The sequence below is a fragment of the Johannesbaptistia floridana genome (assembly GCF_057440575.1).
On the sequence record NZ_JALKVM010000408.1, the window covers coordinates 1 to 43,352 of the forward strand.

Consider the following 43,352-nt stretch of genomic DNA (forward strand, 5'->3'; position numbering starts at 1 on the left):
CAAATGAGCAAGTTTTAGCAGTAATGAGTAAATATTTTTCAACTGTATTTAGCCCCAGGGAAAAGGAATAACCCATAGTTAAACGGCTTTGTTGAAAAGCATCAGCAGATTTTTCTTGAGAAAATAAATCCTTAAGAAAAATCACTAATCCCCTAGCTATACCTATAGAAATAATAAATATTGCCACCAGTTGACAAATACTAGTCAATATTTTATTTAAGATTTTGACAGCAGTGGCAATATCAGTATCTAACGATTCTAAAAACATTTTTTAGTAAGCTCTACTATAACTAAACTATAGCTTTTTTAAGTCTGCTCTTGAAAGGTTAATGGATTTAGGCATTCACTGCAATGCTTGGAATAGCTAAAATGCCTATTCCCCTATCAAGTAGCGTTATAGTTAAATAGTTTGTAAATTATTTGGCCTGGTTTGGCTACAGTAGCTAAATAGTTAACGGCAGGGGTAAGCTTGACTAGTGACCAATTTTGAGCGGCTTCAGCATCACCATTAATAGTATATAGTTGAGCAGATTTAGTAGGATTTACTTCCACTTCTAAACTATCTAAACCTCCAGCTATTCCCCATCCCATAGCTTTTAAAACTGCCTCTTTGGCAGTCCATGCTTGAAAAAAAGCTAGAGATTGCTGAGATAGAGGTAAGTTTTCTATGAGTTGGGCTTCTTTTGGGCAAAAATAACGTTTAGCTAGATTAACTGCCTCGGGAAAAGGACGTAAGTATTCTAAATCAACTCCGATTAATTGCTGTGGAGAGATTCCATAAATTACTAAATCTTGAGAGTGAGAGAGATTAAATTGTAACTGATTGCTTTGATATGACTCAGCTAAATAGGGTTTACCCTTGGAGGTGTAATTAAATTCCAAGTTTTGGGGTTGAATATTTAAATATTTAGCTAAAATCAGTCTCAGATAACCACGACTAGCAATAAAGGCGTTTTTGTGCTTAGGAAAATGGAATTTATTGGCGCGATTTTGTTCATCTATTGCTAGTAATGGTGTGAGTTCGGAGATTTGTTGAGAAGTTAGATTGGTAGGTAAACACCAGATATGAGTTTCATCTGCTGTTATTTTGGGTACTTGGGTAATAAAATCATCTATATGCACAATCTTTGATAAATTTCATCTAAATTGCGTAGATGCTGTTGAGGATCAAAACATTCAGCTAACTCTTCTGTTGATAATACCTTCGTTACCTGTTCATCTTTGCTAATTAACTCTCTAAAATTCCCCTCTGGTTGATTCCATGCTTGATGTGCAGAACTTTGGACGATTCGGTAGGCATCCTCTCTCATTATGCCTTTTTCTACTAGGGCGAGTAAAACTTTTTGACTAAAGATTACTCCTCCATAAATATTCATATTGCGCTGCATATTTTCTGGATACACTTGTAAATGTTTGATTAAGTCACTCATTTCTTTAATCATAAAATGGGTGATAATGCAGCTATCGGGAAAGATAACCCTTTCTACGGAACTGTGAGATATATCTCTTTCGTGCCACAAAGCGACATTTTCTAAAGCTGCCATGGCATTACCCCGGACAATTCTGGCTAAGCCGGTTAAACGTTCGGAGCGTATTGGGTTACGTTTATGTGGCATCGCTGAAGAACCTTTTTGCTTTTTTGAGAAATATTCTTCAACTTCAAGTACATCAGTTCTTTGTAAGTTGCGAATTTCTACAGCGAATCTTTCTATGGAGGCGGCTACTATGGCTAATTGCTGCATATATTCGGCGTGGCGATCGCGCGAAATTACTTGAGTGGAGGCACAATCTGGGTCTAAATTCAGTTTTTGACAGGCTATTGCTTCTACTTTTGGGTCTATATTAGCGTATGTTCCCACGGCGCCCGAGATTTTCCCTACACCTATTTCTCGTCTGATGCGAACTAGGCGATCGCGATTTCTCAGCACTTCTGCCAGCCATCCTGCCAGTTTAAACCCAAAGGTAATTGGTTCGGCGTGAATCCCGTGGGATCTCCCTACCATTACTGTATAACGATGTTGTTGGGCTTGATAGCGAATTACTTGGCTTAATTCTTCTATTGCCTCTAATATTAAACTTATACTTGCTACTAGTTGTAGAGCCAAGGCTGTATCTATTACATCTGAACTAGTTAAGCCTAGATGAATATATCTCCCTGCATCTCCCACATACTCATTTACATTAGTTAAAAAAGCGATAACGTCATGGCGGACTTCTGCCTCTATTTCCAAGATGCGCTGTTCATCAAAATTTGCCTTAGCTTTGATTTCTGCCACTGCTGATTCTGGTATATAGCCTAATTCTGCTTGTGCTTCACACACAGCTATTTCTACATCTAGCCAGGTTTTCAGTTTATAATTATTAGTCCAAATTTCGCCCATTTCAGGCAAGGTATAGCGTTCAATCACGGTCGGGATTTAGATTTATTGCTTTATCATCTTAGCAGAAAGATTGTCTTTAGTGGTAGTTTTGGCGATCTCCTCTCATCCTCAACTTAATTGTGGAGCTCCGGGAGAGGGGGAGAAGTATTAGTTAGATGAGTAATGAGTTTTGAAGTTTTGAAGTAAGAAGGTAGCCTGTAGCCTGTAGGTTGGGCAGGGAGATAACCCAACATGATGAGTAACGAGTAATGAGTAATGAGTAATGAGTAATGAGTAATGAGTAAGAAGGTAGCCTGTAGCCTGTAGGTTGGGTTGAGGTCACGAAACCCAACACTATAAAAGTAGTTGTAGTTGTAGGGTGTGAAGCGTGCGAAGCCCGTAACGCACCAAATTATGTCAGGATTTCCTGATAAGATTAAGTCCGTTTAATTTATGACAATACATTGTTTCAGTTTTTCCTGAGCTAATGAAGGGAAAGATCTGAAGATAGCCTAGCTTGATTATGTGGTATATTAATAAATATAAAAAAATAATATTGATTGATACAGCGATCGATGTTCGAGACAGCCAATCAAAATGACGAAACTAGGGGAACAGATTCCCAATATGTGGAGCAACTACAAGCTTTAACGAATTCTGATGAACACCTAGAATTTATTAAAACTTTGCTGGAGAAGAATTTTGTTACTGATTCCGATAAACAGCAGCTACTACAGCAAATCGATAGAATAAAAAAACGTAGTTTAGACCCTAATTTTTATTTAGCAATAGTTGGTGAATTTTCCAGTGGCAAGAGTACTTTTATCAATGCACTTCTTCGGGATGATTTATTAAAAACATCAGCCCTAGTAGCTACGGCATCAGCCACTAAAATTAAATATGGAGATGATTTAATCATTGAAGCTAAATTGACTGGTACGACCAAAAGTACCATAAAAACCGAGAAAATCACCAACATAATTACTCTCCCTCATCTCAACATCAATCGGGTGACACCAAGAGAATTAATCCATATTTTAACTACTCAACCAGAAATAGCGGAAAATGTCCTGTCACTAACTATCAATCATCGGGCAAGTTTTCTTCGAGAAAAAATTGTAATTATTGATACTCCAGGTACAAATGCTATCAATGTTAAACACGGAGAAGTTACTCGTAAAACTATCGCCAATGAAGCAGATGCAGCAGTTGTTATCATTCCTGCTACTACACCATTGTCTCAAAGTTTGGCTAATTTTTTAGATACTAGCTTACGACCTTTTTTGCCTCGCTGTATTTTTGTGGTTACAAAAATGGACAGCATTAGAAAAAAAGAAAGGGAACAATTACTCAACAATATAAAAAATCGGCTAGAAACAATGCTGTCCATTGAAGACCCGATTATTCGTTCTGTTTCTGCCCAAACTATTCTAGATAATCTGGATAATCAAGATGATGAAGAGGAAACCGTCTCAGATTCAGAATATTGGAGCGATAATTTTACTCAGTTAGAAGAGTTTTTACTCAAAAAAGTTCGCCAAGAGAGAATATTAATTATTGCTGAAAACAACTTAAGCTTGTTAACTAAACTTTTAGAACAGTTAGAAACAAATTTAACTCAAGAATGGCAAAAATATCAAGAACGTCATCTAGCCTTAAAAAATGATACTATTCAAGATATAGCATCTTTTGCTCAAAAAAATAAAAACCTTTGTAAACAAACAATCATCCAAGGGACAATCAAGGCGATAGAAACCCTAAAATCACTGATTTTAGAATATAAACAAAAAAAGAAACAAAAAATACAACAAAGTCTTTTAACTATAAACAGTTGGGAGCAATTCAAATATTTTACAGAAAATCAACTAGAAACTCTTCTACAATCAGAACAACAAATATTGCAAAATATTATAGAAAATCGCTTTCAATTTTTAAATAATCAAGCTAAAAAAGCCCAATCAAACTTTGATCATGAATTTACTCAAGCTTATAAAAAATTACAAGCATTAGGGGCAAGCTTTGACTATTCTCATCAAATTAATCAAAATAATTTATCATCAAATATATCTAATATTTGTGCAGAAATGAAAGCTATTAGCGCTCAACAAGAAGAACAAGCCACAGGTAGAGTTATTAAAGGCGCCGTTATCGGTGTAGTCGGGGCTATTCTCATACCAGGAATTGGGGCAATTATTGGAGGAATTATCGGGGCTTCTTTATCCCGTTGGCTAGGACCATCCCTGGATGATCGAAAAAAAGAATTATGGGATAAATTGGAGCCTAATTTAAATGATTACTTTAAAGAGTTAATTACTCAAACTGGTAACAATCTGATTAGTCATAGTCAAGAATTAATTAATTCTTTAAATAAGTACATTGATTTATACACACATAAGTATAATAGTATTGTGCAGTTAATGCTCTCTGAACAGGAACAGGAATTAGAACGCTTAAACAATTTACAACTATCTACTCAAACTTATCTAAAAGAAATCGAAAGGCGTAAATTGCAAATGAAGCAACAACAAGAAAGGTTAAAAAATATAGTTAGAGGTTGATTTATGTTCGATGATCTTTTTGATTTAATTGATGATTGGTTTATTCAAGACCAAGAATCTAATTTAGAAGCGTTGGCACTTAATTCTGAAGATGGTCTCAAGTATTTAAATGACTTTCAAAATGGTTTTAATGAGAGTCTCTCAGAAAATTATTCAGAAAATTATATTGATGAATATACAGATAACTTAGCTTTGGAGTTTGATAATACTTCATCAGGGGTAGAGACAGAGATACTAGAAGACTTTCTTAATTTTAATTATTCTGACTATTCTATCTATGAGGAAGGCTGGACTGTATCAGAATTTGAGGGAGTAGGAGACCCTTTTGAAGATGCTCAGTTTTGGCAATATCAACAAGGTAGTAGTTCTTGCGCCGTAGTCGCTCAAATGGGAGTATATGAGTCTATTACCGGAATAGACCTCACAGAGGCTGAAGTCTGCGATATTGCAGAGGCTAATGGTTGGTTTCATCCTGACCGGGGTACTTATCCCGAGGATATGGGTAAAATTCTCAACCATTTTGATATACCTACTGATACCTATTACAATGCAGACCTCAATGATATTGCTCAAGCCCTCGACGAAGGTAACAAAGTAATAGTCAGTTTGGATGCCCAGGAAATTTGGGAACCAATCAGAGATGGTGATGGTAACCCTCTCGAACAATCAGATGCAGGTCACGCAGTTTGGGTAACAGGAATAGACCAGCTTCCCGATGGAAGTGTCAAACTAATTATCAATGATAGCGGTACTCCTGATGGTCAAATGAAAGTAGTTGACGCTGTAGATTTTGTTAATGCTTGGGATGATTTTGGGAACCAAATTGTAATCGCTCATGATTCTCCTCTGGTACCCATAGTTTAACAAAAGTATCAAGCATAAGTCCCTTTAATTATTCTGAGAACGGATAGGTAAAATTCTTACTTTGGCACGACTTAAATCAATGGTGATTAATGCCCCTGACTCAAGTTCAGCTTGAAAACGATTTAAGGATTGAATAAGAATAGTTTCCAAAGATTCAGGAAATAAATCTTGAGTACGAACTTGAATAACACTAGGACAATTTGCTTGAGTTGCCGCTAATAATGCACCAAAATCCAAATCATTTGTGAAGACAATATAATTATTTTCTAATGCCCACTGCATGATAAATTTATCGCTTTCCGCTGGATTTCCTATCGTTGACCAGTGTTTTGCTACTATTCCATACTTAGCAAATACAGAAATCCAGTTAGGTGATAAATTCATATCAATCAAGATTCTCATACCACGTTTAAATCAATTTCTCTTTCTTCAACCCGCCATGCTGCATAAGTTAAAGCTTCATAGATATCAGCTTCTTCTAAATAAGGATAAGCCTCTAAAATTTCTTGGGGAGAATGGCCAGATGCCATTAATCCCACCACTGTACCCACTGTTACTCTCATCCCTCTAATACAAGGTTTTCCTCCCATGACTTGAGGATTACTGGTAATTCTCTTTAAAGTTTTCATCAAAATAATTGGGTTTGAAACCCCGTGCTTCAGCACGGCTTTACAGTTTCAAGTTTAGCATAGACATTTTCAAAGCCTAAGTATATAATTCAAATAACCCTCACATATTTTTTCATGAAAATTGATCCAGAATTACTAAAAAAAATAACTAGTCAATCTCTAGCTAACAAATCTCAGGGAATAAAAGGCTTAATTAATAGTATTCATAAAGATACTCAACTGAGAAACTGGGTGACAATAGAATCTATGCCCCTACCGCCAATACCTTATAAAATAGACGATCAATGGTATCTGTTGACTCTATTAGTTACTAGTAAAACTCTCGAAACCGAAACTCAGGTATTTAACCCTCCTTGGGGAGCTATAAAATGGATTATACCCCAAGGAAATGTCGTAGAAACTCAAGATTTGAGTGAGAATACAACCATTAGTCAGTTACAATCAAATCAGGAAAACTCGATTAAAGTTACTCCCACAGATTCTACCGTGAATCTTGATAGTAAAACTAGATTGATTAGAGAAGATGCCCTGTTTCAATTACTAGATAAATTGGTAGTAGAAGATTTTTCCTTGAGTAAATTAGCACCTCATTATGCAGGATTACTACCTAGAGAAATTTATGATTACTACTGGCTACTAATTCCCGAAACTAAAGAATGGTTAAATAGAGATGTAAAAGCTTGGGATTTATCTAATCGAGAATCCCAGTCAATAACTATTGAAGAAGAAAAGAATAATCAGGAAATACCCATTATTAGCGATCAAGAATCTCCTGGTAAAACAGTATCAGCCTCAGAATCTTCCCTGAATCAATGGTTATCTGAATTAGAAGAGATTGCCACTCAGTATGACTTAAAAGATTTCTCCAATCAGTTACACAATTACCAATATCGACTTCTACAGCCTGGCTTTAGATTGGCTGTTGTGGGAGAATTTAGTCGCGGCAAAAGTAATTTAATTAACTGTCTTTTAGGGGATGATTTCTTACCTACGGGAAGTTTACCGACAACATCAACCTTAATTTCAATTTTTCCTTCTCAAGAAAATCAGATTACTATCTATTTTCCAGATCAACGGGTGGAGAATCGCGAATTGAGTCAAGAAGCTTGGGGAGATTTACTGGCAATAGATCCCACAGGCAATAATCAAGACATATTAGCTAAAGTGCGGGTAAAAATTAATAATTCTTGGTTAGAAAAGCTTGATGTGGAGTTAATTGATACCCCCGGCGCTAATGATTTAGGAAGTAAAAGATCTGGTTTGGTTTTTGATTTACTCAATCAATGTGACGCGGCAGTTTTAGTTATTAGTGCAACTATACCTTTTAGTTTAACTGAGACTAGTTTTTTAGAACAAGAAATTATTGGACGTCATGTACCTCGTATTTTAGTTGTAGTTTCTAAGCTAGACATGGTGAAAGCCGATGAAAGAGAAGCTGTCTTTGAAAATATCACGAGTCGTATAGGCAGAATTTCACCGGAAGTTACTGTTTTACCTTTACATCCCCTTGATAATCACCACTCCTCCACAGATACCATAACAGCTATTAAAACTCATCTAGAAAAAATGGTTGAAAAAGGAGAAAGAAGACTATGGCGTAGTCGTCAAGTTACAGAACAAGTACTAGATGGTTGTCAAAAGTTGAAAAATTTAGCAGAAACGGCGATCGCCAAAGCACAATTAGCTGAAAGTGAAAGACAAACAGAAATTAACAAAATTGAAGCATCGATTCAAGAGGCAGAAATATACTGGCAAGAGTTAACCATAAATTTAGATAGTAGACGCCTGAAAAATTATCAGAATCTTGATCTAAACATTATGGAATTTAAGACAAACCTCTTAGACGTTTTAAAATTCCAACTCAAGAAAGCCTCTAATCCTAAGTTATGGTGGCAAGAAGACTTACCATTTGTTTTACGTAAAGAATTTGTTAGTTTTTCTCGCAATGTAGAAAATTCTCTAATTCAAAAAATAGCTGAAGACAATACCTGGGTAGAAGCAAAAGTTAAAGAATATTTTGGACAAGAAATAGCCACAATTATGCCCGTTAGTAACTATAACTATGAGCTTACTTCTAGTTTTGAGAATTTACCTCTAGCTGATTTACAAAAATATCGTCTCTTCACTCGTCTAGGTAGTAGTGCAGCAATTATTGCTGGCTATATTTTAGGAGGTCCAATTGGAATAGCTTGTAGCACAGGAATCTGGTTATGGGGAGAAAATACGATAAATCAGACCATAATGGAGCAAAAACAAACAGTTGAGCAGGAGTTGGAGCAAAAAGTTAGCTTGTCACTCAACCAATACTCACAAAAAGTTGCCGCAAGACTAACGGAAATATATCAACAAATTCTTCAAGAGATTAACAAAGAAAAACAACAATGGCGACAAAATCAACAAATTTTAATTGCTACCATGAAATCAACAAAACAATTAGAAAAATGGCATCAATTAAATGAACAAGTTAATCAGATAGAAATAAAAATTAATCAAAAACTAAAAGAAAATTAATTAAGATAAGGAGTTGAGCATGATTGAAACCCAAGGTTACAGTAAATTCTTTGAAAACCGCCAAATTCTCGAAAAAATTATTGAAGAACAATTAATGTTTTTAAATAATTTAGAGATGAAAGGATGGGGAGATACAATTGATAAGTTAAAAGAAAGAGTTAAAGCAGATAATTTTAAAGTATTAGTAGTTGGGGAATTCAAAAGAGGTAAAAGTACTTTTATTAACGCTCTATTAGGACAAGAAATTTTACCTTCCTATGCTAAACCTTGTACAGCTATCATTAATGAAATAAAATGGGGAGAAACTCATCGAGCGGTATTGCATTTTAATCAAGATGAAAATGGTAACACTAAACCTCCTCAAGATATTCCCATCGACGAAATAGAAGATTATGTGGTGATTAAAGATGGAGTTAGTCAAAGAGAAGCGATTAATAGTACTCCACACGAAAAAGTCGAGATTTTTTGGCAGTTAGACTTGTGCAAAAATGGTGTAGAAATCATTGATTCTCCCGGATTAAATGAAAATGAAATTCGTCAAAAAGTTACTCTCGATTATTTAGCCACCGTCGATGCAATTCTTTTTGTTTTGACTTGTGAAGCTTTAGCCTCTCAATCAGAACTAGATGTGATTAATAATACCCTGATAAAAGCAGGACATGAAGATATTTTCTTTGTTTGCAATCGCTTTGATTCTATTCGCAAAAAAGAAAGAGAAGATTTGAAAAAATATGGCATCTCTCGTCTAGCTCCCTTAACTAAAAAAGGGGAAAAAAGAGTATTTTTTATTAGTGCTTTACAAGCATTAGAAGGAAGATTAGATGAAGATGATGAAGCAGTAGAAAAGTCAGGAATTATTCCTTTAGAAAAAGACTTACAAGAATTTCTAATTTATGATCGCGGTAGAGTTAAACTACTACGTCCAGCGATGGAATTAAGAAGATCTATCCAAGAAGCGCGTCGTACTATTCCCGAGAGACGAGCATTATTAAGAACTGATGTTAAAACTTTAGAAAAGCGCTACGCAGAAGCGCAAAAACCCTTACAGGAATTAGAAATGCAGCGGCAACAAATTACTAGCAGAATTAGTAACTTTCTTGAAGATATGCGCATAGCTGTTAGGGGCAAATCTCAAGAATTCTATGTGAGATTAGCTGATGTTAAGATTAAAGAATGGATAGAAAGTTACGAAATAAAAGAACCAATAGAGTTTTTTAAGTTTGAATTTTTAACTAAGCAAATTGAACGAGTAGTTACAGAAATCACAGAATTTTTCTCCCAACAGATAGAAGCTGAGATAGAAACTTGGCAAACTCAAGAATTAGAGCCTTTAATTAAGCAAAGACTAGAAAGCTTAATGTTGGAATTAGATAGTAAAGCAGCAGATTTTCTGAAAAATATTGACGATCTCAGATTAAAAATCGCTCCAGGTAGCTTCGATGCTTCTACTGTAGTAGAATCAGAAAGAAAGGTATCTCCTATAGAAAGAATTTTTGCCACGGCTGGGGGTTTTGTAATTGGAGGAGTAGGTAGTGCTGCCGTTGGTGCAGTTTTTGGCTATCAAGAAATGTTGAAAAGTCTTATTCCTCAGATTGGTTTAGCGATTGGGGCGATATTACTAGGTTTAACTAATCCTTGGATATTTATTCCTTTGTTAATGGGTGGAGGTTTAGTTCAAGGAATTTGGAAAATGAAGTCTACAAATGATAAAGTTAAACAAACAGTAGCTGGTGAATATATTAAGCAACTACGAAGATCTAATTATGAACAATCTTGTCAAATTGCTGATTCTACTGTTAAAACTTTATCAGAGTTCAAGGAAAAAATTGATCAGGGTTTAAAGAAAGAAATCCAAAGTATTCGGGATCAAGTTGATTCTGTTTTGAGTGAGAAGCAAAAAGGCGAAGCCAATGTGGAGGAGAAGTTAAAACAATTAGAAGTAATTGAGAATAATATGAATAAAATTGATGTAAAACTAGATGAGTTTATCACTAATGTTACTTTGGGATAACCAGAAATAAGTAGAGAGCCTCATATCTTCCACCAGAACTTATGTACTAATTTTTAAGGAAAAATGTTCTTTATGGTTAATTCTCTATAATCTTTGTCTCCTAGGGGTTTAACATCAATTCTTTTACTTCAAAACTTCCTCACTTCAAAACTTCAAAACTCAACCACAACCAGTAACTTTGGGTAAAGATGCAAGATCTGAGGAGCGATCGCTTACTTGCTAGAGAATGTTACTTTTTTAGTCTATTGTGGTGAGTTACATTTGGTATAAAAAATAACTTCTAGTAAATGTTAGTATATTATGGTGCGTTACACGCAGGTTAACGCACCCTACTATAGCAATTCCCATACTAAAAAAACCATGATTCTGAATGAATATATTGTCTTAACTATCACAACCGGATATCAACTTTTGGCTAATTGGATTGAGGATAAAAAATCACCTCCAGGTCAACGTATAGATGTAGGTGGTTATAATTGGCATTATTGTGTCAGGGGAAAGGGAACTCCCACAGTCATATTAGATCATAGTTTGGGGGGAATTGAGGGTTATTTATTGATAGAAGAAATTTCTAAGTTAACCCGAGTTTGTATTTATGATCGCGCCGGATATGGTTGGAGTGATCACAGTCCTAAACCAAGGAATAGCCAAGAAATTGTTTCAGAGTTAAATACTCTTCTTAGTCAAGCCCAAATTAATCCACCATATATATTAGTTGGTGATTCTTTTGGAAGTTACAATGTTAGGCTATATGCCCATCGTTATCCTGAGAAAGTATTGGGTATGGTATTAACTGATGGACTCCACGAAGCAGGTATGCTGAAGATGCCAATTCAGTTAAAAGCCTTAAAATTATTTTTCATGTCTGGTTTTTTGATGTCAATACTAGGCTCGTTTTTCGGGATAATCCGCTTGTTTAAAACCCTGAAAATCTTCGAGTTAATTAAACCAGAATTACGTAATTTTTCTCGTGATCATCTTAACTTCGTTAAACGCTCATTTTGCCGTCCTAAACACTGGTTAACTATGCTGCGGGAGATGAAAAATTTAGATGTAAGTGGTTATCAACTTCAATCAGCTAATCACTTCAATCACATCCCTATTGTTTTGATTACAGCAAGTTCTTTTTTGAAACCATCATTGTGGACTCTTCCCTTACCGCTAAAAGCTTGTAACCAGTTAAGGAAGAAAATGCACCAGGATATTCTTAATTTATCGACAAATTCAGTAGAAATCCAGGTCCCCAATAGCAGTCATTTTGTTTGGGTAGATAAACCCAAGTCTATATGCCAAGCCATTGAGATTATCCTTAATAAAGCCTCTAATTAAAACAATATATTAAGTAACTCACATTTCATGTAAAATACTAAATTGAACAGAGTTGTCAAAAGTCAGTAATTGTGTCAACATGAGGGCGGAAAGATGACAAGCAAAGCTTTTGTCACCGGAGGCACAGGCTTCATTGGGGCAAACTTAATCAGATTACTATTAACTCAAGGTTATACAGTCAAAGCATTAGTTCGTCCTAGCAGTAACTTAGATAATCTCAAAGGATTACCAATAGAAATAGTTACAGGTGACTTAAATAGCGATAATCTCAGCACTCTCATGGCAGATTGTCAGGTTTTATTCCATGTTGCCGCCCATTATTCTCTATGGCAAGCCGATAGAAACAAACTCTACCAGTGCAATATCTTAGGCACCAGAAATATTCTTGCTTCTGCTCAAAAAGCTAAAATTGAGCGCATAGTCTATACTAGCTCAGTAGCTGCTATTGGGGTAGATAAACAGGGTAAACCAGTAGATGAAACTCACCAAAGCCCGATTCAAGAATTAGTAGGAGATTATAAAAAATCTAAGTATCTAGCTGAGTTAGAAGCCCATAAAGCCGCTTCCCAAGGGCAAGATATAGTTATCGTCAATCCTAGCACTCCCGTAGGTCCTCTAGATATTAAACCCACACCTACAGGAGAAATTATTCTCCGCTTCCTCCGTCGCCAAATGCCTGCCTATGTGAATACAGGTTTAAATCTTATTGATGTGGAAGATGTCGCCTGGGGACATTTACTGGCACTTTCTCAGGGTAAAACTGGAGAGCGCTATATTCTCGGTAACCAAAATCTTACTCTCAAAGAACTTTTGGATATTCTCAGTAAAATTACTGGAATTAAGGCACCCACAACTATTATTTCCCCCTGGATACCCCTAACCGTAGCCGCTATTGATGAGTTTTGCTTAACTCGTATCGGTAAATCCCCTGCAATTCCTTTTGATGGAGTGAGAATGTCTCAACAGTTGATGTACTATGATGCGAGTAAGGCAGTCCAAACCCTCGGGCTACCTCAATCTCCCCTAGAAAATGCCCTTAAAAATGCCGTAAATTGGTTTAATGAGCACCAGCTTGCTGAAGTAAAGCGATAATTTCTGGGTATTGATTTAATTCTGCTAGTTTTAAAGCTGTATAACCTCCCTGGTGTTGTAAGTTGAGATTTAGTTGAGGATGAGTTAATAATAGTTTAACTGCTTCTGTGGCTCCTCTAGCTGTTGCCCACATCAAAGCTGTCGCCCCCACGCTATCTTGTTGATTAACGTCAATATTACTCTCTAGGAGAATTTTTAGTATGGGTAAATGATTGGCGATCGCCGCTTTCATTAATATAGTTTTTCCATCACTACCATAGGTATTTAACAATGCTCCCCCTTTGATTAAAATCTCTACTATTTCTCTATTTCTTAGATTCACCGCCAGACTTAGAGGCGTTTCTCCTTGGTTACTCAAATTAGGATCGCTGCCATATTCTAGTAATGCTGCTACAATCTGGGGATGTCTTTGTAAAACAGCTAAAATTAGGGGTGTATCTCCTAAATTATTCCTTTTATCTCCGTTTATTCCTGCCTCTAGTAAAATTTTACTTACTTCTAAATGCCCTTCTATTACTCCTAGATGTAAGGCTGTTTCTCCTTCTTGGTTTTCAGTTTCTAATTCAGCTTCGGCATTAATCAACATCTCGACAATTTCTCTATTCCCATTACTAGCCGCAATCATTAATGGTGTCATTCCTTCGGTAGTGGCAGTGTTAACCTCCACTTGATAGTCTAGAAGTAATTTGACTATCTCTGGGTTTTCTGTGTCAATTGCTTGAGTTAAGGCTGTTTCTCCTTCGCTATCGGCTATTTTTAAATTAGCTTTAGCTGCTACTAATGCCTTAATTATTTCTAAATTTCCCGAGGAAATCGCCTGTTTCAAGGGGGTTAGTTGCTCTGGTTTATAGTAGTTAACATCTATTCCTATTTCTAGTAATTTTTGCACAATTGTCAAGTTTCCTTGACTAATAGCTGTGTATAGTGCTCCTTTACCTAAATAGGGATTAGCCCCAGATGCTAATAATATTTCTACCATCTCCTCTTGATTATTGGCGATCGCCACTACTAATGCTGTATCTTCTTCCTTATCCTCTAAGTTAATTTTAGCCCCCGCCTCTAACAGTAGCTTTACTATCTCTATATTTCCCTTATAAGAGGCGATCATCAAAGCCGTGCTCCCATCTTCATTGATAGCATTTACATCAGCACCTTCTTCTATCAACCTTTTTACTATCTCTGGATAATTTGCCCCACCTGCCAACATTATAGGAGTAATTTGGGAGCCTTCCTTCCCTTGATTCACATCAGCCCCTGATTTTAAGAGAATTTCTACTATCTCCCTGTTTCCTAACTGCACCCCATACATCAAGGGTGTTGGTTGCCCCCTTTTCGCTGCATTTACATTTGCTCCTTGATTTATTAAACTCTCAACCGCTTTGAGATCCTGATGCAAAATCCCTTTAACTAACAGAATATCTTGGTGTAAATTCATCTTTTATTAACTATATAGTTTTTGAATGATGTTGTAATAATTGTTTAACAACTAAATCTAATTGTACAGAGCGAGAAGCTTTAAACAACAAGCGATCTCCCGGTTGAATCAATTCTAATAAACGTTGGTATAACTGGGTATGGTTAGTAAAAATTTCTGTAGTCACACCCTCTGCACCCTTTGCCAGTTCTTCAATTAACCCTTCACCTTGTAATAGTAGAAGATATTCTATCTCTAATTGTTTAACTTTTTCGCCAACTTGAAAATGAAAATTAGGGCTATAATCTCCTAATTCCTTCATTTCTCCCAAAATTGCGAAATGACGTTGACCCTCAGTAGCTTTTAGCAGCTCTAAAGCCGCTTTCATTGATTCTAAAGCAGCATTATAAGTTTCATCTAACAATAAAATATCAGAGTCTAGATGATAGGTTTTAGCCCTGCCTGTGGGTATACTAAAATCAAGATTGGATTGTAAGTTGCTTAAGTTTATTCCTAAAACTTTGGCGACGGCGATCGCTCCCAAGTAGTTGAGAGCATTGTGATCTCCAGGCAAAGGTAAAGGAAATTCTTGGTGATCAACAATTATTGTCTGTTTATCTTTCAGTTTACCCCAAACATCACCTCCCTCTAACCCAAAAGTCACCGTTTTACCCGACCAAAACTTCTGTGCCGTTTCTATGAGTCTAGAGTTGTCATGATTAAGTATGGCGACTCCATCCCTAGGCATATTCGCCAACAATTCACATTTAGCCTCAGCGATAGCTTCTACGGAACCAAGTCTGCCAATATGTGCAGTGCCCACATTAGTAATGAGACCAATTGTTGGTCTAGCTATTTCTGTCAAAAGAGCAATTTCTCCCCGGGCTCGCATAGCCATCTCAATGACAGCATAATTATGACTAGCTTCAAGCCCTAGTAAGGTTAAGGGTACTCCAATCTCATTGTTATGGTTAGATTGAGTTTTGAGAACCTCTCCTTGAGTTGCTAAAATAGCAGCAGTTAATTCTTTAGTTGTGGTTTTACCAACTGATCCTGTAATGCCAATGATGGGAATATTAAACTGATTTCTCCACCAGTGGGCAACTTGTTGATAAGCAATTAAAGTATTTTTGACAACAAGTATGGGAATTTTACTAGATGAATTTACGTAAGAATCAGAATCTACCACTAAAGCGATCGCTCCTTTGGCTAAAGCCATTTCTATAAAATCATGTCCGTCAAAATTATTACTTTTTAAGGCAATAAACACCTCTTTTGGCCTTATAGTTCTAGTGTCTGTGGAAATCCCCTGAATAAGAAATTTAGTACAATTCACTGAACTAATGAGATCAATAGGCTTGATAATTTCACTGAGTTGCTCTACAGAAATATGTGAAAACATGGAAGAAATTCAAAAGTAAATATATAAAAGTTCAAATGTATCAAAGATTTTTTGAGTAAGAAACCTGAGTACTCTTTTTTGATGACTATGTTATATTATAAAAAACCTTAGGTAATGTTTTAAAATAAATAAACATATTAAGGACGGGTTAATGAGGTGGTTACATCAGTGAAAGATAGTTTCCTCCAAGAAACGACCAGAGAGGAACAAATATTATACGATCACCTGCTTCAATCTGTGCAACAGAAATCCCCAGAAGTAGTGATTGAGGGATTTCGTAATCTATTTATCAAAGGAAAAGATTACGAAGATCATAAGGTACGTTCAGCTCTAGCTAGAATAGTAAACTCAAGAAAAGGAGAACAACAATTTAACTATATACTTAATCGGTGCTGTCATATTCTAATTAATCGCTGGCAAATGCACGCGAATTTTCAACAGGCGATTCCTATCCTGGTGGATTTATTTGCCCATTTAGCACCAGCTACAAGTACTTATTCAACCACATCGGCGCGGTTGAGGGAGTTAGTAATAAAATTTACTAAAACAGACCACTATTTAAGATTGCAGCGCTTAGCAAAAGTAGTAAATGAAGGAAAAGACACTACTTATGTAGGAAATTTAATAAATCGTTATCCATATCTGTATCAACACTATCTGTTATCGGATGATAGTAATTATGAAGATCAAAAAATAGTCAAATCAATTCAGTGTAGAATTCAAGAAAAATTTGAAGTAGATTTATCGAAATACGTAACATATAAAATAAGAAAAGCACAAAAAGAGAAAAAATCTCCCATAAGTCAGCCGAGTTCAACACTGATTAAACCAGTACAAAACCCAACATTGTTAACTGACAGGGAATTAGGGATAGCTTTAAAACAGTTTGTAGGTGCCGTAGAAGGGGGCTATACCTATCGTGACATTTCACAATCATTTATAAGTCATACTAATCAAATAAAAAACTATAAAGATTTTAAAGATGAATTGTATCAATATTTAATTCCTACTATAGATCCTAAATACGGAAGACATAAATTTAATGAAAAATTATACAAAAAAATTCAGACAACTTTACCTCATTGCGATGACAAAAAACCCGATGAATTCATAATTCTCAGGACAACCAGTCAACTATTAAACTTTTTAGTAGTAGAAAGTTATCAAAATCCGAGTCATTATGTGTTTATGGATTTAATCACTAACTTGGGGGCAACTTCCACAGTGGGACTATTATTAAAACTAGTGTTAATTTGTCATAAAGTAAAACCACATTTAGAAAAACGCTTTTCGATTTTATTTAATCACTACGAATCTTTTACCAGACAAGGTGTACCTTGGTTAGTAAGGGCATTAGAAAATACCCATATAGCCTTCAGTGTTAACTATGGTAATGCTGATTTATCTTTCCTAAGACAGATAATGTAAAAAGATAATCTATAGTAATAAAGTAATGGCCTCAGGTCTAGTTCATTCCTTGAGAAAGAGCCAAAAATTAGGGTCGAAATCTAAAAAAAAGATTAAGATATATTGGGAAATTCAGGAGAAATCAAAAGCTAGCCAATTAAGTAAACAAACAAGAACTTTTTGAAACAAGGATACAGTGGGAGATCCCGGGATTGAAAAGCAGATTAGGTAAAATTTAAGCATAAAATTAGATTTGTTTGCTAGAATGAGCTTAGAAATAGTTTAGATTAAACAGATATTAAACAAAAAGCTGACTAAGATAAGATTGGTTATCTAAGCTAAAAGTAGAAATCATCCAGTAAACCAACTTTGATTAATATTGTCTGAGAAGGTAAAGAATAGGAAAAAGCACATCACCCTAGCCATGAAGAACTCTATGATTGTTTAGATATAAAAAGAGTACAAAGTACAAAGGGATAATCGCAAAAAACCCAAAAGGGAGAATGTTAAACTCTATTCTTGACTATTTTCAGTTAAATAAAAATCGAAAATTAGCCCTAATCAATATAGAGAAAACAAAAAATATATGATTTTAACTAGCGAAAAAATTTCTGAGAAAAATAGAGAAAAAAAGGGAAAATCAGGAAAAACAAAACCAGGAGTATACGTAACAGTTCACGGTCATTTTTATCAACCACCAAGGGAGAATCCCTATTTAAATACAATCGAAAGACAACCAAGTGCATATCCGGCGCACGATTGGAATGAAAGAATATATGAAGAATGTTATCGACCAAATGCCTTTGCACGTATTCTAAATGACCAAGGAGAAGTAATTGATATTGTAAACAACTTTGAATATTTAAGTTTTAATATAGGTCCAACTTTGATGTCATGGTTAGAAAACTATGATTTAGAAGTATATGAAAAAATTATAGAAGCAGATAAACTGAGTCAAGAACGTTTAAATGGACATGGGAATGCGATCGCTCAAGTTTATAATCATATTATCTTACCCCTAGCCAACAAAAGAGATAAATACACTCAAATTCGTTGGGCGAAACAAGACTTCAAACATCGTTTTGAAAGAGATCCAGAAGGCATCTGGTTAGCAGAAACAGCAGTGGACTACCCAACTCTAGAAGCATTAGTAGATGAGGGGATCAAATTTACAATAATTGCACCATCCCAAGCGGAACGTTGTCGCCCTATTGCCGATGAAGATAACCCAGATCCCCAATGGATAGAAGTAGGTGGAGGACAAATAGATCCCACCCGTCCCTATCGATGCTTTTTACCAGACGGACGTTATATAGATATTTTTGTTTACGATGGTCCCATTTCTAGGGATCTAGGCTTCAATGACGTACTCAATAGTTCTCAAATATTCGCGGCAAGAATATCTCAAGCAATCAAAGGAGATCATCGCAGCGCCCAAATACTGAGTGTAGCCACAGACGGGGAGACTTTTGGACATCATAAACGTAATACAGAAAAATGTATCGCCTATGCCTTTACTAAAGAATTTCCCGCTAAGGGTTGGACAGTAACTAATTATGCTCACTATCTCAGCATTCATCCCCCTAAATGGGAAATAGTATTAAAACCAGTAACCGCCTGGAGTTGCTCCCATGGAGTAGATCGCTGGCAAGATGACTGTGGTTGTGGAGGAGGAGGCTTGTGGAATCAAAAATGGCGCCGCCCCCTACGAGATAGTTTAAATTGGTTAAGAGATAAACTAGCAAAAATTTATCTTGAAGTAGGAAGCAAGTTTTTTAAAGATCCCTGGTTAGCTAGAGATGAATATATTGAGGTGATTTTAGACAGGGATCGCTCTGTAGTCAAGCAATTTCTATCCCGTCACCAAGTACACCCTTTTACACCCGCAGAAGAAGTAGATGCTTTACGTCTTCTGGAAATGCAACGACATACACTGCTGATGTATACGAGTTGTGGCTGGTTTTTTGAAGAGATTTCTCGTCCCGAAGGAGTGCAAATTCTGCGCTACGCCGCTAGGGCAATGGAATTAGCAGGAGAAGTGACAGGAATACAATTAGAAAAAGAATTTCGCGATCTCCTAGTATTGGCACCTAGTAATGTAGAAATATTCGGCGACGCTTCTAGAGTTTATGACCAACTAGTAAGATCAGCACAAATTGGTTTTGAACAAGTAGCCGCCCATTACGCAATTAGTTCACTACTAATGAATCGCCCAGTAGAGTCCCAAGTTTACTGTTATCAAATCGAACAGTTAGACTATGAAAAGCAACAAATAGGTTCATTAACTTTAGCAGTAGGACAAATTCGACTAGTATCAAAAGTTACCTGGGAAAGCAATCATTACACCTTTGGGGTTTTACACCTGGGAGGCTGGGATTTTCACTGTTGTATTCAGCAGTTTGATAACAGAAATGCTTATAGTCAGTTAAAAATTCAATTATTTGAACTGCTAAAACAAGCTAACTCCGCAAAAATGATTCTAGTAATGACTGATTTATTCGGACAAAAAACCTTTGATTTACAAAATTTATTCGCCGAAGAAAGACACAAAATTATGGAGTTGTTAACCACAAAAACTAAAAAACGTTTGGATCAGCTCTATACTCAAGTGTATCGGGATAATTACGGGATATTAGTAGCTTTTCAACGAGATGAATTGCCGGTGCCCATAGAATTACAAGTAGCCGCGGAAATCGCTCTGTCTAACCGTTGCTTTAACATGATTAATTCTCTAGAAACAGCTATAGGCGATCGCCAAAAAATGAATAGCTATCTTACAGAATTAGAAGTAGTCGCCGCTGAAGCTAACAATCTTCAATGTGCCCTCAAGATTCCCCCAAGACATAAACAACTTTTTGCTGATTTAATTGTAAAAACTCTGCGCAAAATCCTCAACTATGAAAATATTGAAGATTTAAACGAGGATTTAGAGCTTTTAGAGAAAATGCTCGATGTTAGCGAAAATTTAAACTTAGGTTTATCTATAGATAGAGCCCAGGAAATCTATCATCGCTGTCTCCATCAACGAATTGCCCCTATTTGTTTTGAAAATAATCATGGAGTTAATGGTAATGGTGCCAGTGCTTGCCCTTGGCAACCAAGTCAACTAAATACTATACTCCGACTTGGACAAAAGTTAGCTGTAGATATTAGTCCTTTTGTTAAGTTATAGTTGTTACCTAGGTTTAGTCAGCAAATTTCGGGTTTAACTTAGCTCTTTACTTAGTACAAATGTACTAAGTAATTTTTATTGGCTAAACTTTGCTATGAATTATTATTTTACACTTTCGTTTAAGAAAAGCATCAGGAGAACAAAAATACTGAATATGCCTTGAGTGTCAACCAATTTTTAAGCGCGATCGCATTACTTCAAAACTCATTACTTCAAAACTCATTATTCATCCACCAGTAACATTTGGGTTTTGATGCTTTGATGTGAGGTAAAGATGCAAGTTCTGAGCTAAACTTTTCTTAACCTAATCTTAACCTAAGCAGAAATTTATACTAAGATCAATAAAGAACCAAAGAAAGTTATGGTATGTACATAAATGACAAACAATTCGGTAACACGAGCTAACAGCTTTAGCGATTGGGCATATATCGCCATTGAGAAACACTACAATAAAATATTGAATCACGAAGAAAATGTAGTTAAGGATACAGCTACCGAAGAACTGCATCAAATGCGGGTAGGAATCAGAAGGTTAAGAAGTGCCATCGCCGGATTTGCCCCAGCCATTGAATTACCAAAAGCAGGTGGCAATCAGAAAATAGGTAAAATAGGAAGGGATTTAGGAGAGTTAAGAGATATAGATGTGTTACAAGAGACTCTTGAAAAAACCTATTTAGAATCACTGCCAGAAAATGAGCAAAAAATTTTAACTCAAGCCCTCAAAACATTAACTAAGAGAAGGAATAAAGCCTTTAAAAACGTCAAAAAAACCCTGGAAGGTAGTAAGTATCAAAAGCTTAAAGAAGCCTTAGAAAACTGGTTAAAACAGCCAACATATCAAAAATTGGGACAAGTGGATATTGATTTAGTTTTAGCTGATTTACTCTTACCAGAGATTTCTAGACTATTACTACATCCAGGCTGGTTAGTAGGAGTCAAAATAGAAGATAACAGTTTCCAAGTAAATTTAGACGAAGATCAAGAAAAAATTGCTCAGATACTCAGTTTAGAAGCGCCTAATTTACATTCCCTACGCAAGGAAGCTAAAAAAGCTCGTTATCAACTAGAGTTATTTACTCAGTTTTATGGAGAAAAATACCAAGAATATCTCAAACAAATTAAGGATATTCAAACTGTCTTAGGAGAGATACAAGACTTTTCTGTATTGACAGAGTTTTTGGATGATGCCTTAAAATTAGATTGGCGACAACAAATGCCAACCCTGTGGGAAAAAATGAATGAAATTCACACTCAGCAATACCAGGAATGGCAGAAATTACAGCAGCAGTTTCTCAAGGGAGAAACTAGGCAAGAATTGCATCAATTATTTGAGCAATCAAATATATCTAGCATCTCAGAAATGAGACAGGAGAATCAAGGTTTTGATGATTCACACCTCCAAACACAAGAGATTGTGGGATAAAACAAATTTTAATCAACCTTCGTTTTCAATTAAACGTAATTTAGCTATAGCTCGCAATTTTCTCTCTGTCTCCTCTAATTTTTGAGATAAATCGGCCATTTCTTGCCCTTGGCTGAGGGGATTGAGTTTTTGCCACTTAGCTAAACAATGGCGGCGTATACTCTCTAATTTTACTTCTTCTAGAGAGGCGATCGCCGCTTGAATCACTAAAGGTGCGCGATATTTATCTTCCCAACGGATTTTCTCATCTACTGTTAATAACTTATTAATTTCTGTAGGTATTTGAGTTTGTTTTAAGTAGATATCGTGAATATTTGCGATTAAATCTGTGGTTTGAGGTTCTTTTTTGGCTAATTCAGCCATTTTTATCCATAAATTTCGATGTTCATTAATAATAAATACTAAGTCTTTTTCGTCTAGTTGCTCATAAATTAGTTCTCGATACTCAGGATGATAGAGATATATACGTAGTAGAGTAGATTCGGCTTCTTCTAATTTACTTGATTCTTTTAGATTTAATAATGGCGGATTTTTACCTGTTATCGGTTTTTTTAATTGGCTTTGTAACTTTTCCGCATAAAGACGAATCAACTGAGGATTACCTTGACTAAGTAATTCAGAGCAATAGCTGATGTAGTGAGACTGTAAGTCGAAATTGGGGATTTGAGCCAATAAACCCACTATTTTAGTAGCTACCTGTTGAAATTGACCTGCCTGTTTTAAATCTGTATTTTCAAGTAATTGAGACAATTGCCAATCTAACCATAGGGGGGCAGTAGTTAATAATTTACTGTAGGTATCGGCAGAATTGGCAGTGGTTTGTAAAAATTCATCAGCATCTTTACCCTCTGGTAGATGGAGTATTTTAAGTTGTACTTGTTTAGAGTAAACTAGAGGGGCTATTTCGCCAATTATTCTTTCTGTAGCTTGATTTCCCGCAGTATCAGCATCAAAATTGAGAATAACTTCCTTAGATTCAGTGTAACGAAGAATTTTTTTGAGGTGAGCTTGAGTTAAAGCAGTGCCTAAACAGGCAACTACATTGTCTATACCCACAGCATGAAGGGCAATAGCATCAAAATAACCCTCAACGATAATTACTTTGTCTTGTTTGGCAATACTGCGGTAGGCTTTATCGAGAGCGAAAAGAGTTTTACTTTTGTCAAATAAGAGAGTTTCAGGAGAGTTGAGATATTTAGGCTCCTCATTAGTTAAAGTGCGACTACCAAAGGCGATAACTCTACCGAGTTGATCGCAAATAGGGATCATCAGGCGATCGCGAAAGCGATCATAATATCCTCCTCCTGATTGACGTTGTCTAATTAAACCTGCATCTTCTACTAATCTCACGGGATAACGCTTCACATCCACCAGATACCGATAGATAGTTTCCCACCCTCCGGGTGCATAACCTAACTGGAAGCTTTGAATCGTTGATTTTTCTAACTTTCTTTGTGTTTGTAAATAAGTTAATGCTGTTTCTCCCTGGGGTTGAAACAAAGCGTGTTGATAAAAGTTAGCTGCTACTGCCAAAATAGAATAAAGTTGTTCTTTAGTTGATAGTTGTTTTTCTAACTCTTGTTTTGCTTCTGGCTCTAAAGTTTGTACAGGAATTTGATATTTTTGGGCTAATTCTAGCACCACTTCGCTAAAACTGCGTTTTTCCAACTCCATCAAGAAGCTAAAAGCGTTACCACCAGCTCCACATCCAAAACAATGATATAGTTGTTTAGCTGGATTTACGGTGAAACTGGGGGTTTTTTCCTCGTGAAAAGGACATAAACCCAGATGATTTTTGCCTCGCTTGCGTAAAACTACATAATCAGCAACAATGTCTAAGATATCTATTTGTTCTTTAACTGCATCAATTGTATCAGGGTGTAAACGAGGTATATTCATCGAAAACTTATGTTTTAATTAAAAGTTAAGATAAGTAGAGCATAATAGTTGAGCAATTTATATTTTACTGGAAACAAAGCCTGGGATGGTTTAGGTTGATGCAAAGATTAACAACAAGAGTTTTTGGGATTACTTTACTACTTAGTTTTACTTTTAGCTTACTATTGCCTATGGTAAGCTCTTCTACCCTCAAGAGCGCTTTTGAGTTAAGAGGAGTGTGGCTGACTAATATCGATAGCGATGTTTTATTTGATTCTAATAAAACCGCTAACGCTATTAATACTCTATCAGTATTGAATTTTAATACTCTTTATCCCACTGTATGGAATTCTGGCTATACTCTTTATCCTTCTCAAGTAGCTGACAAAAGTTTAGGTATACCTATAGACCCTACTCCAGGACTACAAAAAAGAGACTTAATTCAGGAAATCATCGAAGAGGCACAGGCTAAAAATATGAGAGTTATTCCTTGGTTTGAGTTTGGATTTATGGCGCCTGCGGAGTCTCAATTAGCTAAACTTTATCCTGATTGGTTAACTCAGCGCCTTGATGGCGGGGAAATTTGGTTAGAAGGAAATATTCATCCTCGGGTTTGGTTAAATCCTCTACATCCAGAGGTGCAAGAATTTATTAGTGATTTAATTATAGAGATTGTGAGTAATTATCCTGTAGATGGGATTCAATTAGATGATCATTTTGGTTATCCTGCTGATTTTGGTTACGATGCTTTGACAGTTGAATTGTATAAACAAGAACATTTTGGTAAAAGTCCTCCTACAGATTACCAGAATCCAGAGTGGATTCAGTGGCGTGCAGGAAAGATTACTGAATATATGGAAAAATTATTCACTCAAATTAAACAGGCAAATCCCCAAGCAATTGTTTCTCTGTCTCCTAATCCTCAGCAATTTTCTCTGAATCAATATCTCTTGGATTGGGCAACTTGGGAAAAAAAGGGGTTAGTAGAGGAGTTGGTTTTACAAGTTTACCGTCAAGACTTAGATAGTTTTAGCAGAGAGTTATCACAACCAGAAGTCAAGGCGGCGCGATCGCATATCCCTGTGGCTATTGGTATTTTAGCTGGTTTAAAAGGTCGTCCTGTAGATTTTAATACGATTAAAACACAAGTAGAAACAGTAAGGGAGCAAAACTTTGCTGGAGTTTCTTTCTTCTTTTTCGAGAGTTTATGGTATTTGTCTCCAGAAAATCCTCGGGAGAGGTTGCTCAATTTTCAAAAATTGTTTTCATAGTCGAAAAAAAACTCTTAACATCACTGTTAAGAATTTTAAAAAGGGATAAAATTTTTTTGTTGCACGCCTTCAGGTCCTCATCTTATCACCTTATTTTCTGAGTCAACAAGTAAACCTAGCCTACTTGCAATCAGTATTTTTTTCTTGTCGCATAGCTCCGATAATTGTGTCTATGAATATACATCCTCTAGCAAAATCCGCCTGATCAATAGTATTAGATAGTTCAAGAGTTATTTTAGCAGGACCAATATTGGTCAATTGATTTTGGATAGTTTCGACAAAATTGCCATCATCATCAAACTGAAATCGCCAATAAGTAATCCCAGTAGATGCATCAAAAAATTGAGATAAAGAATCAGAATTCATATCGTCTATTTCGATATTTTTACCAAGATTATTCCAAGAGACTGCATTAACGGGAGTGGAAGCCAGATGTTTAGCCCACAATACCCCATCACTAGTTTCTCTCATGGATATTTGCCAGTTTTGCTTACGTCGGGCTGCCTCAGATTGAGTACTAAGAATTGCCTGATATAATTCTTGTCTAGCAGTACTCAATTTTTCACGTTGAACAAAAACTAAAAGACCAGGTATAGTTATGGCGAGGGCAACTGAAGCAATAGCTACTACAGCTAACACTTCAATTAAAGTATATCCTGAGGACTTGGGTGAGAGAAATTTAGGTTTAATATTCATTGTTTTTGTTTTAATCAAACTTATCAATAACTCCTCTAAGAGTTACTTGGGCTTCTAAAGCTGGTATATATTCAGTAGTTTTAGTAAGATCATTTCTTCCTTGAGCGTTACCTCGTAAATACACAATGATATCTTGATTAGTGCCTAGTTCTGCTGCGGTATCTCTAATACAGGTAAAGAAGCTATTATGGGCACTAAAAGTTCTAGGAGTGCGTAAATAGCCTTGATCACAGTCAAAAGGTCTAAGAGGTAAATCGGGGTTACTGGCGTCTTGAAATTGACTGCGGTCAGGACTATCAATAAAATCAGCTAAAACTTGAGGTTTAGGCTGTGAAAAACCATTAGGGTTAGGTCTACCGGCTGTAATTCCAGCAGTTTGCTGATTAATTCCATCCTTATCCTCTGGCCAAGTAACAAAATTATTAAATCTACCTGGGTCAACATATCCTGTAGGACGAGTTAGAAATCTTGGATCTATATACTTAGGTAAAGCATAACGAACAATCCTTGATTTTCCTTTCCACTTGGGATCTGGATCTGTGGTTTGTAAATAAGCTACTAAGACGTACATAGTACGCTGATTAAGCAAAAGATTACATTCAGCTATCTCTTCAGGTAAAATAAACCCATTACCTGTTGTACAACCTGGTGGTAGAGTATCTTCAGGAATAGTTTTTGTGCGCCAAAAAATAAGAATGGGTTCAGTATTGGGACCTAAACCGGGAAGATTACTAAAATTAGGTAACCCACTTAGTAAGGTGCTTGTATGTTCTGGATAAACGTAGACAGCCTCTCGTAAATCTTCTGTTATATAGTTTAGCGCTTTTTGTGTTTCAGTTTCAGTAGCTATAAATGCTGATTCCCTTTGATTATATTGCACCAGTTGACTAATCATAGTAACTAAACCAGTGGTGATAATCGAAGCGATTACTAAGCTGACTATTTTCTCAACGATGGAAAACCCAGCATTTTGGTGATATTTATCTTGCTTTAGCCGCAATACCCACCATAAAATTCCAGGTTTATTAATCTTTCTGGACATTTTACTTTCTTCCCCCTCTATATTGTTATTCTAATAATCGTCGATATTGTTCTAAAGTACCAACCAAATCCCCTCTCACCATATCGGCATAAACTACCGCTAGAGGAAACTGACGATTTTTAGCAGTAATGAAAGTACCATTGTGTCTAACTTTGGCTCTTTCTCCTGCTCCTTGAGTTAGGTACAATGGAGCAATTTGAGTTTGTAATTGATTGAGATCTTCTTCAGCAGCTTTGGAATAAACTCTAACACCCATACGAAAGGCAACAGGAGCGCCAGTAGGTGGATTTAAATCTACACCAATATCTCGGAAGGCTTGGATAAAAAACTCCCCTGATTCTGACCACCAAGCCCTATCGTGTTGGGGGCCTGTTTGACAAGGAGATTGAATTGGTACACCACAAGGAGGTAGCAGGACAATTCTGTTCGGGGGGGCTACCGTGGGAAGCTCTTTTATATCCCTAATTGCAGTACCTGCGCTATTTTCTCCTACTCCCGGTATACTTGAGTAGGTGTAGTCACCACGATCTACAATCAGACGAACACGTTCAATTTCTTTTTGGGCAAGATCCATAGCCATCTCGGTACGACGAGTCTGAATCCGACTGGCCATAGCTAGAATCAGAGGGGGAGTAGTTAGAGCTGCCATTATGCTGATGATAGCAATTACAACAATACTCTCCATTAAGGTTAAACCTGATTCTGAGTGGGATCGCCCCCGGAGGGGGGTGCGAGGTGATTGCCTTAAGTTTAACCAAATCAACAAGAATTTTTGCATCTTTATTTTCCTCACAGTAACTTTTTGATATTAACAGTCTCCAGTATTGGGATCTATGTTTGCTGAATTACGGTTAGCTAGTTTGGCTGTGCGCAGGGCACATATATAGGGATCATTTGCTGGAGGTTCCCGGTAAAATTCACTTCTGGTATTACTTGGAGTAATAAAGCGACTAGCTACTGGTCCAGAGGGTGAGTATTGCAATCCTACATCGTAACCCCAGCGTCTTGTAGGAGCACCATAGTAATTAATTGGCTCTTTTGCTGCGGGACTTTGTCTTGGATGCCAACTATCTTGGTCAAAGGGAGCAGTGGCATAAACACTAAACTTTAATTGAATCAAAGCTCCAGAAATATACAGGTTATCGCCGCCCCAATTTTCTATAAAGCGAGGGAAGTTATGTAAACCACCGTAGGATTGTCGAGCGCGGGAAGGAACTAAACCGCTAACTATAGTAGCGTTGATGCGAGTATTATTTTGTGCATTGATTCTCTCTTTACCTGTATCAAAATTTTCGTAGCTGCGATTTGCACTACGACTATAGCCCTTGGGTGCAGCCTCCCTTTCTAAGCCATATTCTTGAGGCTCGTAACCGTTGCGCAAGCAACTGTTGGGAATCAGATCTTCAGGAATATTTGTATCCTCATTCCCTGGTTCTACACAATAGAGGGGATAGCCATTACGGGAGATTTTGATGGGAATGTCATAATCATCGTCAGTATTGTAATCAGATACAGAACCATCTTCTCTGAGCCACATTCGATCTGGCTCTCTGGGAGCATTGAGAGTACGGTAGGAAGATCTTTGTCCTGATACGTCCCTTTGTCGAATACCCTCAGCTATACTGCCGTCTACAAAGTTATCAGAAACTATAGTGATAGCATCAGCAATAATTTCTGCTGGTCGCCATTTATCGTTAGCTTTAGCAAAATTTGGGTTCAAGGTGGTGCGAGTGTAGAAATTCGTCCAATTGCTATCTAAGAGTTGTGTAAACTCTTCTATCATCGCTCCAGTTGTAACATCAGCGTGTAGATTAAAGGCAGCATTGTCACCGACAATATAAACAGGGTTATCACTAATGAAAGATAATCCTCTGAATTGTAAATTGGATGGGGCCCCTGGACGTCGTAAATCTTCACCATTTCTCAGTCGGAATCCGTGGGGCCGTCGATCTGGGTCTGCATAGAAGTCTACTGGTTTAGTGCTAACTCCATTAGCTGAATTTGTAGGAGGATCAGATGGGTTAGTACTAACGGCATCCATCCTACATCTTGGCTCTATTATGTCCGTTGCGGTTCCACAGTTAAAAATATTTCCACCAGGAGCTGTGGGACGAGCGATAGCATCTTCTCTTACTGCATCTTCTCGGAAGGCGTAGACGATCCCACTGTAGGGCAGCCATTTTTCTCTGAAACTATTGCCACTCGAATCAATGATTTCGTCATTACGTAGTAAATCTAAATCTAGATCTAAGCCTCGTACTGTCATCATTTCTCTCCCATTAAAGAAGCCTTTGTCAAGTAGAGATATTCCTATAACTGTTTCAGTACCACTATCTCCCGGAATAGGAACGCTAAAACCTACAAAGTCTCTAATGATGTTAACCCGGTCTGTTGAGTTGGTAGTGTAGGGGAGAATCCATCTATCGCGGGTCTTAGGCTGAAGTCTTATACTACTTGGACTAACTGGAATGTAATTAACACCATTGTTGATTCTAGCTACATAATTAACCCCGTCGTTAATATATGGTTCAGTGCTTGGTTGAGTAATATCAGCGACACCTAAAGGTAGAGGAATACCGGTATTGGTAGCATTATGATTGTGTCTATATATCGGGAATATATAGAACAAAGCCGGAAATTTTGGCCCCGAAGGTCCGAGTCTACGGGCCAATCTTTGAATTCTGTTGGCATCAATATTAGGATCGAGGCCGAAGTAACCGTTTTCTGCTGGGTCAAAGTTTACTGCTTCAGTAGTTGAAGACCAGCCTGTGAGAGGAGCTGCTCCATCAGGAGATCTATAGTTATAGAAACCAAAGCGGCGATCGCGAGTTACCTGTTCTTTCCAGTAAATTGCTTCAGCAACTTCTGCTAATTGACCATTAGTTTTACTGTTGCCGCTTACTGTTGTGGTTGGCTGAAAAGTTCTCAACGCCTCAATATAATCTTCTGCTGTTGCTGCACTTCTGCCGCCTGGTAAGCCATCAATGTAGTCTAGAACTGAAATTCTGTCATTTAGCGCTCTCACTAAGTCAAGAATAGCTGCTCGGTTTGCCGATTGAGTATAGTTAAAGGATTCGACAGTATCTAAGTTGTAAGCTAACATCCCTAAGGTACAGCTTGCTGTTTGGATAGTTGCTTTATCGGCGATACTTAAATTTTCGTATCTAACACCTCTATCTATCTCATCCATAGCTCTACGGAGGTTGGAATAATCTCCCCACATAGTAAACATGGGATAAGGATGCACCACAGGTCCAATAGCTGGTATTACATCATTACTGTTGTTTCCATCATCACTATCTTGAGTGGGAGGAAAAGCACCGTATGGATCTCCTGCGAAGTTAGCTAAGTTTCTTAATGCTGTTCTTAAGGGAGTTACCGACGCTAGTTCTGGTCTGAATCCTGAATCAGTCACCGCGTTAGCTGGAGGGGGAAATTCCCAACCATTCGTCCCTTCACCTGTCAGAAAGTTAGTATTTATGTTACCTCGTAGGTTTCTGAATGTTATACTCTTCCCTGTAGTTCCTCGCGTAGCACTTATCGCCCTATTTATTCTTGTCCCTGGGTGTGCAGTTGTCGCTAAACAAGCTAGGGGAAAATCCGCCAAAATTGTATCACCGCTTGCGTTACGTCTATTGTGATAGACTATAGTTGATTGTACCGCGGCTAAATTATCTCGCAAGGTTTGCCACTGTTTTTGTTCGTGACACCCAATATTATTACGACAGTAACCTGGCTCTTGTGGATATAGAGGATCCTGATCACCTTCCCAACCGTAGGTATTTCCTAACTCTAATCTTTGTCCTACGATGATTGTCAAACCTTCGAGCCGCGAGCGTCTTTCCCAGTAACCATCTAATCCACTTGATTCTGCATTTATTGCATTGAGACCTAATAATTCATTGGAATTCGGGTCATTATTCAAAATTTTCTGACCACTTTTCTTCCCATTTAAATCAATTAACTGAGTATATCTTGGATTAGGTCCATAGCGATCATCAGCTCGATAGGTATCGTCAATGTAGGGAGCTTGGGACGAACGATTAAATACTCTTCCTTCTCTAAATAGGGGTTGGTTTTTCCAGGTATTATCTCTTACTGCTGCATTTTCTGGATCTGTTGGATTACGGGATTTATCTTCGTCCGATATGAATAGAACCACTGGATCTAAAGATATTGCCTCTGGTGGTGGAGGACTTGACCCGATTGAATCTATGTGGGCACTATCATCTACCCTATATTTATCTCCTGCGGAAGGACCATTAGCTTTATGAACATGAATTGTAGAAGCACCAGTATAAGAATTCTTCTTCAGAGACCCTCTGATAAATTGTCCTAAAAATGGAGGGGTAGTCTCATCAGTATTACCTCCTATGGTTATTTCTGAATTTTCCCGGGCAAATAAGCAGGAATCAGGAGCACTAATCAAAAACGATTCAAATTGAGCGCTATCCCCAATTATCAAATTTCCTTCTGTATGAATTGCTCCATTCCATCTAAAGCCTGGACCTGGAAAAATCTCTAAGTCATTACGGAACCAAGCTCCCCATTTATTCCCTTTGTCTGCTTGCCGATCCTGCTGCATTTCTAAGGTAGCTATGTTACGCTGAGTACCTTTGTCTTCTACGACTACTGCAAAAGTTTGGAAGGCTCGGCGTACTGTGGCACCAGTAATTACATCCCATCCTTCATCACTGTTAATTGGTTGAATACAAGCCACACTACTTGCTTGAGTCATATTAATCGGCCCATTTCTCACTATCAACTCTGGAGCTTTGGTAGCGTCTGGATCAGCTCTTGTTATTGTCCCCGTATTATCTTGTACTCTAGTGAGAATTGTATAGGCTACTGTGGATATATCTCCATCTTCTCTTAAATCTCCATCATTATCCACATCAGTGAGGTCTGCATCGCCGTCACTATCAGTAACAAATGACCAAGCATTATCTACTTGACCATCATTATTGATATCTAGGCGAGTTTCATCTGGAAATGTGTAGGGATCTTGAAACCCACTTTTACTAAGATCTATATCAATTGGCTTAACCAGAGGTGGTGTATTTACTGGATCGCCGTTCAGCATAATGTATTCTATGTATTGATCTCCAGGTAACCCTCTAGGCCAACGAGGATCTTGATTAAACATATATTCTATTTTAGCTTTAGCGCGATCTATCGCTACCGTAGCCGAATTATAAACTACTTGCTCGTTTCTCTCTGATGCTACTTCTGTAGTTCGATTGACCGATTGCAAAAACAAAGCTCCCACTACCAAAGAAAATACTACCAATAATATCGCTACCATTGGTAAGAGAAATCCTGAGTTAGAAACTCCTCTACTCTTTAACAACCAATACTGACTGAAACCTGGGATTTTAAATCCCGGGAAGGGATTTCTTCCCCTTCGCCATCTTTTTATACTTCTTGAAACTTTAATTGTAATTTCTGTGAGAGTTAGTTTAATTATTTGCCAGGGCAATAGTAAAATTTCAATCAGTTTACTAGTAAATTTACTAGTAAATTTACTAGTAGACTGACTTTTCTCACCTTTTCTGTTCCTTTTTTTAGTTCCCATAAGTAATCTATTAATTAAATTGGGTTTTTTGGGCCCACTCATGATCTTTCTCCGCTAAAATTTCGTAAATTTTAGATTTTTGTTACTTAAAAGTTACTCTACTTCTACTTCTTTAATAACAGTTTCTAAGCCAAGTCGCCACAGAAAATCTACTGACTCTAATATCTTGATTTATCAGAAATATTTGTTAAATATGGCTTTTTTGCTGGGTCAAAACTCAGTATATCTACTGAATTGCATGCTACATATAGCATTACAACCCAGGGATTTTGACAGATAAAAGTCGTGAAACCCCAGTATTGTCTAACTCTTGCCTGTTCTGGAGTCCCCTGTTTCCTGGACGTAGCGCTATAAGGAGAAAAAATTCCTCTACTCAAAAACGCCAACTATTCCTGGGATTACAGGAGGAAGTCAGCGTTTGGATTGCCTCACTCAACTTTTATCCCTAAACTTAAAAGCGTCAGCAATTTTCTGCCGTTTTTTAATAATTATTGAGATTAAGACCTGCTTCTTTAGCCATAGCTTGTAAACCTTTATTGTTTAAAGTTTTAATAGCTTTGGTAGAAAGTCTTAATTTTACCCAACGATTACCTTCAGGCCACCAGATTCTCTTCCACTGTAAGTTAGCTTGTTGTAGTTTTTTAGTTCGGCGATGAGAGTGAGATACCGCAAAAGCATTATTAGCTTTTTTTCCAGTAAGATGACATTTACGCCCCATTTTTGCTCTAACCTCTTTTTTTTCTTTAACATTAACCTTACTATTATAAAAAGAAGAGCTAAAAACTACCAGATTAAATCTTATCTATATTGTACTTACCAAGAAATTTATCACTAACTCACATCTTCCACCAGTACTTATGTACTAAATTAACCTCAGAAAAAGTTCATTTATCTTTACCCTACTAAGATCTTGCAAAGGTCAACCAATTTTTAAGCTTTTAGCATTAATTCTTTAACTCATTACTCCAAGACTCATTACTCATGATTCATCCACAAGTAACTTTGGATAAAGAGGCAAGATCTGAGGTATAGATGCTTTGGTGTGAGACTAATCTATATCTTGGGTAGTAAGTCTAAACGAGCATCTCAGATTCAGTTTAGGTAGTTCACTCTATTTTCTTTTGTTAAAATAAAAATATAATATTGTTGATTAATTTCATGAAGTCTCAACTATTAACAGCTATTGTAGTTACTACGGGAGTCATACTCACCTCCTTTAGCTCTCATTCTCAAGAACAAAGTGATTGTTTCATGCTAGATGCTAATGGAAATCCCGTTAGTCTTGGGGATCTTTGTCCCGATAATAATTCACAAAGTCCTAATAGTTCTAATCCTGGTTTTTTCAGTATTCCCATTAAGCGTCGAGAATCAAACCTAGTTGTTGTTGATGTAATTTTTAATGGCTCATATACTTTTGAAATGTTTTTAGATACAGGCGCTAGTGGTACTGTCTTAACTCCTGAGATGGCGGATACTCTCAACCTTGAACCAGAAGGAACAACTAGAGTATCTACAGCAGGAGGAATAGTTACAGCGCCTCTTGCTAGAATAAAATCTATGACAGCAGGCGGTCTTACAGCTAATGATATCCTAGTTATGGTATCTCCCCATGTTCCAATAGGACTGTTGGGACAAGATTTTTATGGGAATTATGATTTAACGATTCGTGAAAATGTCATTGAATTTCATGAACGTAAATAGCTGAATTAATTTACACCCAAAAGTTCTTTAACCGCCTCTGCTGTAGCCGGTGCTAGTAAAACGCCGTTACGATAGTGACCAGTGGCCACAATTACCTGATTATTACCAGACAAAGGTTGAAGAATAGGGGCAGGTTGCCCTTCAGGACGAGGACGCAAACCAAACCAAGTATTCATAATTTTACCACCAGCTAAAGCAGGACAAAAGGCGATCGCTCTATTTTTTACTATTTCTAAAAGATGATTATCGGGTAATAACTCTTGATTATCTCCCGTAAATTCTACCGTAGCACCTATCCAATATTCTAAATTACCAAGAGGAACTAAATGCACATCATCAAAGGTAATAATTGGTTGAAAGCTACTGTCACCTAGATTGGCATCAAGTTTAATTTGTATTGCTTGACCTAACACTGGACTAATCTTGATAGAGTTTATCAAAGGATCAGAACCAATCCCTGCGGCAATAACAATCCAATCAGCAGAGAAATCCCCTTGGTTAGTTCTCAGTTGTGTAGAAATGATTTCCTCTACCTTTACCCCAAATTGACAATTAACTCCCTGTTTTACACTAGCCGCCACTAAAGCCTGAGTCAAAATAGTAGGATTAACTTGTCTATCAGAGGGTGAATAAAGTGCAGCTTTGATGTGATTTTGCTCTAAATCTAAATAGGGACAGAGATTTTTAAGTTTTTCTAGAGACCAAATTTCTAAATTTAAACCTTGGTCTAATCTAATTTTTTGCAGTTTTTGCCACTTCTCTAAATCTGTAGTTTCAGAAGTTAGTTTCAAAATACCTTGACGATTGTAGGGAATATTAATCTTAGTAAGTGTCTCTAACTCTGAAATCAGAGAATCGTATCTTTGTAAACTATTAGATCGTAATTGCCAAGACCGTCCCTTGAATTTATGACTAATAACGGCCATCATAATTCCTAAAGCAGCGCCACTAGCGCCGGAGGCCGGCTGATTGGCGTCAAAAAGAGTAACAGACAACCCCTCTAGTTTGCTCAATTCATAGGCTATAGCCGCCCCAACTACACCACAACCAACTATTGCTACATGGGTCATTTCACCCCAACTCCTGTGAAAAATATCTAGGGCAAAAAACTATTGCTTTGCCCTAATACTTAATCCTAATACTTAATACTAAGTAGTTGTCTCAGTGTCGCCTTCAGGAATCAATTCTAAGAAAGCATCAAAATCTCTGACGGCATCATTATATCTTTGTACTGCTAAACTATAGTTTTGAACTTTAGCTTCAGCATCTAATTCTTCTAAATCAGTAAACAAATCTCTAATTAGAGTAGTAGCTTGTTTTTGGTCTTTAGGTAGTAATTGACGGCTTAGATAACTCATATCTCGACGTAAATCACCTAAAGGTCCATGAATTAGACTTTTGGTATCTACCCAGTTTTCCTCTTGAATTAAGCCTCCTAATCTGGTCATTTCTGCGCGGGCTGATTTTAGGGGAGTAACAAATTTCTGAATTTCCGCAATTTTCTCTGGTGTGTAAGTAGGAGGTGGAGTACTCACCTTAGCACTACTACAACTTACTAACAAACTAGTTACTAACACTAAAATTAAAGCAACAACTGGACGTATATTGAATCTATGGAACATTTGATTTTCACAGTATAAATAGACTAAACTTGACACTCTCACCACTAACCTGCAAGGGGTTTAGTGGGAGATTCTTGCTTCACAGAGGATACTTGCTTTGGTTGACTTTCGTCAACCAAAGTAGAGGTTTCCTCTCCACAAGCTTTAGTTCCGGTATGCCCTACCGTACTTAATCCAATTTTTAATATATTTATCGCCGCGTTCTCATCTCTGTCGGCTACATATCCGCAATGGATACACTTATGTGTTCTTGTTGATAGAGATTTTTTGACCACCTCCCCACAATTAGAACATTTTTGACTAGTATGACTAGTAAAGTGAGGAGGTACTCCTACTGTTATTTTGCCAAACTTTTCTCCAAAATACTCTAGCCACTGCCTAAACTGATACCAGCCTGCATCATTTATGGATTTGGCTAGTTTATGGTTTTTCACCATGTTGCGCACTTTTAAATCTTCGTAGGCTACCACATCGTTAGAGAGGACTACGCACCTTGCCAGTTTGATAGCATGGTCTTTGCGTTGCCTACTTATTTTTAAATGAGCTTTGGCTAATTTCTGTTTAGCTTTCTTGTAGTTGTTGGATTGCTTTTGCCCTTTTTTTAACTTTTTGCTTACTTTTTTCTGTAAGCGGCTAAGTTTCTTTTCTCCCTTTCTGTAGAATCTAGGATTATCTTCTTTGTGACCGTAAGAATCAGTATAGAAGTCATTCAATCCCATATCTAAACCAACATTGCTATTAGTCACAGGATTTTCAATCTTAGCATCTACAGATATACCAAACTGGCAATAGTAGCCGTCCGAGCGTCTTACTAATCTTACTCTTTTTATTTGTTTTAAGTCATAAAAGCATAAATCATGAGTGCCCTTTAGTTTAAGTCTACCTATACCTGTTTTATCGGTTATGGTTATTGCTTTGCGGTTAGCTTTTTCATCTAATTTCCATCCCGTAGTTTTATACTCTACGGAACGGCAATTTTTCTTAAACCGAGGGAAGCCTTTTTTACCTTTTATCTTCTTTTTACAGTTGTCGTAAAACCTGGATATAGCAGACCATGTACGTTCAGCACTTGATTGTCTAGCCATTGAGTTAAGTTTGTCGGCAAAGTCAAATTCTTTAGCTAAAACAGAACACTGCTTATTTAAGTCATACTTATTAACCTTTTTATTAACCTTTTCGTTATTAACCTTTTCGTTATTAACCTTTTCGTTATTAACCTTTTCGTTATTAACCTTTTCGTTATCCAGCCAGTAGCGCAACGCTTTATTTTGAATGAATTGACCTATCCGAATAGCTTCGTCAATAGCTTGATATTGAGTTTTGTTGGCTTTAACACGGAACTCGTAGACAATCATTTATTTATGCTGATTACTAAGCTTAAATCTATCTTATCATAGTTTCACTCAATATGTCTATATGTTGGTGAGCATTCATCACTCGCTTTTGCTGGCGCTATAACCAGTGATGAATGCTCACATTTAAGATAAACAAAAAGTTAAGTCTAGGAATTTTTAAGCTAGGATGACTAAACAAGTAGTAGCTTTTTAAACATATTATGGAAAATTATAACTGGAGTAAATTACAAAACGGTTCAGATATTCGCGGTGTCGCTTTAGAGGGTATTCCTGGAGAAACAGTTAACCTAACCGCAGAAATAGCAGAAATTCTCGGTAAAGCCTTTGTGCAGTGGTTGGCAACCAAGTTAAGCCAAGCACCCACCTCACTGATTATATCATTAGGACGGGATAGTCGTCTTTCAGGTGAAGCTTTGAGTAAAGCAGTAGCCGAGGGTATTGCTAGTAGCGGTTGTCGAGTTTATGATTTTGGTCTAGCTTCCACACCCGCTATGTTTATGAGTACAATTACCGAGGGTTTTAACTGTGACGGAGCAATTATGCTTACAGCTTCACACCTACCATTTAATCGTAATGGCTTAAAATTTTTTACTAAAGCCGGGGGTTTAGATAAACCTGATATTAAAGCGATACTGGAGTTAGCTGAAAAAAATCAATTTACTACTACTACCCCAGGGGAAATCGCTTCTCAAGATTTTATGTCTGTATATGCCTCTCAACTAGTAGAAAAAGTTCGTAAACAAGTTAATCATCCTACTAATTTTGAGCTACCCCTACAGGGATTAAAAATTGTTGTCGATGCCGGTAATGGTGGCGGTGGTTTTTATGTAGACAAAGTTCTTCAACCCCTAGGCGCCGATACCACCGGAAGTCAATTTTTAGAACCCGATGGTAATTTTCCCAATCATATTCCCAATCCCGAAAACAAAGAAGCAATGGCGGCTATCTGTGAAGCGGTCAATAGACAGCAAGCAGATTTAGGAATTATCTTTGATACAGATGTAGATAGGGGAGCTGCTGTAGACCATACAGGCAAAGAACTCAATCGCAATCGTTTAATTGCTTTAATTGGTGCTATAGTTTTACAGGAGCACCCAGGCTCCACCATTGTTACTGATTCCATAACTTCTGATGGTTTAACAAGCTTTATTGAGAAAGATTTAGGAGGACTACACCATCGATTCAAAAGAGGTTATAAAAATGTTATTAATGAAGCAGTTCGTTTAAATGAAACGGGACAAGAATCCTGGTTGGCAATTGAAACATCTGGTCATGGTGCTTGTCGTGAAAATCATTTCTTAGATGATGGGGCCTATTTAGTTACTTTAATCTTAATAAAACTAGCACAATTAAAAGTAAAAGGCCAATTACTTACAGATTTAATTAGTAATTTACAAGAACCAGCAGAAAGTGAGGAGTTTCGCCTGAAAATCAACACAGAGGATTTCAAAGATTATGGAAATCAAGTCATTACCAAGTTAGAGGAATTTGCTCAAACTCAAGAAGATTGGTTAATTGTTCCCAATAATTACGAGGGGGTGAGAGTATCTTGTCAATCTCCCGCAGAAAATGGCTGGTTTCTCTTGCGTTTATCTCTCCATGACCCAGTTATTCCCCTGAATATTGAGTCAAATGTTGACCAAGGGGTAGTCAAAATAGCCAAACGATTAAAGCAATTTTTCCAAGGTTATCAATATTTAGATCTAACACCATTTCCATCAAATTAAATAAATTGTCCTCAAATCGAGAATAATTTTATAGTAATCACTGCCCCATCTCCTTTGAGTTGGGGATAAAATAAATAAACTCAGATTCTCATCATGATTGTTCAACTTACCGAAAGTAAAATAAGCCAAATTATCGCCCAGCGTTTACCCTTAGCCGAGAACATAGCTGAGGTGGAGAAAAACAGTAAATTACTCCTAGCTAAACTAGCTGAAATCGAGCAATATAGACAGCAACTCCTCACTAAAATTGAAGATGAGAAAATTAGGGGCTATTTAGAAGAAATAGATTATCAGACGCCCCAGCATCAACTAGAAAAAGAAATTGCTACCTTAGGACAGCTAAAAGCTCGTTTTCAACGCCAAACCCTAAATATTGGCGTTATAGGACGAGCTGGACAGGGAAAAAGCCAACTATTACAAACATTATCAGGGTTGAGTAGCGCCGAAATTCCCACAGGCGATCGCCAACACTGTACTGGTGTACGTAGTACAATTCACCATAACCCAAATATCGAAACCTACGCTGAAGTTTGGTTCCACTCAGAAATATCTTTTTTAAATGAAGTTATTGTTCCTTACTATGAAAAACTACAACTAGGCGCCAAGCCCATAAATTTAGCAACCTTTGGGAGTGAACCCCTGCCGGAGTTACCCCCAGAATTAGCCAAAAACGCCGTATACGGAGCGATGTACGAACATCTTAGGCAATATTATGATCAACTTCCCAACTATCGCCATTTTTTTACTGAAACCTCCCCAAAACGTCTCAAAAAAACAGAAATCAGAGAATATATCGCCCAAGACACTATAGATGGTCAAAGATCCTACCATAACTACCTAGCGGCGAAAGAAGCAAAAATAGTCTGTGCTTTTCCTAACGAAGATTTAGGAAAAATAGCTTTAGTAGATATGCCAGGATTAGGGGATACAGGCTTAGGAGACCCAGAAAGACTGATTGAAATTCTAGGCAAAGATGTAGATTTAGTGTTATTTATACGAATGCCGCGGCCACCTCGGGATTATTGGGCAGATGTAGATGTACAACTATATGATATTGCTAATCAAGCTTTGAGAGATTTGCCCTTAGCTAAATGGTCTTTTTTAGTTCTCAATCGTACTAACTCTAATTCTCCCATTAAAGATAATTTAGTTTATTGTCAAGATTTAGCTAATTCCTATCAAGAGAAGCATCTCTACTTCAGTGATTGTTTCATCGCTAATTGCGCCAATCCAGAAGAAGCAAGGAGCAAAATTTTAGATCCAGTATTGAGTTACCTAACTAAAAATATCACTAGTTTAGATCAAGAATACACCCAGGCTTGTCAAGAACGCCTTAGGGAAATTCAACAGAGAATTAGTGGGGAACTAACCAAAGCCCAACAAGCTGTTAAACTAGTGGCTATGGGTAATAATTGGTTTCCTCTATTTGAAAAACTCTTTGAAGAACTCTGGGATGAATTAACGACTAATTTAGAAGATTTATTAGAAAAACTTCGAGAACAAAGAGATTGGGAAGATTTTGACTTCAAAGAACAAGTAGAAGCAGCAATCAAAGCTTGTCAAGAAGATACGGGTATACCAAAAGAAGCAGCAATAGAAACAAGACGTAAACGTTTAGGAGGTTATCCCAACGCCTACTATGAATACTTAAATGAAATTCGCGCCCATCTATCTCAACATTTTTTACTGCTTGATGACGGTTTAAAAAAGGGCTTAGAAAAAGTAAAATCTGAAGTAGCTGAGGTGTTAATTACCAAGGCGCGTTTGGGTAACTTGAGTTCTGCCACAGGATCTAGTTTTCTCAAAGAGATAGTCAATCAAATACCTGAAGATTTAACTAGTCTCAAATTTGGCTTTCAAACTCTTGCAGAATTTAATCTCGCCTATCGTGGTATGATTCAACATCGTATTCGGGTTCATCTCGATGATTTGACCCCCAATTTAACTTCTTTGCAATTGTCTACTAATCCCTCAGCCACAGAAGTATTGACTTGTTTACAATCTCTCCAAGCAGAAGCAGTGTATAATTGTCAAACTGCTTTAGATGATTTACTAGCAGAACCAAGTCAAGCGGCTTTTGCCATTGTTGAAGAATTTTTAGATCGGGTACTCCGCGCTGAAGGAGTAAAGAGTGAATGGCGTATTTTTCTTGAGGAGATGCGTGGTGAAGTGTGGTCTTCAGAATTCGCCCAGTTAGGCGCTCAAACTCGAACTAGACGAGAATGGTTAGACTTGATAAAGGAAGTAACTGTAGCTAATCAATTGCATTTGCTGAGTTTTTTGCCTTTGAATATAAATAACTTGAGGGAAGTATGAATAAACTTGATATTACAATGCTAGGACCTAGTGGAGTGGGTAAAACTACTCTGTTAACGGCGATGTATGAACAGTTTGAGAGTAATATTGGACTGACTGATTTACAGTTAAGTCCTGATGAGGAGAGTTCGGCAATTCTACAAGACCGCCTCGTAGAACTTAAGACTATGCTAGATGTATTTGAAGCAAAAGATAGAAGGGGAATTACTGGAACAGAAGCTCCCGCAGGTCCTGAATCTTTACGTTCTTTTGTATTTGGTATCGGTAAAAAAGGTCGTACTCCTTCTTTGGAGTTGCACTTTCGGGATTATCCAGGCGGTTATCATGCCACGAAGGCAATTCCCCAGGAAAAAGAATTTGTTAAGGATTTATTACACAATTCTGTAGCTGTTTTAATCGCTATTGATGCCCCAGCTTTGATGGAACAAAGGGGCAAGTATCATGAGAGAATTAATCGACCTCAACAAATTACTGATTTAATTAAGCAAGCTTATCAAGATTTGGATTCTCCTCGCTTGGTGATTTTTGCTCCAGTTAAGTGTGAAAAGTATTTACTTAGAGATAAGAAAACTAAACTAGAGTTAATAAATCGCGTTAAGCAAGAATATGGGAATTTGATTAATTATTTTAATTCTGAACAGTTAAGTCCCTATATAGCTAGTGTAGTTACTCCTGTTCAAACTGTGGGTAGTGTGGTTTTCTCTCGTTTGGAAGTTGATGATAATTATTTACCTCATTTTTATTTTCGTAAACTTCGTCACGATGCCCAATATAGTCCCCGAGATAGTGAACAACCCCTACGCTATCTGTTACGCTTTTTGCTGAAATTACACTATGATCAACGTAGTTGGGGATTGTTTGATTTCCTTCGCGATTGGTTGAGTATAGATGAATATCTCAAAACAGCGATTGATGAATTCGCTAGAGGTTGTAAAACTAATGATGGTTTCGCTGTTTTAAAGGGCTAAATACAGTTGAAAAATATTTACTCATTACTGCTAAAACTTGCTCATTTGATTAGCTAAATAGCCATAATGGGTAAGTTTTAGTTGGTTGACAATTAGGGACAAAGGGATAATTGAGAGATAATTACTGTGTTTTCCCCTTGATTATAAGTCGTTTAGTGCGCTATTAGAGAAAATATAGACCTACTATTGTTTAGCAATGATATATGGCAGTTCCCATTCTTGTGAGGTACAAAGGTTATCCTTTTGAGGCAGGAGGCACCTCAGATCTTGCATCTTTATCACTCATTTACTGGTGAGGGTTGAGTTTTGAAGTAATAAGTAATGAGTAATGAGTAAGAGAATTAATGCTAAAGGCTTAAAAATTGATTCTCCCTTGTCGGCCAATTTCTGTACTTTTGTTTTGGTGCTTTGATATGAGGCAGGAGAGGCTCCGAGTTAGGTACAACCTCATGAGTCCTTTGCAATGATATAATATTGATACTTAAGTAGTTGTTAATGATGGTGATAAAAAAATCTAATACCCTAAGTTATGTCAAAGCATTGCCAACACCAATAAACGAGTTAAATGCTTTGGGCTTTACTAGTTTTGAGATGTTTTTAACAGCTTATGAGCCTATTTATAGAGAAGCAGTTTGTGAAACAGTAAATCATTTAATAAATTGTCTAGGTTATTATTGTCCCCTCTTTAAGAAATGGTTAAATAAAGTAAAGTTTGACCAATCAAAATGGAACAGTTACTTACAAAATAAATACCAACTTTTAAAGCGTCACGCCAATGGAATAATAGCAGACGCCCAAGGACAAGTAGGTTCAGCAATTGAATCTAGAAAAGACTATATAAAACAACTAAAAGGTAAATTAATTTCAGCACAGACTTGGTTAAAACGTAAAACAAAACTAATTAAACAAACCAATAAATTTTACGCTAAAACTAAAAAAGTAAAAGGGAAAAAGGTACCTAATTGGCAAAATTACCGAACTAGCTGTAAAATGCCTTTGTCCACTTCTTTAAAATATAAAAATACTAAC

30 protein-coding genes and 1 pseudogene are annotated in these 43,352 nt (G+C 37.0%); 15 read left to right on the plus strand and 16 right to left on the minus strand.

All coding sequences use genetic code 11. The annotated features are described in order from the left end of the window. The 3 genes and pseudogenes from MW688_RS23150 to purB form a co-directional block, all read right to left on the minus strand. A pseudogene (locus MW688_RS23150) lies at nt 1-268 on the minus strand (hypothetical protein); the annotation flags it as partial. Between the two features lie 116 nt (nt 269-384). Further along, a complete protein-coding gene (locus MW688_RS23155) occupies nt 385-1,122 on the minus strand; it encodes a 4'-phosphopantetheinyl transferase family protein (RefSeq protein WP_486738377.1) in 738 nt (245 codons plus the stop codon). Next, on the minus strand, nt 1,113-2,408 hold the full coding sequence (gene purB / locus MW688_RS23160) for an adenylosuccinate lyase (protein WP_486738378.1): 1,296 nt from the start codon (nt 2,406-2,408) through the stop codon (nt 1,113-1,115). Before purB ends, MW688_RS23155 begins: the two co-directional genes overlap by 10 nt. Nucleotides 2,409-2,935: 527 nt before the next feature. On the opposite strand from purB, the gene MW688_RS23165 reads away from it, so the two are divergent. Together MW688_RS23165 and MW688_RS23170 are read left to right on the plus strand one after the other, a co-directional pair. After that, nucleotides 2,936-4,918 carry a dynamin family protein gene (locus MW688_RS23165; RefSeq protein ID WP_486738379.1) on the plus strand — a complete coding sequence of 661 codons (1,983 nt, stop codon included), beginning with the start codon at nt 2,936-2,938 and terminating at the stop codon, nt 4,916-4,918. A gap of 3 nt (nt 4,919-4,921) precedes the next feature. Further along, a complete protein-coding gene (locus tag MW688_RS23170) occupies nt 4,922-5,782 on the plus strand; it encodes a C39 family peptidase (RefSeq protein WP_486738380.1) in 861 nt (286 codons plus the stop codon). 24 nt (nt 5,783-5,806) lie between these two features. On the opposite strand, the gene MW688_RS23175 is transcribed toward MW688_RS23170, so the two are convergent. Further along, nucleotides 5,807-6,166, minus strand: a complete 360-nt coding sequence (locus MW688_RS23175) for a DUF5615 family PIN-like protein (protein ID WP_486738381.1) — start codon at nt 6,164-6,166, stop codon at nt 5,807-5,809. Between the two features lie 14 nt (nt 6,167-6,180). Next, entirely contained in the window at nt 6,181-6,411 is a 231-nt protein-coding gene (locus MW688_RS23180) for a DUF433 domain-containing protein (RefSeq protein WP_486738382.1), read from the minus strand. 114 nt (nt 6,412-6,525) lie between these two features. Between MW688_RS23180 and MW688_RS23185 the strand changes: the two genes are divergently transcribed. The 4 genes from MW688_RS23185 to hpnA all read left to right on the plus strand — a co-directional run bounded on the left by MW688_RS23185 (nt 6,526) and on the right by hpnA (nt 13,354). After that, the gene (locus MW688_RS23185; protein WP_486738383.1) at nt 6,526-8,922 is read left to right on the plus strand and encodes a dynamin family protein; all 2,397 of its coding nucleotides are present in this window, start codon (nt 6,526-6,528) and stop codon (nt 8,920-8,922) included. Nucleotides 8,923-8,941: 19 nt separating this feature from the next. Further along, entirely contained in the window at nt 8,942-10,933 is a 1,992-nt protein-coding gene (locus tag MW688_RS23190; protein ID WP_486738384.1) for a dynamin family protein, read from the plus strand. A 360-nt stretch (nt 10,934-11,293) separates the two neighbouring features. After that, nucleotides 11,294-12,262 carry an alpha/beta hydrolase gene (locus tag MW688_RS23195; RefSeq protein ID WP_486738406.1) on the plus strand — a complete coding sequence of 323 codons (969 nt, stop codon included), beginning with the start codon at nt 11,294-11,296 and terminating at the stop codon, nt 12,260-12,262. Between the two features lie 93 nt (nt 12,263-12,355). After that, the gene (gene hpnA / locus MW688_RS23200) at nt 12,356-13,354 is read left to right on the plus strand and encodes a hopanoid-associated sugar epimerase (RefSeq protein WP_486738385.1); all 999 of its coding nucleotides are present in this window, start codon (nt 12,356-12,358) and stop codon (nt 13,352-13,354) included. Here hpnA and MW688_RS23205 read toward each other — a convergent pair. Together MW688_RS23205 and MW688_RS23210 are read right to left on the minus strand one after the other, a co-directional pair. Next, a complete protein-coding gene (locus tag MW688_RS23205; RefSeq protein ID WP_486738386.1) occupies nt 13,320-14,789 on the minus strand; it encodes an ankyrin repeat domain-containing protein in 1,470 nt (489 codons plus the stop codon). The two genes, hpnA and MW688_RS23205, sit on opposite strands and share 35 nt — an antisense overlap. 10 nt (nt 14,790-14,799) lie before the next feature. Beyond that, nucleotides 14,800-16,170: a UDP-N-acetylmuramoyl-tripeptide--D-alanyl-D-alanine ligase gene (locus tag MW688_RS23210; RefSeq protein WP_486738387.1), complete on the minus strand. Its 1,371-nt coding sequence runs from the start codon at nt 16,168-16,170 to the stop codon at nt 14,800-14,802. A 168-nt stretch (nt 16,171-16,338) separates the two neighbouring features. On the opposite strand from MW688_RS23210, the gene MW688_RS23215 reads away from it, so the two are divergent. From MW688_RS23215 to MW688_RS23225, 3 genes are all read left to right on the plus strand, one after another. Beyond that, nucleotides 16,339-17,598, plus strand: a complete 1,260-nt coding sequence (locus MW688_RS23215) for a hypothetical protein (RefSeq protein WP_486738388.1) — start codon at nt 16,339-16,341, stop codon at nt 17,596-17,598. A gap of 565 nt (nt 17,599-18,163) precedes the next feature. After that, on the plus strand, nt 18,164-20,749 hold the full coding sequence (locus tag MW688_RS23220; protein WP_486738389.1) for a DUF3536 domain-containing protein: 2,586 nt from the start codon (nt 18,164-18,166) through the stop codon (nt 20,747-20,749). A gap of 376 nt (nt 20,750-21,125) precedes the next feature. Then, nucleotides 21,126-22,172 (plus strand): CHAD domain-containing protein, encoded by a 1,047-nt coding sequence (locus MW688_RS23225; protein WP_486738390.1) that lies wholly within the window; start codon nt 21,126-21,128, stop codon nt 22,170-22,172. A gap of 12 nt (nt 22,173-22,184) precedes the next feature. Here the strand turns inward: MW688_RS23225 and dnaG are convergent, their stop codons facing one another. Next, the gene (dnaG, locus tag MW688_RS23230) at nt 22,185-24,071 is read right to left on the minus strand and encodes a DNA primase (protein WP_486738391.1); all 1,887 of its coding nucleotides are present in this window, start codon (nt 24,069-24,071) and stop codon (nt 22,185-22,187) included. A gap of 98 nt (nt 24,072-24,169) precedes the next feature. Here dnaG and MW688_RS23235 point away from each other — a divergent pair, with 98 nt between their 5' ends. Beyond that, the gene (locus tag MW688_RS23235; RefSeq protein ID WP_486738392.1) at nt 24,170-25,321 is read left to right on the plus strand and encodes a glycoside hydrolase family 10-like protein; all 1,152 of its coding nucleotides are present in this window, start codon (nt 24,170-24,172) and stop codon (nt 25,319-25,321) included. Nucleotides 25,322-25,441: 120 nt separating this feature from the next. On the opposite strand, the gene MW688_RS23240 is transcribed toward MW688_RS23235, so the two are convergent. The 5 genes from MW688_RS23240 to rpmB form a co-directional block, all read right to left on the minus strand. After that, complete coding sequence (locus MW688_RS23240) at nt 25,442-26,017, minus strand: pilus assembly FimT family protein (protein WP_486738393.1); 576 nt, start codon at nt 26,015-26,017, stop codon at nt 25,442-25,444. A gap of 10 nt (nt 26,018-26,027) precedes the next feature. Then, the gene (locus MW688_RS23245; RefSeq protein WP_486738394.1) at nt 26,028-27,059 is read right to left on the minus strand and encodes a PulJ/GspJ family protein; all 1,032 of its coding nucleotides are present in this window, start codon (nt 27,057-27,059) and stop codon (nt 26,028-26,030) included. A 25-nt stretch (nt 27,060-27,084) separates the two neighbouring features. Further along, the gene (locus MW688_RS23250) at nt 27,085-27,837 is read right to left on the minus strand and encodes a prepilin-type N-terminal cleavage/methylation domain-containing protein (protein WP_486738395.1); all 753 of its coding nucleotides are present in this window, start codon (nt 27,835-27,837) and stop codon (nt 27,085-27,087) included. A 30-nt stretch (nt 27,838-27,867) separates the two neighbouring features. Then, nucleotides 27,868-32,676 carry a hormogonium polysaccharide biosynthesis protein HpsA gene (gene hpsA / locus MW688_RS23255; protein ID WP_486738396.1) on the minus strand — a complete coding sequence of 1,603 codons (4,809 nt, stop codon included), beginning with the start codon at nt 32,674-32,676 and terminating at the stop codon, nt 27,868-27,870. A 439-nt stretch (nt 32,677-33,115) separates the two neighbouring features. Beyond that, the gene (gene rpmB / locus MW688_RS23260; protein WP_486738397.1) at nt 33,116-33,352 is read right to left on the minus strand and encodes a 50S ribosomal protein L28; all 237 of its coding nucleotides are present in this window, start codon (nt 33,350-33,352) and stop codon (nt 33,116-33,118) included. 440 nt (nt 33,353-33,792) lie between these two features. Here rpmB and MW688_RS23265 point away from each other — a divergent pair, with 440 nt between their 5' ends. Beyond that, nucleotides 33,793-34,335, plus strand: a complete 543-nt coding sequence (locus MW688_RS23265) for a retropepsin-like aspartic protease family protein (RefSeq protein WP_486738398.1) — start codon at nt 33,793-33,795, stop codon at nt 34,333-34,335. A gap of 5 nt (nt 34,336-34,340) precedes the next feature. Here MW688_RS23265 and MW688_RS23270 read toward each other — a convergent pair whose 3' ends face one another. The 3 genes from MW688_RS23270 to MW688_RS23280 all read right to left on the minus strand — a co-directional run bounded on the left by MW688_RS23270 (nt 34,341) and on the right by MW688_RS23280 (nt 37,312). Next, entirely contained in the window at nt 34,341-35,405 is a 1,065-nt protein-coding gene (locus tag MW688_RS23270) for an NAD(P)/FAD-dependent oxidoreductase (RefSeq protein ID WP_486738399.1), read from the minus strand. Nucleotides 35,406-35,483: 78 nt separating this feature from the next. Then, nucleotides 35,484-35,993, minus strand: a complete 510-nt coding sequence (psbQ, locus tag MW688_RS23275) for a photosystem II protein PsbQ (RefSeq protein ID WP_486738400.1) — start codon at nt 35,991-35,993, stop codon at nt 35,484-35,486. Nucleotides 35,994-36,001: 8 nt separating this feature from the next. After that, nucleotides 36,002-37,312: an RNA-guided endonuclease InsQ/TnpB family protein gene (locus tag MW688_RS23280; RefSeq protein ID WP_486738401.1), complete on the minus strand. Its 1,311-nt coding sequence runs from the start codon at nt 37,310-37,312 to the stop codon at nt 36,002-36,004. Between the two features lie 200 nt (nt 37,313-37,512). Between MW688_RS23280 and MW688_RS23285 the strand changes: the two genes are divergently transcribed. The 4 genes from MW688_RS23285 to MW688_RS23300 form a co-directional block, all read left to right on the plus strand. After that, nucleotides 37,513-39,039, plus strand: a complete 1,527-nt coding sequence (locus MW688_RS23285) for a phosphomannomutase/phosphoglucomutase (protein WP_486738402.1) — start codon at nt 37,513-37,515, stop codon at nt 39,037-39,039. 93 nt (nt 39,040-39,132) lie between these two features. Beyond that, nucleotides 39,133-41,355: a hypothetical protein gene (locus tag MW688_RS23290; RefSeq protein ID WP_486738403.1), complete on the plus strand. Its 2,223-nt coding sequence runs from the start codon at nt 39,133-39,135 to the stop codon at nt 41,353-41,355. Then, nucleotides 41,352-42,323, plus strand: coding sequence for a hypothetical protein (locus MW688_RS23295; protein WP_486738404.1), 972 nt, complete (start codon nt 41,352-41,354; stop codon nt 42,321-42,323). The genes MW688_RS23290 and MW688_RS23295 overlap by 4 nt, the downstream gene beginning before the upstream one ends. A 495-nt stretch (nt 42,324-42,818) precedes the next feature. Next, a partial coding sequence (locus MW688_RS23300) for a hypothetical protein (protein WP_486738405.1) occupies nt 42,819-43,352 on the plus strand: 534 nt, incomplete at its 3' end.

What these genes read in the sequence shown, in the direction of transcription:
- MW688_RS23210 (WP_486738387.1), bottom strand. Translation starts at nt 16,170, where the DNA reads ATGTTTTCACATATTTCTGTAGAGCAACTCAGTGAAATTATCAAGCCT.
- MW688_RS23245 (WP_486738394.1), bottom strand. Translation starts at nt 27,059, where the DNA reads ATGTCCAGAAAGATTAATAAACCTGGAATTTTATGGTGGGTATTGCGG.
- MW688_RS23240 (WP_486738393.1), bottom strand. Translation starts at nt 26,017, where the DNA reads ATGAATATTAAACCTAAATTTCTCTCACCCAAGTCCTCAGGATATACT.
- MW688_RS23265 (WP_486738398.1), top strand. Translation starts at nt 33,793, where the DNA reads ATGAAGTCTCAACTATTAACAGCTATTGTAGTTACTACGGGAGTCATA.
- MW688_RS23185 (WP_486738383.1), top strand. Translation starts at nt 6,526, where the DNA reads ATGAAAATTGATCCAGAATTACTAAAAAAAATAACTAGTCAATCTCTA.
- MW688_RS23285 (WP_486738402.1), top strand. Translation starts at nt 37,513, where the DNA reads ATGGAAAATTATAACTGGAGTAAATTACAAAACGGTTCAGATATTCGC.
- MW688_RS23205 (WP_486738386.1), bottom strand. Translation starts at nt 14,789, where the DNA reads ATGAATTTACACCAAGATATTCTGTTAGTTAAAGGGATTTTGCATCAG.
- MW688_RS23190 (WP_486738384.1), top strand. Translation starts at nt 8,942, where the DNA reads ATGATTGAAACCCAAGGTTACAGTAAATTCTTTGAAAACCGCCAAATT.
- MW688_RS23235 (WP_486738392.1), top strand. Translation starts at nt 24,170, where the DNA reads ATGCAAAGATTAACAACAAGAGTTTTTGGGATTACTTTACTACTTAGT.
- MW688_RS23250 (WP_486738395.1), bottom strand. Translation starts at nt 27,837, where the DNA reads ATGCAAAAATTCTTGTTGATTTGGTTAAACTTAAGGCAATCACCTCGC.
- hpsA (WP_486738396.1), bottom strand. Translation starts at nt 32,676, where the DNA reads ATGAGTGGGCCCAAAAAACCCAATTTAATTAATAGATTACTTATGGGA.
- hpnA (WP_486738385.1), top strand. Translation starts at nt 12,356, where the DNA reads ATGACAAGCAAAGCTTTTGTCACCGGAGGCACAGGCTTCATTGGGGCA.
- MW688_RS23180 (WP_486738382.1), bottom strand. Translation starts at nt 6,411, where the DNA reads ATGAAAACTTTAAAGAGAATTACCAGTAATCCTCAAGTCATGGGAGGA.
- MW688_RS23165 (WP_486738379.1), top strand. Translation starts at nt 2,936, where the DNA reads ATGTTCGAGACAGCCAATCAAAATGACGAAACTAGGGGAACAGATTCC.
- MW688_RS23170 (WP_486738380.1), top strand. Translation starts at nt 4,922, where the DNA reads ATGTTCGATGATCTTTTTGATTTAATTGATGATTGGTTTATTCAAGAC.
- MW688_RS23175 (WP_486738381.1), bottom strand. Translation starts at nt 6,166, where the DNA reads ATGAATTTATCACCTAACTGGATTTCTGTATTTGCTAAGTATGGAATA.
- MW688_RS23295 (WP_486738404.1), top strand. Translation starts at nt 41,352, where the DNA reads ATGAATAAACTTGATATTACAATGCTAGGACCTAGTGGAGTGGGTAAA.
- MW688_RS23220 (WP_486738389.1), top strand. Translation starts at nt 18,164, where the DNA reads ATGATTTTAACTAGCGAAAAAATTTCTGAGAAAAATAGAGAAAAAAAG.
- MW688_RS23225 (WP_486738390.1), top strand. Translation starts at nt 21,126, where the DNA reads ATGACAAACAATTCGGTAACACGAGCTAACAGCTTTAGCGATTGGGCA.
- rpmB (WP_486738397.1), bottom strand. Translation starts at nt 33,352, where the DNA reads ATGGGGCGTAAATGTCATCTTACTGGAAAAAAAGCTAATAATGCTTTT.
- MW688_RS23270 (WP_486738399.1), bottom strand. Translation starts at nt 35,405, where the DNA reads ATGACCCATGTAGCAATAGTTGGTTGTGGTGTAGTTGGGGCGGCTATA.
- MW688_RS23280 (WP_486738401.1), bottom strand. Translation starts at nt 37,312, where the DNA reads ATGATTGTCTACGAGTTCCGTGTTAAAGCCAACAAAACTCAATATCAA.
- dnaG (WP_486738391.1), bottom strand. Translation starts at nt 24,071, where the DNA reads ATGAATATACCTCGTTTACACCCTGATACAATTGATGCAGTTAAAGAA.
- MW688_RS23290 (WP_486738403.1), top strand. Translation starts at nt 39,133, where the DNA reads ATGATTGTTCAACTTACCGAAAGTAAAATAAGCCAAATTATCGCCCAG.
- MW688_RS23195 (WP_486738406.1), top strand. Translation starts at nt 11,294, where the DNA reads ATGATTCTGAATGAATATATTGTCTTAACTATCACAACCGGATATCAA.